This is a genomic window from Stenotrophomonas sp. SAU14A_NAIMI4_8 (assembly GCF_003086695.1).
In the GTDB taxonomy this organism is placed as follows: Bacteria; Pseudomonadota; Gammaproteobacteria; order Xanthomonadales; family Xanthomonadaceae; genus Stenotrophomonas.
In genome coordinates this window covers 1444310-1501980 of sequence record NZ_CP025999.1, presented here as the reverse complement: position 1 = coordinate 1501980, position 57671 = coordinate 1444310, and the positions used below count along the sequence as shown (strand labels likewise).

At 67.6% G+C, this 57671-nt stretch carries 48 protein-coding genes (1 of these 48 cut by a window edge); 32 read left to right on the top strand and 16 right to left on the bottom strand.

The window, feature by feature from the left end; all coding sequences use genetic code 11:
* Positions 1 to 74: 74 nt before the first annotated feature.
* Positions 75 to 563 (bottom strand): bacterioferritin, encoded by a 489-nt coding sequence (bfr, locus tag C1930_RS06915; protein ID WP_108749081.1) that lies wholly within the window; start codon positions 561 to 563, stop codon positions 75 to 77.
* Positions 564 to 711: 148 nt separating this feature from the next.
* On the opposite strand from bfr, the gene C1930_RS06910 reads away from it, so the two are divergent.
* Positions 712 to 3042 (top strand): penicillin acylase family protein, encoded by a 2331-nt coding sequence (locus C1930_RS06910; protein WP_108771381.1) that lies wholly within the window; start codon positions 712 to 714, stop codon positions 3040 to 3042.
* A gap of 115 nt (positions 3043 to 3157) precedes the next feature.
* Here C1930_RS06910 and C1930_RS06905 read toward each other — a convergent pair whose 3' ends face one another.
* The gene (locus C1930_RS06905; protein WP_108771380.1) at positions 3158 to 4552 is read right to left on the bottom strand and encodes a cation:proton antiporter; all 1395 of its coding nucleotides are present in this window, start codon (positions 4550 to 4552) and stop codon (positions 3158 to 3160) included.
* A gap of 105 nt (positions 4553 to 4657) precedes the next feature.
* Positions 4658 to 6349, bottom strand: coding sequence for an asparagine synthase B (gene asnB / locus C1930_RS06900; protein ID WP_108755782.1), 1692 nt, complete (start codon positions 6347 to 6349; stop codon positions 4658 to 4660).
* Between the two features lie 353 nt (positions 6350 to 6702).
* Between asnB and C1930_RS06895 the strand changes: the two genes are divergently transcribed.
* Together C1930_RS06895 and C1930_RS06890 are read left to right on the top strand one after the other, a co-directional pair.
* Complete coding sequence (locus C1930_RS06895) at positions 6703 to 7581, top strand: tetratricopeptide repeat protein (protein ID WP_108755781.1); 879 nt, start codon at positions 6703 to 6705, stop codon at positions 7579 to 7581.
* Between the two features lie 97 nt (positions 7582 to 7678).
* Positions 7679 to 8362 carry a pentapeptide repeat-containing protein gene (locus C1930_RS06890; protein ID WP_108755780.1) on the top strand — a complete coding sequence of 228 codons (684 nt, stop codon included), beginning with the start codon at positions 7679 to 7681 and terminating at the stop codon, positions 8360 to 8362.
* A gap of 64 nt (positions 8363 to 8426) precedes the next feature.
* Here the strand turns inward: C1930_RS06890 and dapE are convergent, their stop codons facing one another.
* Genes dapE through map form a run of 5 tightly spaced genes read right to left on the bottom strand, consistent with a single transcriptional unit; the run spans position 8427 to position 14409 of the window.
* The gene (gene dapE, locus C1930_RS06885; protein ID WP_108755779.1) at positions 8427 to 9554 is read right to left on the bottom strand and encodes a succinyl-diaminopimelate desuccinylase; all 1128 of its coding nucleotides are present in this window, start codon (positions 9552 to 9554) and stop codon (positions 8427 to 8429) included.
* Positions 9551 to 9916, bottom strand: a complete 366-nt coding sequence (locus tag C1930_RS06880; protein ID WP_108752600.1) for an arsenate reductase — start codon at positions 9914 to 9916, stop codon at positions 9551 to 9553. Before C1930_RS06880 ends, dapE begins: the two co-directional genes overlap by 4 nt.
* A gap of 13 nt (positions 9917 to 9929) precedes the next feature.
* The gene (gene dapD, locus C1930_RS06875) at positions 9930 to 10994 is read right to left on the bottom strand and encodes a 2,3,4,5-tetrahydropyridine-2,6-dicarboxylate N-succinyltransferase (protein ID WP_108771379.1); all 1065 of its coding nucleotides are present in this window, start codon (positions 10992 to 10994) and stop codon (positions 9930 to 9932) included.
* Positions 10994 to 13621: a [protein-PII] uridylyltransferase gene (locus C1930_RS06870; protein WP_108755777.1), complete on the bottom strand. Its 2628-nt coding sequence runs from the start codon at positions 13619 to 13621 to the stop codon at positions 10994 to 10996. Before C1930_RS06870 ends, dapD begins: the two co-directional genes overlap by 1 nt.
* A gap of 2 nt (positions 13622 to 13623) precedes the next feature.
* A complete protein-coding gene (gene map, locus C1930_RS06865; RefSeq protein ID WP_199912412.1) occupies positions 13624 to 14409 on the bottom strand; it encodes a type I methionyl aminopeptidase in 786 nt (261 codons plus the stop codon).
* Positions 14410 to 14638: 229 nt separating this feature from the next.
* Here map and C1930_RS06860 point away from each other — a divergent pair, with 229 nt between their 5' ends.
* From C1930_RS06860 to C1930_RS06755, 22 genes are all read left to right on the top strand, one after another.
* Positions 14639 to 15166 carry a spore coat U domain-containing protein gene (locus tag C1930_RS06860; RefSeq protein ID WP_108752597.1) on the top strand — a complete coding sequence of 176 codons (528 nt, stop codon included), beginning with the start codon at positions 14639 to 14641 and terminating at the stop codon, positions 15164 to 15166.
* A gap of 13 nt (positions 15167 to 15179) precedes the next feature.
* Positions 15180 to 15917: a molecular chaperone gene (locus C1930_RS06855; protein WP_108772552.1), complete on the top strand. Its 738-nt coding sequence runs from the start codon at positions 15180 to 15182 to the stop codon at positions 15915 to 15917.
* Positions 15918 to 15942: 25 nt separating this feature from the next.
* A complete protein-coding gene (locus tag C1930_RS06850) occupies positions 15943 to 18273 on the top strand; it encodes a fimbria/pilus outer membrane usher protein (protein ID WP_108772551.1) in 2331 nt (776 codons plus the stop codon).
* Positions 18270 to 19307: a spore coat U domain-containing protein gene (locus tag C1930_RS06845; RefSeq protein ID WP_108772550.1), complete on the top strand. Its 1038-nt coding sequence runs from the start codon at positions 18270 to 18272 to the stop codon at positions 19305 to 19307. The genes C1930_RS06850 and C1930_RS06845 overlap by 4 nt, the downstream gene beginning before the upstream one ends.
* A 280-nt stretch (positions 19308 to 19587) precedes the next feature.
* Positions 19588 to 20397: a 30S ribosomal protein S2 gene (rpsB, locus tag C1930_RS06840; RefSeq protein ID WP_108749069.1), complete on the top strand. Its 810-nt coding sequence runs from the start codon at positions 19588 to 19590 to the stop codon at positions 20395 to 20397.
* Positions 20398 to 20523: 126 nt separating this feature from the next.
* On the top strand, positions 20524 to 21399 hold the full coding sequence (gene tsf / locus C1930_RS06835; protein WP_108752595.1) for a translation elongation factor Ts: 876 nt from the start codon (positions 20524 to 20526) through the stop codon (positions 21397 to 21399).
* A gap of 292 nt (positions 21400 to 21691) precedes the next feature.
* Positions 21692 to 23230: a GGDEF domain-containing protein gene (locus C1930_RS06830; RefSeq protein ID WP_108752594.1), complete on the top strand. Its 1539-nt coding sequence runs from the start codon at positions 21692 to 21694 to the stop codon at positions 23228 to 23230.
* Positions 23231 to 23350: 120 nt separating this feature from the next.
* Complete coding sequence (gene pyrH / locus C1930_RS06825) at positions 23351 to 24079, top strand: UMP kinase (protein ID WP_108749066.1); 729 nt, start codon at positions 23351 to 23353, stop codon at positions 24077 to 24079.
* Between the two features lie 97 nt (positions 24080 to 24176).
* Positions 24177 to 24731 (top strand): ribosome recycling factor, encoded by a 555-nt coding sequence (frr, locus tag C1930_RS06820; protein WP_108749065.1) that lies wholly within the window; start codon positions 24177 to 24179, stop codon positions 24729 to 24731.
* 5 nt (positions 24732 to 24736) lie between these two features.
* Complete coding sequence (uppS, locus tag C1930_RS06815; RefSeq protein WP_108771378.1) at positions 24737 to 25504, top strand: polyprenyl diphosphate synthase; 768 nt, start codon at positions 24737 to 24739, stop codon at positions 25502 to 25504.
* A complete protein-coding gene (locus tag C1930_RS06810; protein WP_108771377.1) occupies positions 25501 to 26346 on the top strand; it encodes a phosphatidate cytidylyltransferase in 846 nt (281 codons plus the stop codon). The genes uppS and C1930_RS06810 overlap by 4 nt, the downstream gene beginning before the upstream one ends.
* Before the next feature lie 2 nt (positions 26347 to 26348).
* Complete coding sequence (gene dxr, locus C1930_RS06805; protein WP_108752591.1) at positions 26349 to 27539, top strand: 1-deoxy-D-xylulose-5-phosphate reductoisomerase; 1191 nt, start codon at positions 26349 to 26351, stop codon at positions 27537 to 27539.
* Positions 27540 to 27593: 54 nt separating this feature from the next.
* Complete coding sequence (rseP, locus tag C1930_RS06800; RefSeq protein WP_108771376.1) at positions 27594 to 28952, top strand: RIP metalloprotease RseP; 1359 nt, start codon at positions 27594 to 27596, stop codon at positions 28950 to 28952.
* Positions 28953 to 29026: 74 nt separating this feature from the next.
* A complete protein-coding gene (bamA, locus tag C1930_RS06795; protein ID WP_108771375.1) occupies positions 29027 to 31390 on the top strand; it encodes an outer membrane protein assembly factor BamA in 2364 nt (787 codons plus the stop codon).
* Positions 31391 to 31814: 424 nt separating this feature from the next.
* Entirely contained in the window at positions 31815 to 32837 is a 1023-nt protein-coding gene (gene lpxD / locus C1930_RS06790) for a UDP-3-O-(3-hydroxymyristoyl)glucosamine N-acyltransferase (protein WP_108755773.1), read from the top strand.
* Positions 32834 to 33289, top strand: coding sequence for a 3-hydroxyacyl-ACP dehydratase FabZ (gene fabZ, locus C1930_RS06785; protein WP_108749058.1), 456 nt, complete (start codon positions 32834 to 32836; stop codon positions 33287 to 33289). The genes lpxD and fabZ overlap by 4 nt, the downstream gene beginning before the upstream one ends.
* Before the next feature lie 19 nt (positions 33290 to 33308).
* Positions 33309 to 34100, top strand: coding sequence for an acyl-ACP--UDP-N-acetylglucosamine O-acyltransferase (gene lpxA / locus C1930_RS06780; protein WP_108749057.1), 792 nt, complete (start codon positions 33309 to 33311; stop codon positions 34098 to 34100).
* Positions 34097 to 35356 carry a lipid-A-disaccharide synthase gene (gene lpxB / locus C1930_RS06775; RefSeq protein ID WP_108755772.1) on the top strand — a complete coding sequence of 420 codons (1260 nt, stop codon included), beginning with the start codon at positions 34097 to 34099 and terminating at the stop codon, positions 35354 to 35356. Before lpxA ends, lpxB begins: the two co-directional genes overlap by 4 nt.
* Positions 35353 to 36018 (top strand): ribonuclease HII, encoded by a 666-nt coding sequence (locus C1930_RS06770; RefSeq protein WP_108755771.1) that lies wholly within the window; start codon positions 35353 to 35355, stop codon positions 36016 to 36018. Before lpxB ends, C1930_RS06770 begins: the two co-directional genes overlap by 4 nt.
* Positions 36019 to 36285: 267 nt before the next feature.
* Positions 36286 to 39879 carry a DNA polymerase III subunit alpha gene (gene dnaE / locus C1930_RS06765; RefSeq protein ID WP_108755770.1) on the top strand — a complete coding sequence of 1198 codons (3594 nt, stop codon included), beginning with the start codon at positions 36286 to 36288 and terminating at the stop codon, positions 39877 to 39879.
* Positions 39880 to 39931: 52 nt separating this feature from the next.
* Entirely contained in the window at positions 39932 to 40798 is an 867-nt protein-coding gene (locus tag C1930_RS06760; RefSeq protein WP_108771374.1) for an ABC transporter substrate-binding protein, read from the top strand.
* 134 nt (positions 40799 to 40932) lie between these two features.
* Positions 40933 to 41892 (top strand): acetyl-CoA carboxylase carboxyltransferase subunit alpha, encoded by a 960-nt coding sequence (locus C1930_RS06755; RefSeq protein WP_108752582.1) that lies wholly within the window; start codon positions 40933 to 40935, stop codon positions 41890 to 41892.
* A 195-nt stretch (positions 41893 to 42087) separates the two neighbouring features.
* On the opposite strand, the gene C1930_RS06750 is transcribed toward C1930_RS06755, so the two are convergent.
* Positions 42088 to 42543, bottom strand: a complete 456-nt coding sequence (locus C1930_RS06750; protein ID WP_108771373.1) for a CopD family protein — start codon at positions 42541 to 42543, stop codon at positions 42088 to 42090.
* A 138-nt stretch (positions 42544 to 42681) separates the two neighbouring features.
* On the opposite strand from C1930_RS06750, the gene C1930_RS06745 reads away from it, so the two are divergent.
* Positions 42682 to 43272 (top strand): class I SAM-dependent methyltransferase, encoded by a 591-nt coding sequence (locus tag C1930_RS06745; protein WP_108749050.1) that lies wholly within the window; start codon positions 42682 to 42684, stop codon positions 43270 to 43272.
* Between the two features lie 93 nt (positions 43273 to 43365).
* A complete protein-coding gene (phaZ, locus tag C1930_RS06740) occupies positions 43366 to 44673 on the top strand; it encodes a polyhydroxyalkanoate depolymerase (RefSeq protein ID WP_108771372.1) in 1308 nt (435 codons plus the stop codon).
* Between the two features lie 554 nt (positions 44674 to 45227).
* Here the strand turns inward: phaZ and C1930_RS06735 are convergent.
* Positions 45228 to 46205, bottom strand: coding sequence for a sensor domain-containing protein (locus C1930_RS06735; RefSeq protein WP_108771371.1), 978 nt, complete (start codon positions 46203 to 46205; stop codon positions 45228 to 45230).
* On the bottom strand, positions 46202 to 46567 hold the full coding sequence (locus C1930_RS06730; protein WP_108749047.1) for a PadR family transcriptional regulator: 366 nt from the start codon (positions 46565 to 46567) through the stop codon (positions 46202 to 46204). The genes C1930_RS06735 and C1930_RS06730 overlap by 4 nt, the downstream gene beginning before the upstream one ends.
* Positions 46568 to 46705: 138 nt before the next feature.
* On the opposite strand from C1930_RS06730, the gene C1930_RS06725 reads away from it, so the two are divergent.
* Positions 46706 to 47608, top strand: a complete 903-nt coding sequence (locus C1930_RS06725; protein WP_108771370.1) for a peptidylprolyl isomerase — start codon at positions 46706 to 46708, stop codon at positions 47606 to 47608.
* A 209-nt stretch (positions 47609 to 47817) separates the two neighbouring features.
* Here C1930_RS06725 and C1930_RS06720 read toward each other — a convergent pair whose 3' ends face one another.
* A complete protein-coding gene (locus C1930_RS06720) occupies positions 47818 to 48690 on the bottom strand; it encodes a DMT family transporter (RefSeq protein WP_108771369.1) in 873 nt (290 codons plus the stop codon).
* A 115-nt stretch (positions 48691 to 48805) separates the two neighbouring features.
* Here C1930_RS06720 and C1930_RS06715 point away from each other — a divergent pair, with 115 nt between their 5' ends.
* Positions 48806 to 49750, top strand: coding sequence for a LysR substrate-binding domain-containing protein (locus C1930_RS06715; RefSeq protein ID WP_108771368.1), 945 nt, complete (start codon positions 48806 to 48808; stop codon positions 49748 to 49750).
* A 69-nt stretch (positions 49751 to 49819) separates the two neighbouring features.
* On the top strand, positions 49820 to 50113 hold the full coding sequence (locus tag C1930_RS06710; protein ID WP_108749042.1) for a hypothetical protein: 294 nt from the start codon (positions 49820 to 49822) through the stop codon (positions 50111 to 50113).
* Between the two features lie 45 nt (positions 50114 to 50158).
* Here the strand turns inward: C1930_RS06710 and C1930_RS06705 are convergent, their stop codons facing one another.
* Positions 50159 to 50932 (bottom strand): DUF4349 domain-containing protein, encoded by a 774-nt coding sequence (locus tag C1930_RS06705; RefSeq protein WP_108772549.1) that lies wholly within the window; start codon positions 50930 to 50932, stop codon positions 50159 to 50161.
* A gap of 154 nt (positions 50933 to 51086) precedes the next feature.
* Here C1930_RS06705 and C1930_RS06700 point away from each other — a divergent pair, with 154 nt between their 5' ends.
* Positions 51087 to 52895, top strand: a complete 1809-nt coding sequence (locus C1930_RS06700; protein WP_108755762.1) for a DUF885 domain-containing protein — start codon at positions 51087 to 51089, stop codon at positions 52893 to 52895.
* A gap of 73 nt (positions 52896 to 52968) precedes the next feature.
* On the opposite strand, the gene C1930_RS06695 is transcribed toward C1930_RS06700, so the two are convergent.
* From C1930_RS06695 to C1930_RS06685, 3 genes are all read right to left on the bottom strand, one after another.
* On the bottom strand, positions 52969 to 53598 hold the full coding sequence (locus C1930_RS06695; RefSeq protein ID WP_159093565.1) for a hypothetical protein: 630 nt from the start codon (positions 53596 to 53598) through the stop codon (positions 52969 to 52971).
* A gap of 124 nt (positions 53599 to 53722) precedes the next feature.
* Positions 53723 to 55555 carry a multidrug efflux ABC transporter SmrA gene (smrA, locus tag C1930_RS06690; RefSeq protein ID WP_108757677.1) on the bottom strand — a complete coding sequence of 611 codons (1833 nt, stop codon included), beginning with the start codon at positions 55553 to 55555 and terminating at the stop codon, positions 53723 to 53725.
* 88 nt (positions 55556 to 55643) lie between these two features.
* Positions 55644 to 57206 carry a serine hydrolase gene (locus C1930_RS06685; RefSeq protein ID WP_108755760.1) on the bottom strand — a complete coding sequence of 521 codons (1563 nt, stop codon included), beginning with the start codon at positions 57204 to 57206 and terminating at the stop codon, positions 55644 to 55646.
* A gap of 110 nt (positions 57207 to 57316) precedes the next feature.
* Between C1930_RS06685 and C1930_RS06680 the strand changes: the two genes are divergently transcribed.
* Positions 57317 to 57671, top strand: the 5' portion of a protein-coding gene (locus C1930_RS06680; RefSeq protein ID WP_108755759.1) for a VOC family protein. The gene runs 89 nt beyond the window's last position; 355 of the gene's 444 nt are visible here — the first part of the coding sequence; its start codon is at positions 57317 to 57319; the stop codon falls past the right edge of the window.

Here is a 57671-nt window from a genome sequence, read left to right as displayed (position 1 = left end):
GCGCGATGCTCCAGTGCTGGCGGGCGACGTTGCGTGGTCGGCGGTGCCGGGCATGGCCCGGCGCCACCTGCGGATCAATGCGCCGGGGCGCCGCCGCTTTCGATCTTGCTCAGCTGGTACAGCTCCAGGCCGATGCGCTTGATCAGGCCCAGCTGCTGTTCCAGCCACCAGGCGTGGTCTTCTTCGGTGTCCTTCAGCTGTGCCAGCAGGATGTCGCGGCTGACGTAATCGCCGTTCTCCTCGCACAGCTTCATGCCGGCCGCCAGGTTGTTGCGCACGGCGTACTCGGTGTCCAGATCCTTCTGCAGCATCTCTTCCACGGTCTTGCCCGGCTCGCTGGCGTGCGGGCGCATGTCCGGGTCGCCGCCCAGGAACAGGATGCGGCGCAGCAGGGCATCGGCGTGCTGGGTTTCCTCTTCCATCTCGTGGTTCAGGCGTTCGTACAGCGCGAACAGGCCCTGGTCCTCGTAGCGGCGGGAATGGATGAAGTACTGGTCGCGGGCAGCAAGTTCGCCGCGCAGCAGTTCCTTCAGGCAGGCGATGACGTCCGGATTGCCTTTCATGGGGGGAGCTCCTGTGAATCGATGGCGCCCATGGTGCCCCATCTGAAATCACGGTGATCTAATCAGAATCAGTCGCAGTTGCGCTCGCGATGCGGCCGGTCATCGGCTGTGGCTAGAATCGGGGTTCACCTGCTCACGGGCCCTGTCCATGCGTCGTTGGCTGCTGCGGTTGTTGTGGTGTGTGCTGGCCTTGGTGGTACTGGCCAGCCTGGCGATCTGGCTGCTGCTGCGCGGCAGCCTGGCCGAGCTGGACGGCGAACGCGCCCTGCCCGGCCTGTCTGCGGCCGTCACTGTGGAGCGTGACGCGCTGGGCGTGGTCACCATCACCGCGGCCAACCAGGCCGACGCCATGCGCGCTCTGGGCCGCGTGCACGCGCAGGAGCGTTACTTCGAAATGGACCTGATGCGGCGCAGTGCCGCCGGCGAGCTGTCTGCCCTGTTCGGGCCGGCGGCCATCGAGGCCGACAAGCGCATGCGCGTGCATCGCCTGCGCGCGCGCACCGACGCCCATCTTGCGCAGGCGCTGGGCAGCCAGCCGGCCGTGGTGCAGGCCTACGTGGCCGGCGTGAACGAAGGGCTGGCCGCGCTGCCGGTGCGGCCGTGGGCCTACCTGCTGCTGCGCCAGGCGCCACAGCCCTGGCAGGCCAGCGACAGCGTGCTGGCTGGGCTGGCCATGTATGCGGACCTGCAGGACCCGGCCAACCAGAACGAACTGGCGCTGGCGCGCATCCGCGCGGTGGTGCCGCCGGCGCTGTACGCGCTGCTGGCCCACGATGGCAGCCAGTGGGACGCCCCGCTGCTGGGCGAACCGCGCGGCAACGCGACACTGCCTGACGCCACCCAGCTGGACCTGCGCGCCCTGGCCGCCGTGCCCGCCAGCGGTGCGGCGGACGCCGATGCGGTAGGCAGCAACAACTTCGCCGTGGACGGCACACTGACCCGCGACGGCCGTGCCATCGTGGCCGACGACATGCACCTGGGCCTGCGCGCGCCGGCGCTCTGGTTCCGCGTGCGGCTGCGCTATCCCGATCCCGATGCACCGGGCGGCCGGGTCGACATCAGCGGCTTCTCGCTGCCGGGCGTGCCGGCGGTGATCGTGGGCAGCAACGGCCACGTGGCCTGGGGCTTCACCAACAGCTACATCGACACGGCCGACTTCCGCCGCGAACCGGCCGATGCGGCCGTGACCGTGCACGAAGAACGCATCGACGTGGCTGGGCAGGCGCCGGTCCGCTTCCCGGTGCGCGAAAGCGCCTGGGGGCCGATCGTGCACACCCATGCAGACGGTAGCGGCGACGCGCTGCGCTGGGTCGCCCAGCTGCCGGGTGCGGTGCGCATGGATTTCGCCGACATGGCCCGCGCCGGCACGCTGCAGCAGGCGCTGCAGGTGGCCGACCATGCAGGCATTCCGGCGCAGAACCTGGTCATTGCCGATCGCAGCGGGCGTATCGCCTGGCGCTTGGTGGGCGCGCGGCCCGACCGCGGCCTGGGCTGCCTGCCACAGGGATTCAACGACAACCTGGACACGCCCGACTGCGCGCCCTGGGGCATCCGCAGCGATGCCGCTCCGGCGCTGATCGACCCGCCTGCGCATCGGCTGTGGACCGCCAACAGCCGGGTAGTGGATGAGCAGCGACTGGCCACCGTCGGCAATGGCGGCTACGACCTGGGCGCACGGGGCCAGCAGATCCGCGACCTGCTGGTCGCGCGCGATCGCTTCGACGAACACGCGCTGCTGGCCATCCAGCTGGATGATCGCGCGGTGTTCCTGCAGCGCTGGTGGGCGCTGCTGCAGGAGGTGACCGCCGCCAGCAACGATCCTGCGCTGCAGCGGCTGCATGCGGCCAACGCGCACTGGGACGGCCGCGCATCGGTGGATTCGGTCAGCTACCGCATCACCCGCAGCTTCCGCGGCAAGGTGCTCGATGCCGTGGAAGGCGCCCTGCTGGCACCGGCCAAGGCGCCGCTGGGCGATGACTTCCTGCCGCCACGGCTGGCGCAGCTGGAAGGCGTGGTCTGGCCGATGCTGGAACAGCGCCCGGCGAATCTGCTGCCGCCGGGCGTGGCCAGCTGGGATGACCTGCTGGCCACGGCCGCACGCGAACTGGAGGCTGACCTGTCGCAGCAAGGGCCGCTGCAGCAGCGCACCTGGGGCGAACGCAACACCGCTGCGATCTGCCAGCCGGTGGCGCGTGCCCTGCCCGCCTTCGCCCAGCGCTGGCTGTGCATGCCCGCCGATCCGCTGCCCGGCGACCGTGACATGCCGCGTGTGCAGGGGCCGAGCTTCGGCGCATCGCAGCGCATGGTGGTGTCGCCCGGCCACGAAGCCGACGGCATCGTGCACATGCCCGGCGGGCAGAGCGGACACCCGCTGTCACCGTACTGGGGCGCCGGCCACGAAGACTGGGTACACGGCCGCCCGACCCCGTTCCTGCCCGGCCCGGCGCAGCGCACCATGACCCTGGTGCCGGCCAGATAACCGTAGAGTCGAGCTTGCTCGACTGCATTGCTGTAGAGCCGAGCCATGCTCGGCTGGTTCTGGTTCAGTCGAGCAAGCTCGACTCTACAAAAGCGGAAATCGAGCAAGCTCGACGCTACCGCGCGGTGCGGCGGCGCTCGATCAGGTTCAGCAGCGGCCCGGTCATCGCGGTGGTCACCAGCGCCATGATCACCAGCACCGCGAACAAGCGATCGCCCAGCAGGCCCAGTTCGTAGCCCAGGTTCAGCACGATCAGCTCCATCAAGCCGCGGGTGTTCATCAGCGCGCCCAGGCGCCAGGCCTCGCGGCTGGGCATGCCGGTGCTGCGCGCGGCACTGAAAGTGCCCAGCAGCTTGCCCGCCGTGGCCACCGCAATCACCACCAGGCACAGCAGGATGTCCTGGGTCTGCAGCGCATCGGCACGCATGCGCAGGCCGGTCATGGCGAAGAACAGCGGCAGCAGCAGGGTCACCGCAAACGGTTCCACCCGCGCCATCAGCAGGTGCCGCAGCTGCTCGTTGGACGACACCGCCACGCCGGCGGCGAACGCACCGAACAAAGCATGGATACCCAGCACTTCGGTCACCAGCGCGCTGGCCAGGGCCAGCAGCAGGATGCCCAGCAACCAGCGCCCCTCGCGCCCGGCAACAATCTGCTGGCGCGCGAACCAGGGCTTCACCACGCCCAGCATGATCGCCACGAACAGCACCACGCAGACCAGGTTCAGGCTGGCCGTCAGCCAGCCGGTGGCCTGCGCGGCGGCCACGATCAATGCCAGCAGGCACCACGCCGTGGCATCGCCCAGTGCAGCGCAGGCAATGGCGGTCTGCCCCAGCGGGCTGTGGGTGATGCCGCGGTCGGCCAGGATGCGCAGCAGCACCGGAAAGGCGGTGATGCTCATCGACACGCCCACGAACAGCGCGAACGCGGTGAAGCCCACGCCCTGCGGCCCATGCTGCGGGTACAGCCACACCGCCAGCAGCACGCCCAGCACGAACGGCACGGCAATGCCGGCGTGGCTGACGGTGAACGCAAAACGGCGGCGCCCGCGCAGTGCGCCCAGGTCCAGTTTGGCACCGGCCACCAGCAGGAACATCAACACGCCCAACTGGCTGAGCATGCCCAGCGGCCCCAGCGACGCGGCCGGGAACAGCAGGCCATGGACCTGCGGCAGCAGACTGCCCAGCAGCAGCGGCCCCATCATCAGGCCGGCCGCCATTTCACCGATCACCGCCGGTTGCCCCAGGCGCTTGAGCAGCGCGCCGGCGCCCTTGGCCACCAGCAGCAGCACCAGCAGCTGCAGCAGGAACAGCCCCAGCGGCGAGGTCAGGTGATGGGCCCAGTCGGCACCGACCACGGCTTCGGCCTTGGCCGCCGCCACAGGCACGCCCGGGCCGGCATAGCGGGCCAGCAACAGGCCGGCCAGCAGCGGAAGACCGGCCCAGGCCAGGTAGCGCCACCCCCATTTCATCGGCGGCGCGTGGCCTCCGTTCTGTACGTCCATGAACATTCCCCAATGCGCAGGGGGCCGATGATACTTGCTTGCGCCGGGCATGGCCCGGCGTTACCCATCCGCTGCGCTCGCCGGGCATGGCCCGGCGCTACCGGTCATCGCTCAGGCCAGGGCCTGTTCGTGCACGCCGGCGATGGCGCGGCCGGACGGATCGGCGGCCGCGGCGAAGCTGGCATCCCAGGCGATGGCCGCCGGCGACGAACAGGCAATGGACTTGCCGCCCGGCACGGTTTCCGCGGCCGCGTGGCTGGGGAAGAACTGCTCGAACAGGTGGCGGTAGTAGTACGCCTCCTTGGTCTGCGGCGGGTTGTGCGGGAAGCGCTTGTCGGCAGCCGCCAGCACGCGGTCGCTCACCTGCGCTTCGGCATGCGCCTTCAGCCCGTCGATCCAGCCGTAACCCACGCCATCGCTGAACTGCTCCTTCTGCCGCCACAGGATGCTGTCGGGCAGGTAGCCATCGAAGGCCTCGCGCAGTACCGCCTTCTCGATGCGGCGGCCACCGAAACCGGCGCCGACCATCTTGTGGGCGGCATCGAAGCGCATCGCCACGTCCAGGAACTGGCGGTCCAGGAATGGCACGCGCGGCTCCACGCCCCAGGCCATCATCGACTTGTTGGCACGCAGGCAGTCGTAGTTGTGCAGGGCATCGAGCTTGCGCACCAGTTCCTGGTGGAATTCGCGCGCATCGGGTGCCTTGTGGAAGTACAGGTAGCCGCCGAAGATCTCGTCGCTGCCTTCGCCGGACAGCACCATCTTCACCCCCATCGCCTTGATCCTCCGTGCCAGCAGGAACATCGGGGTGGACGCGCGGATGGTGGTCACATCGTAGGTTTCGATGTGGCGGATCACTTCCGGCAGTACGTCCAGGCCTTCTTCGAAGGTGTATTCGAAACCGTGGTGCACGGTGCCCAGCGCTTCGGCGGCCACCGCAGCGGCGGCCAGGTCCGGCGATCCCTGCAGGCCGATGGCGAAGGAGTGCAGGCGCGGCCACCAGGCTTCGCTCTGGCCGCCATCTTCGATACGGCGGCGGGCAAAGCGTGCGGCCACCGCCGCCACCAGCGACGAATCCAGGCCACCGGACAACAGCACGCCGTAGGGCACATCGCTCATCAGCTGGCGTTCCACCGCCTGTTCGAAGGCCTGGCGCAGCTCGGCCAGGTCGGCCTGGCGCCCTTCCACATCGGCGTAGTCGCGCCACGGCTGCTGGTAATAGCGGACCAGTTCGCCGCTGGCGCTGTCGTAGTAATGGCCCGGCGGGAACTGCGCCACGTCGGCGCAGGTATCCACCAGCGCCTTCATTTCCGAGGCCACGCGCAAGCGGCCCTGGGCATCGTGGCCCCAGTACAGCGGCACCACGCCGATCGGATCGCGGGCGACCAGCACGCGACCCGCATCGCGGTCCCACAGGGCAAAGGCGAAGATGCCGTTGATCTGTTCCAGCCACTGCGCCGGCGCACCGCCCTGGCGATACAGGGCGTTGATCACCTCGCAGTCCGAACCGGTCTGGAAGTCGTAGGGCTGGGTCAGGCCCGCCTTCAGCGCCTGGTGGTTGTAGATTTCGCCGTTCACTGCCAGCGCCAGCTGGCCGTCCGCCGACAGCAGCGGCTGCGAACCGCCGGCCGGATCGACGATGGCCAGGCGCTCGTGCACCAGCAGTGCGCCTTCGTCCAGGTACACCCCGCTCCAGTCCGGGCCGCGGTGGCGCTGCCGCTGCGACAGTTCCAGCGCGTGGCGGCGCAGGGCGGGAAGATCGTCACCGGCCTGCAGGCCGAAGATGCCGAAGATCGAACACATGGGAGGGCTCCTGTTGTGGGGTTTACACGGGGGGAAGGTGTTCGACCGGCCAACCAGGCCCGGGCAGGCTGCGCCCGGGCACAAAAAAACCCGCATCGACCGATGCGGGTTTTCTGGTGTCCGGGCGTATGAAGCTGTCTATCTACCCAGGGCGCAGTCCCGCATCGGCCGCGCACGATTATTCGTGCGCAGATTATTGCGGTTGGTATTGACGGCGGTGGCCAGGCGGATCGACATGGAATTGAAGCTACCCCGCTTTTCCGACGGGTGCAACAGTTGCGTCGGCAACCAGTGCAGGCCGCAGACAGCGCCGCAACGGCATACTGCGGCCCCGCCATTGATCGACCACTGGAATGCCACACCGCATTGGACGCCCCCTGCCCCACCTGTTCGCCCTGGCCTGCGCACTGGCCCTGGGCGCCTGCAGCAGCCCAGCGCCGCGCACGCCGCCCGCACTGGCCGCGACCTGGGAACGCGGGGCCGCCGATGGCCGCTTCGAGAGCGCTTTCAGCGCCGCCGAGTACTTCGAGGTGCGCAATGATCCACGTGCGCTGGACCTGTATGCCCGGGCGGCCGCCGCGCAGCCGTGGACGTTCAACAACACCCGGGCCGAAGCAGCGCTGGGGCGGATCTGGAGCGAGGGCACGCTGCGCCACGGCACGGCGCCCGACGTGGTCACCGCGCCGCCCATCCGCGCGTCGTGGCGACGTGGCGAGCGCTGGTATCTGGCCGCCGCCCAGCATGGCAATCCCTATGCATTCGCCGACCTGGCCCAGGCTTACCGGCAGCATGGCGACGCCGCGCAGGCACTGCGCTGGGACCTGCGCCAGATGGTCTACAAGCGCCTGCCGTCCCGCGCGTCCGGACTTCCGGCCGCACTGGCAACGCAGGACGGCACGCCGCACCCGCAGGTCGTGAAGCTGCAGCGGCGCGCCGCCCGTGGCGATGCCGACGCCCAGGTGGACCTGGGTGCGGTGCTGGAACGCGGCGTGGGACTGCCGCGTGATCCCGCACGCGCGCTGCAGCTGTACCAGCAGGCCGGCGGGCACGGCCATGTCTTTGGCCAGTACTTCGCCGGGCTGCTGCTGGGCCGCGGCGCACCGGGCGTGCCGCGCGACCGCGATGCCGCCGCAGCCTGGTTCGCGCGTGCCGAAGCACAGCGCTTCTACATGGCCGCACCGTCGTACTGGCAGCGCGCGGTAGAGCCGCCGATGTTCAACTTTTCGGAATAACGACGGCGCTGTACACAGCCACGCCGGCATCACAAGACTGCCCCTGCGCCGCAGAGTTGGCGAGAATGGACTTTGGCTTGAAACAACGGCAGTACACATGGCCCAGGCTCGTTTCCATGGCGAAACCATCGACCGCGCGCGCATGCAGGCGATTGTCGCCGCCCATCCGCGCGCGGCACGCTTCGAGGAATGTTCGTTCGAGCACGGCGATTTTTCCCGCTTGGACATGGACGGGTTCCAGTTCGACCAGTGTGCAGTGGCCGGTTCGCAGTGGCTGGCGGCATCGCTGGAGGAAACGCAGTGGAGCCGCTGCCGTGGCGCAGGTGCGGATTTCACCTCGGCCCAGCTGAGCGATTCGCGCTTTGAGCACTGCGATCTGAACAACAGTCACTGGCGGCGCTCGACGCTGTCGTCGGTGCAGTTCCTGGGCTGCAAGCTGACCGGCGCGCAGCTGCAGGAAGCCGGTGGCTGGCTGCTGTCGTTCCGCGATTGCCTGCTGGTCAGCGCCGATCTGCGCGGGCTGTCATTCCGCAAGTCGACGTTGTGTGGCAATGATTTTTCCGAAGCCGATGTCTCCGGCTGCGACTTCCGCGATGCAGTGTTCGAGGGCGGCAGCCTGCGCAACGTGCAGGCGCGCTTGGCGCGCTTCGATGGCGCCGACCTGCGCGATACCGATATCAGCGGCCTGAACGTGATGGACGCCAAGCACTTCCGCAAGGCGCGCATCTCGCATGCGCAGGCGGCTGCAGCGATGGCCGCGTTCGGCTTGATCGTGGGGTGACTTGACCCGGGTGTGACATCGGGCCGGCGCCCGCCAACGGGCACCGGCCAGTGCAGGCGCTGGATCAGGCCAGCAATCGTTCCAGCAGGCGCTGGTACAGCCCGGGCAACGCGTCCAGCTCGTCCACGCGCACGTTCTCGTCCACCTGGTGGATGCTGGCATTCACCGGCCCCACTTCGATGCACTGCGCGCCCAGCGGTGCGATGAAACGTGCATCCGACGTACCGCCGCCGGTGCTTTCTTCCGGCGACCGGCCGATGTGCTCGGCCAGCACCGCGCGCGCGGTGGCGCGCAGGGTACCTTCGGGGGTGTAGAACGGCTCGCCGCTGCGGTGCCACTTCAGGCTGTACTGCAGGCCGTGGCGGTCCAGCAGCGCGCTGATCTCCGCTTCCAGCTTCGGTGCGTCCCAGTGCGGGTTGTAGCGGATGTTGAAATCCACCTCCAGCACGCCGGGAATCACGTTGTTGGCACCGGTACCGGCGTGGATGTTGGAGATCTGCAGGCTGGTTGGCGGGAAGCTCTCATAGCCCTCGTCCCAGCGCCGCGCACTCAGTTCGGCCAGCGCCGGTGCGGCCTGGTGGATCGGGTTGCGCGCCTTGTCCGGGTAGGCCACGTGCCCTTGCACGCCCTGCACCTGCAGCTTCGCCGACAGACTGCCGCGTCGGCCGACACGCAGCAGGTCGCCCAGGGTGGCAGTGGACGACGGCTCGCCGGTGATGCACCAGTCGATGCGCTGCCCGCGTTCGGCGAACAGACGCGCAACGTGGCGCACGCCATCGATGGCGTCGCCTTCCTCATCGCTGGTCAGCAGCACGGCCAGCGTGCCGGGATGATCCGGGTGGGCGGCAACGAACTGCTCGGCGGCCACCACGAACGCGGCCACGCTGCCCTTCATGTCGGCCGCGCCGCGACCGTACAGCACACCGTCGCGGATCTGCGGCACGAACGGATCGCTCTGCCAGGCCTCGCGCGGGCCCGACGGCACCACGTCGGTGTGGCCCAGCAGCACCAGCACTGGCGCGCCGCTGCCGTGGGTGGCCCACAGGTTGTCGACCTCGCCCAGCCGCAGGTGCTCGCAGTGGAAGCCGGCGGCGGCCAGGCGATCGCCCAGCAGCGCCTGGCAACCGGCATCGTCGGGGGTGACCGACGGCCGCGCGATCAGCTCGCAGGCCAGGTCCAGGACGGCGCTCACGCGCCGCCCACGCCGAAGCGCGCCTTGAAGCCGTTGTCACTGAAGCCCTGGCTGACCGTGCCGTCGGCGGTGACCACCAGCGGACGTTTGATCAGCTGCGGGTACTCGCGCAGCAGCAGCTTCCACTCGGCGTCGGATTCGGCGGCCTTGCGGTTGTCCGGCAACTGCCGCCAAGTGGTGGACGACTTGTTGACCATCGCGGCCAGGCCGCCCAGCTGCGCGGCCCATTCCAGCAGCGTTTCCGGGCTGGGCTTGTTGTCGCGGTAGTCAACGAAGGTGTACGCCACGCCGAAGCGGTCCAGCCACTTGGTGGCCTTCTTGCAGGTGTCGCAGTTCTTCAGGCCGTAGACGGTGGTGGTCATGCAGGCGCCCCGCTCAGTCGGCCAGGCCGCGCAGCAGATCGTTCACGCTGGTCTTGCTGCGGGTCTTGGCATCGACCTGCTTGACGATCACCGCGCAGTACAGCGAGTGGGTGCCGTCCTTGCTGGGCAGCGAACCGGACACCACCACGCTGTACGGCGGAATGTAGCCGTAGGTGATTTCGCCGGTGGCGCGGTTGTAGATGCGGGTGCTCTGGCTGAGGAACACGCCCATGCCGATCACGCTGTGGTGGCCGACCACCACGCCTTCCACCACTTCCGAACGCGCACCGATGAAGCAGTGGTCTTCGATGATGGTCGGGCTGGCCTGCAGCGGCTCCAGCACGCCGCCGATGCCGGCGCCGCCGGACAGGTGGCAGTGCTGGCCGATCTGCGCGCAGGAGCCTACGGTGGCCCAGGTATCAACCATGGTGCCTTCGCCCACGTAGGCGCCGATGTTGGTGAAGCTCGGCATCAGCACCACGTCCTTGCCGAAGTAGGTGCCGCGGCGGGCAATCGCACCGGGCACCACGCGCACGCCGGCGCGGCGGAACTTCGCTTCGTCATAGCCGGCAAAGCGCGATTCCACCTTGTCCCAGAACGGCGCCGGGCGCGCATCGACCACGGCCATGTCGTTCACGCGGAAGTACAGCAGCACGGCCTTCTTCAGCCATTCGTTGACCTTCCAGCCGCCCTGCCCGTCGGGCTCGGCCACGCGGAATTCGCCCGTTTCCAGGCCATCGATCACCCGGTTCACCAGCGGCCGGGTCGAGCCTTCCAGCTCGTGCAGGGTCAGCGTGGCGCGGCGCTCGAAGGCGCTCTCGATGCCGAACTTCAGTTCTTCCACGCCCGGCACCTGCGGCTTGCGCAGCGACTTGCGGGCGATGGTTTCGGCGCGTGCAACTTCGGCGCTCTTGGCCGGGGCCTTCTTCACCGCCGGCTTCTTTGCCGCCGGCGTTTTCACCGCCGCCTTCTTCGCCGGTGCAGCAGTTTTCCTGGCGGCCGTCGCGGCGGCAGCGGTTTTCTTCGGCGCTGCGGCCTTGGTGGTGGCGGCGGTCTTCTTGGCGGGCTTGGTGGCCATCAGGCGGTGTCTCCGGCGTTTCGATCAGGGTCCAGGCAGGCCAGCATCGCGTCATGCAGCTGCTGCCGGGCAGGTTCAGTCAGGGGGAGGTCGTGTTCGTCACTGATCACGAAGGTGTCTTCGGCGCGTTCGCCGAACGTGGCAATGCGTGCGTCATGCACACGCAGACCCTGGTTGCGCAGCACGAACGCCACGTCGGCCAGCAGGCCGGGGCGGTCGGGGGCAACCAGGGCGAAACGGGTGGCACCGGGTTCGTCGCGGAACTCGATGCGCGGGGCGAAACGGAAGTGGCGCAGCTGCCGCGGCACGGCCCGGCGCGAGGGGCGCAGGCGCGTCAGATCGCCGCCCAGCGCCTCGCGCAGTGCCACTTCCAGATTGGCGCTGCTGCCATCGGCAAAGCTGTCGGCCGGGCTGACTTCGAAGGTATCGAAGATGGTGTCGGACGGGCCGTCCAGCACGCGCGCGCGGTGGATGCCGTAGCCCTTGCGGTCCAGGGTCATCACGATGGCGGCGAACAGACCGTCGCGGTCGGGCGAGTGCACGAACACTTCCAGCGCGGGGTCATCGACGCTGATCCGGCGCACCTTCACCAGGGTGTGGCCCTGCTTGATCGGCACCAGCGCCGCCGCCTGCCAGGCCAGCTGTTCCGGACGCAGGCGCATGAAGCCTTCATCGGGCATCACCGCGAACTGGCGGTCGATGGTGGCATCGTCGTAGCCGCGCTCGCGCACCAGCGCGCGCACGCTGTCGCGCGCTTCGGCCACGCGCTCGGCGGCCGGCATCGGGTGTTCCAGGCCATCACGCAGCGCGCGCCGGGTGGCGAAGTAAAGATCGGCCAGCAGCCGGTCCTTCCACGCATTCCACAGCTTGGGACTGGTGCCGGCGATGTCGGCGCAGGTCAGCAGGTACAGGTAATCCAGACGGTCGCGGCTGCCCACCAGAGTGGCGAAGCGATGGATCACCACCGGATCGGCGATGTCCTGCTTCTGCGCGGTCACCGACATGCGCAGGTGCTGTTCCACCAGCCAGGCCACCAGTTCGGTATCGCTGCCGCTCAGCGCATGGGCATGGCAGAACGCGCGCGCATCGACCGCACCCAGTTCGGAATGGTCGCCGCCGCGGCCCTTGGCAATGTCGTGGAACAGGCCCGCCAGCAGCAGCAGTTCCGGCTTGCGCAGGCGCGGCCAGACTTCGTGGGCGATGGAAAAACGCTCGTCGGCGCGGCTGCTGGCAAACAGGCCGATGTTGCGCAGGACCATCAGCGTGTGCTGGTCGACGGTGTAGACATGGAACAGGTCGAACTGCATGCGCCCGCTGACCTGGGCGAAGGCCGGAATCCACTGCCCCAGCACGCCCAGCCGGGCCATGCGCGAAAGGGTTTCGACCGGCCGCTGGCCGCGCAGCAGGGCCATGAACTGTTCGCGTGCGTCGGCATCGGCCTGGTCGTAGGCCGGCAGCTGCGGCAGTGATTCGGCCAGCGCACGCGCGGTCAGCGAATGCAGGCCACGCACCTGCGGGTTGTTGGCCCACCCGGCAAACAGGGCGAACACCTGGCCGACATCGCCGCACGGCCAGTCGGCGTCGTTGGCGGCCAGATAGCCGCGGCGCAGGGAAAAACCAACGGTCAGCGGTTCCGGCTGCGCTTCGCCATCGAACTGTTCCTCGAAGCGCTGCAGCAGGCGGTCGCTGATACGCCGCACCACCGATGCGGCGCGGTAGAAGCCCTGCATCATCTTCTCGACGCCCAGGTTCTCGGCGTCGTCTTCGAAGCCCAGGCGCGCGGCGAGGGTCTTCTGGTAATCGAAGCGCAGGCGCTCTTCGGGGCGCCGCGCCACCAGGTGCAGGCCGAAGCGCAGGCGCGCCAGCACCGCGCGTTCGCGCTTCAGCGCAGCGGCTTCGTCGGCGCCCAGGTGGCCCAGGCCCACCAGCGCTTCCAGATCGCGCACGCCGAACGCGCGCAGCGCCATCCAACCCAGCGTGTTCAGATCGCGCAGGCCGCCGGGGCCGTCTTTCAGGTCCGGCTCCAGGTTGTCGGCGGTATCGCCGAAGCGCTCGTGGCGGCCGCGCAGTTCGTCCAGCTTGGCCAGGAAGAAGGCCCGCGCCGGCCACAGCTCGCGATCGTCAACGGCTGCACGCAGCGCGCGGCGCGCACCGTCGTCGGCCAGAATCGGGCGGGCCTCGATCAAGGCGGTCAGCACGGTCTGATCGGCGGCCGCTTCGCGGCACTGGGCGGCCGAACGCACGGCGTGGCTGACCGCCAGGCCGCAATCCCACAACAGGGCGAACAGCCGCGACAGCGCCGCTTCGTGCGCCATCTGCGCCGACGATTCACCGAACACCAGCAGATCGATATCCGAGCGCGGGAACAGTTCGCCGCGCCCGTAGCCGCCCACTGCAAAGAGGGACAGGCCGCTGTCGGCCGGCAGGCAGCGCTGCCAGGCCAGGCGGATCAGGTGATCGGCCGCGCGCGCGCGCAGCGCGATCAGGCGCTCGATGTTGTCGCCCTGGTCGAAGCGCCGGTACAGCCGCGCATCGGCCTGCTGCAGCGCCTGCCGTGCGGCAGACGCCCATTCGGGATCGTCAAGCGAATCGGCCGGCGCGTCCAGCAGTGAACCCGCCGGCAGCATGGTCAGGAGACCTGCGATTCGCCGGGCGACAGGGTCAGCACGTCCACGCCGGTCTCGGTGACCGCGATCATGTGCTCCCATTGCGCCGACAACTTGCGGTCCTTGGTCACCACGGTCCAGCCATCGGGCAGCACCTTGTTGTAGCGGGTGCCCTCGTTGATCATCGGCTCGATGGTGAAGGTCATGCCCGGCTGCAGCACCAGGCCCTGGCCCGGGCGGCCGTAATGCACCACCTGCGGTTCATCGTGGTAGACCTTGCCGATGCCATGGCCGCAGTACTCGCGCACCACGCTGAAACGCTCGCCTTCGGCATAGCTCTGGATGGCATGGCCAACATCGCCCAGGGTGGCCCCCGGACGCACGGCGCGGATGCCGCGCCACATGGCTTCGTAGGTGGCTTCCACCAGGCGGCGGGCCATCACCGACGGCGTACCGACGAAATACATGCGGCTGGTATCGCCGTGCCAGCCATCCTTGATGACGGTCACGTCGATGTTGATGATGTCGCCGTCCTTCAGCACCTTCCCTTCGCTGGGAATGCCGTGGCAGATGACATTGTTGACCGAGGTGCACACGGTCTTGGGGAAGCCGCGGTAGCCGACGTTGGCCGGAGTGGCGCCCTGCACGTTCACGATGTGGTCGTGGCAGATGCGGTCCAGTTCCTCGGTGGTGACACCGGGCTTGACGTGGGGGGTGACGATGTCGAGCACTTCGCTGGCCAGGCGGCCGGCGATGCGCATCATCTCGATTTCCTGCGGGGTTTTCAGATTCACGCTCATGGCACCCATTATCGCCGATCCAGCCGCAATCTGAACGAACGCCACCCAACTGAGGGTCTGGCCAATGCACGGTTCCGGCAAGGAATGTGAAAGCGTGATGCGCTTGGCCTTTTGCCACGCATTTTTCTCACGAAATACAGACACTTAGTGTTTTAACTCTGGGGACACTGACGTCAGCGCGGTGCCCCCGCACCGCCCTCGCCCTGTTCAACAGACCTTCGGGTCAGGGAGGTTGTCCATGCGATCCGCAGCCCGTTCCACCCTGCCATGGGCCTTGGCCCTGCTGCTGGCCGGCCCCGCCGCCGCCGCCGATACCACCACTTTCAACGTGACCCTCATCGTCACCAAGGCCTGCACCATCACCGCCGCCGCCGCCACCAACGTGGATTTCGGCACCGCCGCCTCCACCACGGCCACGCCGACCAACGGCCAGGGCACGGTCACCGCCCAGTGCTCGGCCCTGACCCCGTACACCATCTCGCTCAATGCCGGTGCCAACGCGGGCACCGCCAACGACGTCACCACCCGGCGGATGAAGAACACCGACGCCACGGTGACGGCCAACAACTACGTGGGCTACCAGCTCTACCGCGATGCGGCGCACACCCTGGTCTGGGGTGCCACGTCGGGCACCAATACCCAGGCCGGCATCGGCACCGGCCTGGCCCAGCCGTATACGGTCTATGGCCAGATCGGCAACCTGAGCACCAACAACGCCTCCGCCGGTAACTACCTGGATACCGTCACCGCCACGATCACCTACTGACGGGGTGGTGCCGATGAACCCGATCCGCCCGTGGTACGCCACCGGCGCGGCGCTGCTGCTCGCCCTTGCGCTGCTGGCGCCGGCCCGCGCCGCCACCAGCCTGCAGGTCGCTCCGACCACCCTGCAGCTGGATGCACGCCAGCGCGCCGGCGAACTGTGGCTGACCAACAGTGGCACCGCGCCGGTGAAACTGCAGGTGCGTGTGTTCCGCTGGGTGCAGCAGGACGGCCAGGAGCAGCTGCTGCCCACAGAGGACCTGCTGGCCACCCCGCCCATGCAGGAACTGGCCGCCGGCCAACAGCAGCTGGTGCGGGTGATGCGCCCGGACAACCTGCCGCCGGACGCGCCGCAGTACTTCCGCCTGATCGTGGACGAAGTGCCGGACCTGGCCCGTCGCGCCAGCGGCATGCAGTTCGTCCTGCGCTATTCCATTCCGGTGTTCATCCAGCCGCCTTCGCCTGGCCGCCTGAAGCCGCAGCTGCAGGCAAGGCTGGTACGCCTGGACGACGGCCGCGACGGGGTGGAAGTGCGCAACAGCGGCACGGCCCATGCGCAGATCGCCGATCTTGCACTGGGCAGCGCCGACCGCCCGCGCATCGTCCACCCGGGCCTGCTGGGCTATGTGCTGCCCGGCCAGGTGATGCGCTGGCCGCTGGAACGCACGGCGATCGACCGCGACAACGACCAGATTTCGGCCAAGCTCAATGGCGCGCCCAAGCAGACGCCCCTGCCCGCCACACCGGCTCGCTGAGGCGCTGGTGAGCGCACTGCTGGGCATGGCACTGGTTCCCACGGCCGCCTCGGCGGCCGACGTCTCCGGTGTTGCCGCCGATGCCCTGCTGCCGCCGCCCACGCCGCTTACCGCGCAGCAGACCCTGTACCTGGCGGTGGTGCTGAACAGCACGCCGCGCGGCCTGCTGCCCTTCACCGAAACCGGCGGGCGCCTGCAGGCCAGCCCCGAGGTGCTGCGCCAGCTCGGCTTCAGTGCGCCCGGGCAGGCACCGGTCTTCCTGGATCAGATCAGCGGCGTGGTGGTGCGCTATGACGCCCAGCAGCAGACCCTGGCCCTGGACGTGCCGCTGGAACAGCTGACCCTGCCCACCACCGTGCTCAGCCGCCCGCAGGCGCGCCCGGAAGTGAGCGCGGCCGCGCCGGGCGTGCTGCTGAATTACGACCTGTATGGCAGCCACGTGGATGGGCGCGGCAACCTGACCTTGACCTCGGAAACCCGGGTCTTCGGCATCGGCCGCGGCACGTTCGAGAACACCGCGGTGACCCGCCGCTACCAGCGCAGCGAAGACCGCCGCTGGCACAGTGAAAGCGTGCGCCTGGACACCCGCTGGACCCTGGATTTCCCCGACCAGGCGTTGAGCCTGGAGATAGGCGACTTCTACAGCGGCTTCGTCGACTGGTCCCGCCAGGTCCGCCTGGGCGGCCTGCAGATCGGCCGCAACTACGGCCTGCAGCCCTACCGCGTGCTCACCCCCACGCCATCGTTCCTGGGCCAGGCCGTGGTGCCGTCGAGCGTTGAGCTGTACGTGGATGGCCTGCGCCAGTACAGCGGGCAGGTGCCGGTGGGGCCGTTCCAGCTGGCGGCACAGCCGGGCATCAGCGGCAACGGCAGCGCCCAGGTGGTGCTGACCGATGCCTTCGGCCGCATGCAGACCCTGGATTTCAGCTTCTATGGCACCCAGCAGCTGCTGGCCAAGGGGCTGTCGGACTGGTCGCTGGGCGTGGGCCGGCTGCGCGAGAGCTTCGGCGAGGAATCCTTCGCCTATGACGACCGCACCGTGGCCAGTGCCAGCTGGCGCGGCGGCCTGAGCGACCGTTTCACCGGCGAGGCGCATGCCGAGGGCGGCGGCGGCCTGGCCCAGGCCGGCCTGGGCGGCTGGTGGCAGATCGGCCGCCTGGGCGTGGTCAACACCGCCTATGCGCGCAGCCGCTACCAGGGCCTGCGCGGTGGCCAATGGGCGGTGGGCTACAGCTGGAACAACCGGCGCTTCAACCTGAACCTGCGCAGCGTGCGCAGCCACGGCGACTACCGCGACCTGGGCGCGCTGCAGGGCAGCCTGCCGCCCAGCATCAGCGAACAGGCCACCGCCGGCATCGACCTGGTCCGGCTGGGCACCCTGAGCGCCAGCTACCTGCGGCTGCGCTACCCCGACGGCGACGACAACCGCTACGCCAGCCTGTTCTGGTCGCGCAGCTGGAGCCCGCGCTGGTCGGCCTACCTGTCGCTGAACCAGAACCTGGACCGCAGCAACGACCGCAGCGTGTATCTGTCCCTGACCGCCACCCTGGGCAACAACCGCCAGGCCAGCCTGTCCACCCAGCGCAACGGCGGCGCACAGGCCTGGGTGGCCGACATCACCCAACCGGTGCCGGGCGACGGCAGCGCTGGCGGCATGGGCTGGCGCGCACAGCTGCGGCAGGGCGATGACGGCCTGGGCGGCCTGGCCGAAGTGGGCGTGCTCAACAACGTCGGCCGCTACGCGCTGGGCGCCTCGCGCCAGAGCGGGCTGAATTTCGCCTACGGCAGCGCCAGCGGCAGCGTGGTCTGGATGGATGGCCACAGCTTCGCCACCCGCGAGGTGGCCGACGCGTTTGCGGTGGTCAGCACCAATGGCGTGGGCGGGGTGCCGGTGCGGCTGGAAAACCGCCTGATCGGGGTGACCGACGACCGTGGCCTGCTGCTGGTCAGCCCGCTGCTGTCGTGGCAGCGCAACCGGGTGTCGATCGATACGCTGGATCTGCCGCAGGACATGCGCGCCGACCGCATTGAAGACTGGGTGACGCCGCCACAGGGTGCCGGCACCGGGGTCACCTTCAACCTGCGCGCGCGCCCCTCCCTGCGGCTGACCCTGCAGGATGCGGCCGGGCAGCCGCTGGACGTGGGCAGCGAAGTGCAGTTGCCGGAAGGGCGCCAGGCCACGGTGGGCTACGACGGCCTGCTGTACCTGGAAGACGTGGCCGCCGGCAGCGTGCTGCAGGTCATTACCAACGAGGGCGCGTGCAGCGTGCGGATACCCGATGCGCCCAACGTGCAGGCCGCCGGCGCCACGCCGCGCCCCACGCCGTTGCGCTGCCTGCCGGGCGCGGCGCCATGAAGGGGCTGCTGGCGCTGCTGCTGATGGCCGCCAGCCTGTGCCTGGCCGCGCCGGCCCGGGCCACCGCCACCTGTACCGCCACGGCCAACCCCACCCTGCCCTTCAACAACGTCAACAGCGGCGCCGCCGCGCCCAGCACCGGCACGCTCAACATCACCGTGAACTGCACCACCGCCGCGCTGAGCCTGCTGGCCACCACCGGGGTGCGGGTCTGCGTGGGCATCGGCGCCGGCAGTGGCGGCGGCACCCCGGCCAGCGGGCGCACCATGACCACCAGCAGCGGCGACAGCCTGAACTTCCAGATCTACAACAACGCCAGCTACAGCCAGGCCACCGGCCTGCTGCCCCGTGGCACGCCGCCGGCGCAGGAACTGACCATGACCTACAACGTGCCGCTGCTGACCGGCGGCAGCGGCGCGCAGACCACCCAGCTGTTCGCGCAGATTCCGGCCAACCAGACCCTGGCATCGGGGAACTACAGCAGCAGCTTCAGTGGCGCCAACGTGGTGCTGACCTGGGCCTGGAACGAAGTGCTGCTGGGCACCGCCACCGTGCCGGCCACCTGCAACGGCGGCGCCACCGGCACCAACAGTGCCAGCGCTGCGTTCAGCTTCACTGCTACCGCCACGGTGCTGCCGCAGTGCGGCAGCTATGTCACCACGGCCATGAATTTCGGCAACGTCACCGGCAGCATCGCCGCCAATATCGACCAGACCGCCCGGCTGACCCTGACCTGCCTGAAGAACACCGCCTACCAGGTCAGCCTGGACAACGGCCAGAACAACCCCACCGGTACCAGTACCCGGCGCATGCGCACCACCGTGGCCGGCAGCAACTACTATCTGGGCTACGAGCTGTACCGCGATGCCGGCCGCAGCCAGCGCTGGGGCAACACCCTCACCGTGGATACCGTGGGCGGGGTCGGCACCGGCGCGGCCCAGCAGCTGACCATCTACGGGCGGGTGCCACCGGTGGCGGGCCAGCCGCCGGCCGGTACCTACAGCGATGTGATCAACGTGACCATCACCTACTGATCCCCGCCCGATCCCCGCCCGGCCGGGGCCATTTGCCCCGCGCCCCTGGATCTGGCTATAATCCTCCGGATGCCCTGCCGCCCCGTGCGCGGGACACCGTCCACACCGGACGTCACCGGTGAATCCACACCTGCTGCCCCCATCCGTGCCGGGGTGCTCCGCAAGGAGTTCGGCCACGGAGGCAACAGGGAAGCCCAACCCCGGAACCGATCGCGTTTCCACGCGTCCCGCACACTATTACCGCGGGCGGAAATGCAGGTTCCCCATCAGGAGTATTGCAATGCCCCAGGTCACCATGCGTCAGATGCTGGAAGCCGGCGTCCACTTCGGCCACCAGACCCGCTACTGGAACCCCAAGATGGCTCCGTACATCTTCGGCGCCCGCGGCAAGATCCACATCATCAACCTGGAAAAGACCGTCCCGCTGTTCAACGACGCGATGAACTTCATCTCGTCGGTGGCCCAGAAGCGCGGCACCGTCCTGTTCCTGGGCACCAAGCGCAGCGCCCGCGAAACCATCCGTGAAGAAGCCGAGCGTTGCGGCATGCCGTTCATGAACCAGCGTTGGCTGGGCGGCACCCTGACCAACTTCCGTACCGTCAAGCAGTCGGTTGCCCGCCTGAAGGAACTGGAAGCCGGTGAAACCGACGGCACCTTCGAGAAGCTGGTCAAGCACGAAGTGCTGGGCCTGCGTCGCGAGCGCGACAAGCTGGAAGCCTCGCTGGGCGGCATCAAGGACATGAACCGTCTGCCGGACGCCATCTTCGTGATCGACATCGGCCACGAAGACATCGCGATCAAGGAAGCCAAGAAGCTGGGCATTCCGGTCATCGCCGTGGTCGACACCAACTACAACCCGGAACTGGTGGACTACGCCATCCCGGGCAACGACGACGCCATCCGCGCTGTGCAGCTGTACGCCCGCGCCGCTGCCGACGCCGTGCTGGAAGGCAAGGCTGCTGCTCCGCACGCTGCTTCGGTGCGTGAAGAAGAGTTCGCCGACGCCGCTGCTGCTGAAGGCGAAGACAAGGCCGCCCGCCGCGCTCCGGCGAAGAAGGCTGCCAAGAAGGGCGACGACGCCCAGGCCTGATCCAGGCCCCGGGGTGGACGCCCGGCGTCCACCCTCCCTGCGCGCAGCCCTTGGCGCGTGACAGGACCGTGTCACACGGGCCGGCCACCATGCCGGCCCAACCCCTTTCTTTCGTGAGGAAATCCCGTGGAAATCACTGCTTCCCTGGTCAAGGAACTGCGCGAGCGCACCGGCGCCGGCATGATGGAATGCAAGAAGGCGCTGACCGAAGCCGGCGGCGACATCGACGCCGCTGCTGAAGCCCTGCGCAAGTCCGGCGCTGCCAAGGCCGACAAGAAGGCTGACCGCGTGGCTGCCGAAGGTCGTCTGGGCCTGGCCCAGGACGGCGGCAAGGCCGTGCTGGTCGAAGTCAACTCGGAAACCGACTTCGTCGCCAACGACATCAACTTCAAGAACTTCGTCGACGCCGTCGCTGCTGCCGCCCTGGCCGCTGGCGCCACCGACGTCGAAGCCGTGAAGGCTGCCAAGCTGGCCGACGGCCGCACCGTGGAAGAAGCCCGCGCCACCGCCGTGCAGACCCTGGGTGAAAACATCCAGATCCGCCGCCTGGTGAAGGTCGACACCACCGGCAACATCGGTGCCTACGTGCACACCAACGGCAAGGTCGGCGTGCTGGTCGACCTGATCGGCGGCGACGTCGAGCTGGCCCGTGGCCTGGCCATGCACGTGGCTGCGCTGAAGCCGCCGCACAACAAGGCTGCCGATGTTCCGGCCGACTTCGTTGAGAAGGAAAAGGAAATCGAACTGGCGAAGATGTCCGAAAAGGACAAGTCCAAGCCGGCCGACATCCTGGAAAAGATCATCAGCGGCAAGATCAACAAGATCGTCAGCGAAGTGACCCTGTACGGCCAGACCTACGTGCTGGGCGAAACCACCGTCGAGCAGGTGGTCAAGGCCGCCGGCGCCGACGTGGCGGGCTTCCAGCTGCTGATCGTGGGCGAAGGCATCGAGAAGGTGGTGGAAGACTACGCCGCCGAAGTTGCCAAGGCCATGCAGGTCTGATTCCAGCCCACCGGCTGTAGGCTGACCAGAAGGAGCCGCGGGAAACCGCGGCTCTTTTTTTGTGCCTGCGGCAGCTATGGCACGGTGGGTGCGCACCGTTGGTGCGCACTTCAATCAGCCCCCTCCCGGTGGGTGCGCACCGTTGGTGCGCACATCAGCCAGACTTTGCGTTATCACGCATTCAAGCCGATACTCGGCACAGGGGAATTCGCAGTCACATAGCAGGAACGAAAAACGCAAACTGTGATGCATTCCTAAGTATTCTTGTCCTAATGGAATTTGACGATCCGACATGCCTCCTGAGCTGACTGCTGCCCTGGCGCTGTGCCGCAACCTGCCTTCGCCCCCCGGTATTGCCCTGCGCATCATCGAACTGGCGCAGGACCCGGAAGCGGACATCGCCACCGCCGCCGACATCATCGCCATCGACATGGCGCTGAGTGCTCGCATGCTGCGCATTGCCAACTCGCCCCTGTACGCCAGCCGCCGCCGCATCGAGAACCTCGGCCAGGCGCTGACCATGCTGGGGTTGAACGCCACCATCAGCCTGGCGCTGGGCTTCACCGTCACCCAGGGCCTGACCGCTGGCGGCGGCGCCGACCACGACCTGCGCCAGCGCGCCTGGAAGCGCAGCATCCTCAGCGCCCTGGCCGCCAGCCAGCTGGGCCAGGCCCGCGGCCTGCGCCGGCTGGAAGAGCTGATGCTGGCCGGCCTGCTGCAGGACATGGGCGTGCTGTGCCTGGCCCAGGCCGAATCCGAACGCTACCTGCCCCTGCTGCGCGAAGCGCAGGACAACCCCGACCTGGTCGCACGCGAGCGCCAGGCACTGGGCTGCAGCCACGCCGACGTGGGCGCGTGGGTGGCCGAGGAATGGGGTCTGCCGCGCTACCTGGTGGACAGCATCCGCCACAGTGAAGATGCCGAAGCGGCGAGCACCCCGTTCCAGGCCTGCGTGCAGCTGTCCGGCGCGGTGGCCGATATCTGGCTGGACAGCGATGCCGACGCCGCGCGCGAACGCGCCCTGCACCAGGTGCACGACCAGCTGCAGCTGGACAGCGCACGCTTCGACCAGGTGCTGGCGCGCATGAGCGACGCCCTGCCCGACATCGCCAGCCTGTTTGAAACCGGCCTGAGCTCGCCGCAGCGCGTGCGCGAACTGATCGACCACGCACAGGAACTGACCACCCTGCGCAACCTGCGCGAGATGCAGGATGCCGAGCAGGCACGCCGCCGCGCCGACGAATTCGAGGCCCGGGCCAAGCGCCTGGCCGACCAGGCCCACCGCGACGCGCTGACCGGCGTGCTCAACCGCCGCCAGCTGGAAGCCGTGCTCGAGCAGGAATTCCTGCGCGCCGGCCGCCACGGCTGGCCACTGTCGGTGGCCTTCATCGACCTGGACGACTTCAAGAAGATCAACGACGCCCACGGCCACCTGACCGGCGACGAAGTGCTGCGTGCCTTCGCCGCCAAGCTGCAGGGCCAGCTGCGCAACAGCGACACGGTCGCCCGCTTCGGCGGCGAGGAGTTCGTGGCCCTGCTGCCCAACACCAGCGAAGCGATGGCCCTGGACGTGATCCGCCGGGTGCTGGCGAACATCGTGGCCACCCCGATGACCGAAGCCGAGAGCGGGCCCCTGTTCGTGACCTTCTCCGCCGGCGTGGCCACCCAGGGCGGCTACGAGCGCTTTGCCACCGTGCAGGACCTGCTGCGCGCGGCCGATGACGTGCTGTACCGCTCCAAGAACCTGGGCCGCAACCGGGTCATCGCCCGCTCGCCTGGCGAACTGGGGCATGATGAGCTGTCGGCGACTGCAGGCCTCGAGCTTGGCTGAATGGATCCCCTGGCCCGGGCCGGGGGATCACGCCAAATCGCGCCGCAGCGCACAAAACGCTTTGGCCGCGCGCTGCATGCGCGTAGAATCGCCCGCGATTTCCACGCACCCGAGGTCCTCATGTCCAAGCTCGCCTATCGCCGCATCCTTCTGAAACTGTCCGGGGAGGCGCTGATGGGAGATGAGGACTACGGCATCGACCCGAAGATCATCAACCGCCTGGCCCGTGAAGTCATCGAGGCCCAGCAGGCCGGTGCCGAAGTGGCCCTGGTGATCGGCGGCGGCAACATCTTCCGTGGCGCCGGCCTGGCCGCAGGCGGCATGGACCGCGTCACCGGTGACCAGATGGGCATGCTGGCCACGGTCATCAACGCCCTGGCCATGCAGGACGCGCTGGAAAAGCTGGGCGCCAAGGCCCGCGTGATGAGCGCCATCAAGATCAACGACGTGTGCGAGGACTACATCCGTCGCCGCGCCATCCGCCACCTGGAAAAGGGCCGTCTGGTGATCTTCGCCGCCGGCGTCGGCAGCCCGTTCTTCACCACCGATTCGGGTGCTGCCCTGCGCGCCATCGAGATCGGCGCCGACCTGCTGCTGAAGGCAACCAAGGTGGATGGCGTGTACGACAAGGACCCGAACAAGTACAGCGACGCGGTGCGCTTTGACAGCCTGAGCTACGACGAAGTGATCCGTCGCGGCCTGGAAGTGATGGATACCGCCGCCTTCGCCCTGGCCCGCGACAGCGACCTGCCGATGCGCGTGTTCGACATGGGCCAGCCGGGCGAACTGCTGAAGATCCTCAACGGCGCCAACATCGGCACCCTGGTGCAGGGCCGCGACCCGGCCTGAGCCTGAGCGGCAACCGGGCCCCGGGCCGATCCAGGCCCGGCAGCGTCCCGTATTCGCCTATAATCGCCCGATTCCAGTTACATCCAGGACCCGGGCGATGCTCAACGACATCAAGAACAACGCGCAGACGCGCATGGCCAAGAGCATCGACGCTCTGAAGCACACCCTCACCTCCATCCGCACCGGCCGCGCCACGCCGGCGCTGCTGGACCGCGTGACGGTCAATGCCTACGGCAATGCCAGCACCCCGCTGAACCAGGTCGCGTCCATTTCCAATGCCGACGCCCACTCCCTGCTGGTCACGCCCTTCGACAAGAGCATGATCAAGGAGATCGAGAAGGGCCTGTACAACGCCGAGTTCACCCCGAACACCCTGGGCACCGCGATCCGCATCAACATGCCGCCGCCGACCGAAGAGCGTCGCAAGGAACTGGCCAAGCAGGTGCAGAAGGAAGGCGAAGGCGCCAAGATCGCCATCCGCAATATCCGCCAGGATGCGAACAAGGAAATCGCCAAGCTGGTCAAGGACAAGGCGATCAGCGAAGACGAAAAGAAGCGCGGCGAAGACGACATCCAGAAGCTGACCGACAGCAACATCAAGGATGTCGACAAAGTCGTGGCCGACAAGGAAAAGGAACTGCTGTCGGTCTGAAGTCGATGCCTTCAGTCCCGCCACATCTGCCGGCCGCCCTGCCCCGCCACGTTGCCATCATCATGGATGGCAACGGGCGCTGGGCACAGCAGCGCCGTCGTCCGCGCGTCATCGGCCACCGCGCCGGCGCCCGCGCGGTCAACCGCACCATCGAGCGCTGCCTTGAACTGGGCATTCCGGCGCTGACCCTGTTCGCGTTTTCCAGCGAGAACTGGGGCCGGCCGCAGGACGAAGTCGATGCCCTGATGAAGCTCTTCCTCGGCGCGCTCGATCGCGAAGTGGACGAGCTGCATCGGCGCGGCGTGCGCGTGCGCTTCATCGGCGAACGCGAGCGCTTCGGCGCCGGGCTGGTCAGCCGCATGCAGCTGGCCGAACAGCGCACCGCCGACAACACCACCCTGACCCTGTCCATCGCCGCCAGCTACGGCGGGCGCCAGGACATCGCCCGTGCCGCCCGCGCGCTGGCGGTGGAAGTGGCCGCCGGCCGCCTGTTGCCCGAGCAGATAGACGAAGCGCTGCTGGGCCGCCAGGTCGCCCTGGCCGACCTGCCGCCGCCGGATCTGTTCATCCGTACCGGTGGCGATACCCGGATCAGCAATTTCCTGCTGTGGCAGCTGGCGTATACCGAGCTGTGGTTCACCGAAGCGCTGTGGCCGGATTTCGACGCCGCCCTGCTGCAACAGGCGCTGGACGCCTATGCCAGCCGTGAGCGCCGCTTCGGCCTGACCAGCGCCCAGATCGCCGCCATGGCCACCGAGACGTCCAACCCATGACCAAGACCCGAGTCCTCGCCGCGCTGATCATGGCGCCGGTCGCCATCGCCGCGATCCTGCTGCTGCCCACGCAGTGGCTGGCCGCCGCCGCGGCCGCCGTGTTCCTTGTCGGCCTGTGGGAATGGCTGAAGCTGGCCGACGTGGAAGACACCCTGGCCCGTACCGTGCTGCTGGTGCTGAACCTGCTGCTGATGGTGCTGCTGGTCTGGGCCGATGCCGGCAGCCTGGTGCTGTACCAGATCGCCACTCTGGTGGGCGTAGGCTGGTGGCTGTGCGCCCTGCTGTGGCTGCGCTTCTACCAGTTCGGCGCGCAGCCGGGCAGCCCGGCGCGCATCCTGAAGCTGCTGGCCGGCACTCTGGCCATCGTGCCGTCGTGGGCGGCGCTGGTGCTCATCCACGCCGGTGGCGATGTCGATACCACCCGCAGCGGCAACGGTCACCTGTGGCTGTTCGCCGCGCTGGCCCTGGTCTGGGCCGCCGATTCCGGCGCGTACTTCGCCGGCCGCCGCTTCGGCAAGCACAAGCTGGCCCCGCGCATCAGCCCCAACAAGACCTGGGAAGGCCTGCTGGGCGGGCTGGTGGCCGGCGTGGCCGTGGCCGTCGGCCTGGGCCTGCTGGCCGGGGTCGACACCGCGCACCTGCCGGGCCTGCTGGTCACCGCCGTGGTGGCCGTGTTCGCCTCGGTGCTGGGTGATCTGTACGAAAGCCTGATCAAGCGCCACGCCGGTGCCAAGGATTCGGGCCACCTCATCCCGGGCCACGGCGGCGTGCTGGACCGCATCGACGGCGTGCTGGCTGCCCTGCCGGTGTTCGCGCTGGGCAAGGAAATCTTCGGGTTCTGACCATGGACGTTGCTGCACACCCCCGCCGGGTCGCCGTGTTCGGCGCCACCGGTTCCATCGGCGCCTCCACGCTGGACGTGATCGCCCGCCATCCGCAGCAGTACCAGGCCACCGTGCTGGCCGCCGGCCGCCAGGTAGAGGCGCTGCTGGCGCTGTGCCGGGTGCATCGCCCGGCGCACGCGGTCATTGCCGATGAGACCCTGTTCGCGCCGCTGCGCGACGGCCTGCGCGAGGCCGGCCTGGCCACCGAAGCGCACGCCGGTGCGGCTGCTCTGGACCAGCTGGCCGCCAGCGACGCCTGCGACACCGTGGTGGCCGCCATCGTCGGCGCCGCCGGGCTGTCCTCGACCCTGGCCGCTGCCGCCGCGGGCAAGCGCATCCTGCTGGCCAACAAGGAATCGCTGGTGCTGGCCGGCGAACTGTTGACCCGCACCGCCGACCAGGCCGGCGCCGAAATCATCCCCATCGACAGCGAACACAGCGCCATCTTCCAGTGCCTGCGCTCGCGCGATGCCAGCCTGGATGGCGCCGGTGTGCGCCGCATCCTGCTGACCGCCTCGGGCGGCCCGTTCCGTGGCCGCAGCCGCGCCGAGCTGGCCCAGGTCACCCCGGCCCAGGCCGTGGCGCACCCGAAGTGGTCGATGGGCCCGAAGATCTCGGTCGATTCGGCCACCCTGATGAACAAGGGCCTGGAAGTGATCGAGGCCCACCACCTGTTCGCCGTACCGGGCGAGCGCATCGAGGTGCTGGTGCACCCGCAGAGCCTGGTGCATTCGCTGGTCGAGTTCGTCGACGGCTCCACCCTGGCCCAGCTGGGCCTGCCGGACATGCGCACCACCCTGGCGGTGGGCCTGGGCTGGCCGCAGCGCATCGAATCGGGCGTGGGCGGGCTGGATCTGCTGGCCCAGGGCCGGCTGGATTTCGAGGCCCCCGATACCGAGGCCTTCCCCTGCCTGGCCCTGGCCTGGCAGGCCATGCAGGCCGGCGGTACCGCCCCGGCAGTGCTGAACGCCGCCAACGAGGAGGCGGTTTCAGCGTTTCTTCAGGGCCGGATCGGTTTCCTGACCATTCCGGCGCTGGTTGCTAACGCTCTTTCAACACTGCCCAGCGAGCCAGCCGATACACTGGAGGGCCTGTTGTCCGCCGACCAGCGGGCACGCCACCTGACCCTGAACGCCATCGCCGCCGCCTGAACGCCTCGACGAACCGAATGACGCTTCCGAACCTGTCCGCCACTGTGAGCCTGCATGACTGACTTCATCGGATCGGTCTGGTGGATGATTGTCAGCCTCGGGCTGCTGGTCACCTTCCACGAGTTCGGCCACTACTGGGTGGGCCGGATGTGCGGGGTGAAGGTGCTGCGCTTCTCGGTCGGCTTCGGGCGGCCGCTGTGGTCGCGCCGCGACAAACACGGCACCGAATTCGCCATCGCCGCCCTGCCGCTGGGCGGCTATGTGAAGTTCCTGGACGAGCGCGAGGTGGAAGTACACCCGCACGAGCGCGGCCAGGCCTTCAACCACAAGACCGTGTGGCAGCGCATCGCCATCGTCGCCGCCGGCCCCGCCGCCAACCTGCTGCTGTGCATCCTGCTGCTGTGGGCGATGTTCGTGATCGGCAAGCAGGACTATTCGGCCACCCTGGGCCGCGCCACCGGCATGGCCGCCACCGCCGGGCTGGTCAGCGGCGATCGCCTGCTGCGCGTGGATGACCGCAGCGTGGTCACCCTGGGCGAGGCCAGCATGGCGCTGACTGCCGCCGCGATGGACCGCCGCGACGTGAAGTTGGAGGTGGTCGACCTGGCCGACCAGGTGCAGACCCGCACCCTGCCGCTGTCGCAGCTGCCGGCCGGCTTCGACGAACGCCGCGTGCCGCTGCTGGCCGGCCTGCACTGGCAGGCGTGGATGCAGCCGGCGCTGGTGGACAGCCTGACCGCCGATTCGGCCGTGGCCGGGCAGCTGCAGGCCGGCGACCTGATCGTGGCCATCGACGGCCAGCGCATCGACAGCGCCGAACAGGTCAGCCCCGAAATCCAGGCACTGGGCCGCCATGGCGGCCCGGGCATGATCGAAGTCCTGCGCGGCGGCGAGCGCCTGGCGCTGGAAGTCACCCCGCGCCAGGGCAAGGACGGCAAGGGCCAGCCGCAGTGGCAGATCGGCGTGGGATTCGCCAGCACCTACAGCCCGCCCTACGACACCCTGATGCGCTACGGCCCGCTGGATGCGGTGACCGCCGCGGTGCGCGAGACCGGCCGCCTGGGCGCCGATTCGCTGGCCATGATGGCCCGCATCGTCACCGGCAAGGCCTCGCTGCAGAACGTTTCCGGGCCGGTCACCATCGCCCGCGTGGCCAACATCTCGGCCAAGCGTGGCTTCGACTGGTTCCTGCAGTTCCTGGCGCTGCTGTCGCTCAGCCTGTGCATCATCAACCTGCTGCCCATTCCCATCTTGGACGGCGGGCACCTGCTGTATTACCTTATTGAGTTGGTCAAGGGCAGCCCGCTGAGCGAGCGTGCCATCGCCGCCGGACAGTACATCGGTCTGGCGCTGCTGGCCGGGCTGATGGGACTGGCGTTCTACAACGACATCCTCGGCCTGGTCCCGCGATGAACTTTTCCACGTTGTTGCCGTCTACAGCGTCGGCATCCCGCACCAATGAAATCGACCTTCCTACCGGACGTGACATGACGCGACTCCCCAATCGCCGCCTGCTGGCCCTCGCCCTCGCCGCCGTCACCGGCGCCCCCGTGCTGGCCCAGGCTGCCGAGCCCTTCACTGTCAGCGACATCCGCGTCGACGGCCTGCAGCGCATCAGCTCGGGCACGGTGTTCACCTACCTGCCGGTGGAACGCGGCGAGACGGTGACCGACAGCAAGATCGGCGACACCATCCGCGCCCTGTACAAGACCGGCTTCTTCGAAGACGTGCAGCTGGACCGCCAGGGCAGCATCCTGGTGGTGACCGTGAAGGAACGCCCGGCGATCAACAAGCTGACCGTCACCGGCAACAAGGACATCAAGAGCGACCAGCTGTTGAAGGGCCTGTCCGACATCGGCCTGACCGAAGGCGGCACCTTCGACCGCCTGAGCCTGGACCGCGTGACCCAGGAACTTCGTCGCCAGTACAACGACCGCGGCAAGTACAACGTGGAAATCACCCCGACGGTGAGCCCGCTGGACCGCAACCGCGTGGACATCGCCATCGCCATCAAGGAAGGCAAGGCGGCCAAGATCCGCCACGTCAACCTGGTCGGTACCGAAAAGTACGATGCCCGCGACATCCTGGAAATCTGGGAGTCGAAGGAGCACAACTGGGCTTCGTGGTACCGCCGCGATGACCAGTACTCCAAGGAAAAGCTGTCCGGCGACCTGGAAAAGCTCAATTCCTGGTACCTGGACCGTGGCTACGTCGATTTCAGCATCGACTCCACCCAGGTCTCGATCAGCCCGGACAAGCGCGACATGTTCGTGACGGCCGGCGTGACCGAGGGCAACCAGTACAAGATCTCCGACATCAAGGTCAGCGGCGACACCATCCTGCCGCAGGAAGATGTCGAGCGCATGGTCGTGCAGAAGGCCGGCGATACGTTCTCGCGCGCCCTGCTGGAGTTCAGCTCCGACTCGATCACCAACTCGCTGTCCAACATCGGCTACGCGTTCGCCAAGGTGAACCCGATCCCGACCACCAACCGCGCCGAGCAGACCGTGGCGGTGAACATGCAGGTCGTGCCGGGCCCGCGCGTGTCGGTGCGCCGCATCATCTTCAAGGGCAACACGCGCACCTCCGACGAAGTGATGCGTCGCGAAATGCGCCAGTTCGAGAACACCTGGTATTCGCAGGCGGCCATCGACCGTTCCAAGATCCGCCTGCAGCGCCTGGGCTACTTTGAATCGGTGGACGTGGAAACCCCGGCGGTCAGCGGCAGCAACGACCAGGTGGACGTGGTCTACAACGTGAAGGAAACCACGTCGGGCAGCTTCGTGTTCGGCCTGGGCTATTCGCAGTCCTACGGCATGACCACCTCGGTGCAGCTGTCGCAGAACAACTTCCTGGGCGGCGGCAACCGCGTGTCGGTGGAAGCCTCGCGCAGCAGCTACCTGCAGCGTTACGGCTTCAGCTACACCAACCCGTACTTCACCGATGACGGCGTGTCGCTGGGCTACAACCTGTCCTGGCGCGAACTGGACTACTCCGACTTCAACACCGCGCAGTACAACAGCACCAACGGTGCCGCGCAGGTGGTGTTCGGCGTGCCGCTCACCGAGACCGACACCGTCTCGCTGATGTTCGGCATCGACAGCAACCAGATCACCACCTACACCGGCACCACCCCGCAGTCGATCGTTGACTACATCAACGTGATGGGCAGCAAGACCTTCCATGCCTGGCGCACGGAACTGGGCTGGGCCCGCGATTCGCGCAACGACTACTTCATGCCCACCCGCGGTACCTACCAGCGCGTGGGCCTGGAAACCACCCTGCCCGGCTCGACCGTCGAGTACTTCAAGCTGAACTACCAGATCAGCAAGTACTGGCCGATCATCCCGTCGCTGGTCATCAACACCCGCGCCGAAATCGGTTATGGCGACAGCTATGGCAAGGACAAGACCGCCATCGTGCCGGATGAGAACGGCAACCTGCGCGAGGTGACCGCCTCGGGCCTGCCGTTCTACGAGAACTTCTATGCCGGCGGCACCAACTCGGTGCGCGGCTTCGAAGACAACACCTTGGGCCCGCGCGAAGTGACCCGTAGCTACCCCAACGGCCAGCCGCTGGGTGGTTCGCTGAAGACCGTCGGTTCGGTAGAAGCCTACTTCCCGCGCCTGTTCGACAGCCCGTCGGCCCGCGTGTCGGCCTTCGTCGACTTCGGCAACGTCTACAACGGCGTGGACAACTTCAAGGCCAACGAGCTGCGCGTGTCCACCGGCGTGGCACTGCTGTGGCGCGCCCCGGTCGGCCCGATCTCGATCAGCTACGCGTTCCCGCTGAAGAAGGAAGACGGCGACGAGATCGAGCGTCTGCAGTTCACCTTCGGCGGGCAGTTCTGACGAACCGGTGGGCGGTTCGCCAGAACTGCCCCCGCATTCCACCTATCCCCCGCGCCGTGGGCGCGCCGCCCTTAACAAAGGGGGGGCTCTCCACCAGACGGGTTACGAAGCGCCGGGCTCTGCCCGGCGTTTTCGCTTGTGGAGACAGCGCGCACGCGGCGGGCGAGCTGCTTTTGATTTTTTCTGTCTTTCCGTGGCTGGCACTCGCACCAGACTGTCGGGGGTCGGACGGGTGGGGCCGGCGGGGGTGTGAGCCGCATGGATGCGGCGACCAAGGCTACATGGACGTACTTGCGCCGTCCCCCGCTGGCCCACCCGTCCGACCCTGCCACGGAGCCTTGTGCGACAGCCCACGAGGGGCCCTGCCGTTGGCCGCAGAACCGCCCCGCATGACCGGATTGGCGTCACACGGTAAACTCCCGCCGTGAATACTCCTACCTACACCGCCCAGCAACTCGCCGATCAGTTCGGCCTGCAGGTCCATGGCGACCCCGCCACCGCCATCCATGGCGTGGCCACCCTCGCCCATGCCGGTGCCGGCCAGCTGACCTTCCTTGCCAACCCGCGCTACCGCGCCCAGCTGGCCGACAGCCAGGCCTCGCTGGTCGTGCTGCGTGCCGACGATGCCGAGGCCGCCCCCGGCGCGGCACTGATCGCCAAGGATCCCTACACCACCTTCGCCAAGATCGCCGCGCTGTTCGACAGCGCGCCGCTGCGCGAGCCCGGCATCCACCCCAGCGCGGTCATCGACCCGCAGGCGCAGGTGGCCGCCAGCGCCCACATCGGCCCGTTCGTCACCATCGGCGCGCGCAGCGTGGTGGGCGAGAACTGCATCGTCGGCGCCGGCAGCATCATCGGCGAAGACTGCAGCCTGGACAGCGGCTGTGAACTGATCGCCCGGGTCACCCTGGTCACCCGGGTGAAGCTGGGCAAGCGCGTGCGCATCCACCCCGGCGCCGTGCTGGGCGCCGATGGCTTCGGCCTGGCCATGGATGCCGGCAAGTGGATCAAGGTGCCGCAGCTGGGCGGCGTGCGTATCGGCGATGACTGCGAGATCGGCGCCAATACCTGCGTCGACCGTGGCGCGCTGGAAGACACCGTGCTGGCCGAAGACGTGCGCCTGGACAACCTGGTGCAGATCGCCCACAACGTGCAGATCGGCGCGCACTCGGCCATCGCCGGCTGCACCGGCATTGCCGGCAGCGCCAAGATCGGCCGCTACTGCCTGCTCGGCGGCGCCGTCGGCGTGGTCGGCCACCTGGAAATCTGCGACAAGGTCGTGATCACCGGCAAATCGGTGGTCCGCAATTCCATTACCGAACCGGGCGAGTACTCGTCCGGCACCCCCCTCACCGACAACCGCACGTGGCGCAAGAACGCCGCGCGCTTCAAGCAGCTTGATGCACTGGCCCGCCGCATCCTGTCTGTAAGCAAGGAGAAAGAATGAGCCAGACCCAGACCCTGCCGGACATGACGCAGATCCAGGCCCTGCTGCCGCACCGCTACCCGTTCCTGCTGGTGGACAAGGTGCTGTCGATCGACTACGAAAAGCGCACCATCGTGGCGACCAAGAACGTCAGCATCAACGAGCCGTTCTTCCAGGGCCACTTCCCCAACCAGCCGATCATGCCGGGCGTGCTGATCATCGAAGCCATGGCCCAGGCCGGCGGCGTGCTGACCCAGCTCACCCTGGGCCGCGATTCGCAGTCCAAGCTGTTCTACATGGTGAAGGTGGACAAGGCCCGCTTCACCAAGCAGGTGGTGCCGGGCGACGTGCTGGAAATGCACGTGGAGATCAAGCGCGTGATCCGCAACATGGCCGTGTACGACTGCGTGGCCAAGGTCGATGGCGAAGTGGTCGCCTGCGCCGAGGTGCTGTGCGCCGGCACCCGCGAATAACCCTGGCCGGAGGAGCTAGATGAGCGACAACGCCCCCCTGATCCATCCCACCGCCGTGATCGATCCCTCGGCGCGCCTGGCCGACGATGTGCGCGTGGGTGCGTTCACCCTCATCGGCGCCGATGTCGAAATCGGCGCCGGCACCGAGATCGGTCCGCACTGCAGCGTGCATGGCCCGACCCGGATCGGCCGCGACAACCGTTTCATCGGCCACGTGGCCGTGGGCGGCGAACCGCAGGACAAGAAGTTCAGCGGCGAACGCACCGAACTGGTGATCGGCGACCGCAACGTGTTCCGCGAGTTCGTGACCCTGAACCGCGGCACCGGCGGCGGCGGTGGCATCACCACCATCGGCAACGACAACTGGATGCTGGCCTACACGCACGTGGCGCATGACTGCCACGTCGGCAATTTCTGCGTGTTCTCCAACAACACCACCCTGGCCGGCCACGTGACCGTGGGCGACTACGTGATCATCAGCGGCTTCGCCGGTGCGCACCAGTTCTGCCGTATCGGCGCGCATGCCTTCCTGGGCATGGGTGCGCTGACCAATGGCGATGTGCCGCCGTTCACCATGGTCGGCACCGATTCGCTGGGCCGCCCGCGTGGCATCAACAGCGAAGGCCTGAAGCGCCGCGGCTTCGATGCCGGCCGCATCACCGCCATCAAGCGTGCCTACCGTACGTTGTACGTGGCAGGCCTGCCGCTGGCCGAAGCCAAGCAGCAGCTGGCCGAACAGGCACAGGGCAGCGACGACGTGAAGGCCATGCTGGACTTCATCGAGCATGCCGAGAGGCCCCTGCTGCGATGAGCAGCACGACCGGCCAGGCGCCGGCCGGCGCCGACGTGATCCCGCTGGCCTCGATGGCCGGCAGCGTGCCTGCACAGCGGGTGCTCAGCGAGCGCCCGTTGCGCATCGCGCTGGTGGCCGGTGAGGCCTCCGGCGACCTGCTCGGTGCCGGTCTGGTACGCGAGCTGAAGGCACGCTTCCCGCATGCCGAATTCGCCGGCATCGGCGGCGATGCCATGCGCAACGCCGGCTGCCAGACCTGGCACGACGCCAGCGAACTGGCGGTGATGGGCCTGACCGAAGTGCTGCGCCACCTGCCGCGCCTGCTGAAGCTGCGTTCGGCCTTCCGCCAGCGTGCGCTGGAATGGCAGCCGGACGTGTTCATCGGCATCGACGCGCCCGACTTCAACCTGGGCATCGAGCGCTGGCTGAAGCAGCGCGGCGTGCCGACCGTGCATTACGTCAGCCCCTCGGTCTGGGCCTGGCGCGAGAAGCGTGCCGAGAAGATCGGCAGCAGCGCCGACCTGGTGCTGTGCCTGTTCCCGATGGAACCGCCCATCTATGCGCGGCATGGCATCGACGCGCGCTTCGTCGGCCACCCGATGGCCGACGATATTCCGCTGCACGGTGATCGCGATGCGGCACGTGCAGAGCTGGGCCTGCCGGCCTCGGCCAAAGTGCTGGCGGTATTGCCGGGCAGCCGTCTGGGCGAGATCTCGCGCCTGGGCGAACCGTTCTTCGAGGCCGCCTGGCAGGTGTCCGAACGCATTCCGGGCCTGCACGTGGTGGTACCCGCCGCCAATGCCGCCTGCCGCCGCCTGATCGAAGAGCAGTTGTCCCGCTCGGCGCTGCCGGTGGCCTATTCGCATGTGCTGGATGGCCAGGCGCGTGCGGCGATGATCGCCGCCGACGTGGTGGTGCTGGCCTCGGGCACGGCCACCCTGGAAGCGATGCTGGTGAAGCGGCCGATGGTGGTCGGTTACCGGGTGAACGAACTGACCTATCGCCTGGTGAAGGCGCTGGGCCTGATCAAGGTGGATCGTTTCGCCCTGCCCAACATCCTGGCCGGGCAGGACCTGGCACCGGAGCTGATGCAGCACGATTGCACGCCCGACGCGCTGGCGGCGGCCGTGCAGCAGTGGTTCGACCACCCGCAGCGGGTAGCCGATCTGCAGGGCACCTATGCGCGCCTGCATGAACGCCTGCGCCGCAATGCCTCGGCCCGTGCGGCCGACGCGGTGGGCGAACTGCTGCTGCGCAAGCTGGAAACCGCATGAGCCGCCGTGCGGCCGCTGCGGCCAGCCTGGCGCTGTTCGACGGCGCGGCGGTGGTCGAGCCCGAACGCCTGATCGCCGGCGTGGACGAGGCCGGCCGCGGCCCCCTGGCCGGCCCGGTGGCGGTGGCGGCGGTGGTGTTCGATCCGTCGCGCCCGCGCATCAACGGCCTGGACGATTCCAAGCAGTTGACCGCCGCCCGCCGCGACCAGCTGTACGACCGCATCATGGAACGGGCACTGGCCTGGCACGTAGTGCTGGTGGATGTGCAGGCCATCGACCGGCTGAACATCTACCAGGCCACCCTGCAGGGCATGCGCGACGTGGTGGCCGCGGTGGCCCACGTGGCCGGCTTCGCCCGCATCGATGGCAACGTGGTGCCCAAGGGCCTGGTGCTGCCGGCGCAGGCGCTGGTCGGCGGTGATGGCATCGACCGCGCCATCATGGCCGCTTCGATCCTGGCCAAGGTCTCGCGCGACCGCTACATGCAGGATCTGCATGCGCGCCATCCTGAATATGGCTTCGACCAGCACAAGGGCTACGGCACCCCGGCGCACCTGGCCGCGCTGCGTGCGCACGGCCCCTGCGCCGAGCACCGGCGCAGCTTCGCCCCGGTGCGTGACTGCCTGCAATCCGCATCGCCGGCCAGCGCCGCGATTGCCTGAACATCGCACGCAACCCGTCTGGAGCAGAGTCCCCCTGAGTCAGGGGGACGCGCCAACGGCGCGGGGGTCTGGGAGCGTGGTAAGACGGGGCCCGCGGTTCGCTTGCGAACCGTGGGGGGCGATAGCGCGAATGCGATATCGCCCACCGTCAAGTCCTTGTCGCCACCCCCTGCCCTCGGTACCCTGACCGGGCATTCCAGCGCTTTCCGACCCCGGCGACGATTCCCCGTCAGCTCCCGGGGCCCGCGCGCTCCAACCTGGTCCGGCATGTCCAACTCTCGCTTCGTACATCTCCACGTCCACACCGAGTTCTCGCTGGCGGACTCGACCATCCGCGTGCCGGCCAAGCCCGACCAGGCGGACCCGAAGAAAGCCAAGCAGGCCAACCTGCTGTCGCGCTCGGTGGAACTCGGCCTGCCCGCCCTGGCGGTCACCGACCTGAACAACCTGTTCGCCCTGGTGAAGTTCTACAAGGCCGCCGAAGGCGTGGGCATCAAGCCCATCGCCGGCGCCGACGTGATGATTGCCGAGGAAGGCCAGGACCCGTGGCGGATGACCCTGCTGTGCCGCGACCGCGAGGGCTACCTGAGCCTGTCGCGATTGCTGACCCGCGCCTGGATGGAAGGCCACCGCGCCGAAGGTGGCGTGGCCGTGCACCCGGACTGGCTGAAGGCCGGCAACGCCAGCCTGTTCGCCCTGGCCGGGCGCGAGAGCCTGGCCGGACGCCTGGCGCTGGACGGCAAGCACGACCTGGCCGAGCAGCAGCTGGCCGACTGGCAGCGCGTGTTCGGCGATGGCCTGCACCTGGAACTGACCCGCACCGGCCGCGAAGGCGAGGAAACCTTCAACCGCTTCGCGCTGATGGCCGCCGGCCAGCGCGGCCTGCCGGTGATCGCCAGCAATGACGTGCGCTTCCTGGCGCCGACCGATTTCAGCGCGCACGAAGCGCGCGTGTGCATTTCCACCGGCCGCGTGCTGGACGACCCCAAGCGCCCGCGCGAGTACAGCGACCAGCAGTACCTGAAGTCGGCCGAGGAAATGTGCGCGCTGTTCGCCGACATCCCCGATGCGATCGACAACACGCTGGCGCTGGCCGAGCGCTGCAACATCGAAATGCGCCTGGGCACCTACTTCCTGCCCAACTACCCGGTGCCCGACGACGAAACGCTGGACACCTGGATCCAGAAGATGTCGCGCGACGGCCTGACCGAGCGCCTGGAAAAGAATCCGCTGGCGCCGGGCAAGACCCGCGAGGACTACTTCGAACGCCTGGAGTTCGAGCTCAACACCATCATCAAGATGGGCTTCCCCGGCTACTTCCTGATCGTGGCCGACTTCATCCAGTGGGGCAAGAACCAGGGCATCCCGATCGGCCCGGGCCGTGGTTCCGGTGCCGGTTCGCTGGTGGCGTGGGCGCTGAAGATCACCGATCTGGACCCGCTGCCGTACAACCTGCTGTTCGAGCGCTTCCTGAACCCCGAACGCGTGTCGATGCCCGACTTCGACATCGACTTCTGCATGGACCGCCGCGACGAGGTGATCGACTACGTGGCGCGCAAGTACGGGCGCGAACGTGTCAGCCAGATCATCACCTACGGCACCATGGCGGCCAAGGCGGTGGTGCGCGACTCCGGTCGCGTGCTGGGCTTCCCGTATGGCCTGGTCGACGGCGTTTCCAAGCTGATTCCGAACATCCTGGGCATCCATCTGAAGGATGCGCTGGGCAAGGGCAAGGAAGGCCCCAGCTCGGAAATGGCCTCGCCCGAACTGATCCAGCGCTACGACACCGAGGACGATGTCCGCGACCTGATCGACTTGGCGCTGCAGCTGGAAGACCTGACCCGCAACGCCGGCAAGCACGCCGGTGGCGTGGTGATCGGGCCCGAGCCGCTGAGCGAGTTCTGCCCGCTGTACGCCGAACACGACGAGAACGGCCTGGGCAAGAACCCGGTCACCCAGTTCGACAAGAACGACGTGGAAGAAGTGGGCCTGGTGAAGTTCGACTTCCTGGGCCTGCGCACGCTGACCATCATCGACTGGGCAGTGAAGGCGATCAACAAGCGCCACGAGCGCGCCGGCATTCCGCCGGTGGATATCGCCGCGATCCCGCTGGACGATGCGCCCACCTACAAGGACATCTTCGCCAACGGCAACACCGGCGCGGTGTTCCAGTTCGAATCCTCGGGCATGCGTCGCCTGCTGAAGGACGCGCGCCCCGACCGTTTCGAAGACCTGATCGCCCTGGTGTCGCTGTACCGCCCGGGCCCGATGGACCTGATTCCATCGTTCAACGCACGTAAGCACGGCCAGGAAGAAATCATCTATCCCGATCCGCGCACCGAAGCGATCCTGAAGGACACCTACGGCATCATGGTGTACCAGGAGCAGGTGATGCAGATGGCGCAGATCGTCGGCGGCTACTCGCTGGGCGGCGCCGACCTGCTGCGCCGCGCGATGGGCAAGAAGGTGCCGGCGGAAATGGCCAAGCACCGCGAGATCTTCCGCGAGGGTGCGGCCAAGGATGGCGTGGACGAAGCCAAGGCCGATGCGATCTTCGACCTGATGGAAAAGTTCGCCGGCTACGGTTTCAACAAATCGCACGCCGCCGCGTACGCGCTGGTCAGCTACCAGACCGCGTGGCTGAAGCGCCACTACCCGGCCGAGTTCATGGCCGCCACGCTGTCCTCGGATCTGGACAACACCGAGAAGGTGGTCGGCTTCCTGGACGAGGTGCGCAACCTGGGCCTGACCGTGCTGCCGCCGAAGGTGAACCACTCGGCCTTCATGTTCGAAGCAGTCACCCCGGACACCATCCAGTACGGCCTGGGCGCGATCAAGGGCGTGGGCCAGGGTGCCTGCGAAGCAGTGGTGGACGAACGCCTGAAGGGCGGCGACTACAAGGACCTGCTGGACTTCTGCACGCGCGTGGGTTCGGCCAAGCTCAACCGGCGCACGCTGGAAGCGATGATCAACTGCGGCGCGCTGGACGAACTGGGCCACAACCGCGCCTCGCTGATGCTGCAGCTGCCGGAAGTGATCAAGGCCACCGACCAGATGGCGCGCGAGCGCGCCTCGGGCCAGAACTCGCTGTTCGGCGGCCCCGACCCGAGCACGGTCAGCATCCAGCTGGACCTGCCCGAGGCCGAGGAATGGCCGCTGCTGCAGCGCCTGAACGGCGAGCGCGACACCCTGGGCTTCTACCTGAGCGGGCACCCGTTCGACCCGTGGCGCGACGACGTGCGCGACCTGGTCGGCAACGATCTTGGCGCGGTGGAAAAGATCTGGAGCGCCAACAGCGGTGGCGGCGGTGGTGGCGGCGAAAAGCGCTGGCGCCCGGAAGTGCAGACCGTGCTGGCCGGCCAGGTGGTGGGCGTGCGCCGCAAGGGCGAAAGCCAGATCTTCATCCAGCTGGAAGACGGCCGCGGCCGGGTCGAATGCAGCGCGTTTTCCGATGCGATGGCCGAGTTCGGGCATCTGATGACCAAGGACCGCATCCTGGTGGTCAAGGGCGGCCTGCGCGAAGACGAATTCAACGGCGGTTTCGCCTTGCGCATCCGCCAGTGCTGGGACTTCGATGAAGTCTGCGCCAACTACGCCACGCGCCTGTCGCTGCGCCTGGACCTGCGCCAGCAGCGCCCGGTCTGGGAACGTGTGAATGCCGTACTGGACCGCCATCGCCCGGGGCGCACACCGCTGCGCCTGGACCTGCTGCTGAAGAGCCCGCAGGGCGGCGTGGCCGGCATGCTCGACGTGTCCGGGCAGAGCGCGGTGCGCATCGATTCCAAGCTGATGGAGGCGCTGCGCGCCGACCCGGCGGTGCGCACGCTGAAGGTGCGCTACAGCCCGCCATGGGCCAACTGAGCGCACGCCTGATTTTCTTTTCCGTTGTCTGTATCAAGGACGATCTTCCGTCATGAAAACGCTGTTGTTCCCCCTCGTCGCTGCGCTGGCGCTGTCCGCATGCTCGTCCAAGGTCGATTTCGAGATCGACAACCCCACTGCCACGCCGCTGGCCATCAGCATCGACGGCAAGGACCTGCCGGTGGCCGCCAACGCATCGCGTGCGATCAGCCTGGCCCCGGGTGAGCACCACCTGCACACCGAACGCCTGGGCGATGTGCGGTTCATCGTGTATGCCGACGGCCGTGGCGGCCTGATCAACCCGACCCTGAGCGAGTACGTGACCGCGCGCGAGATCTACGTAACCGGCGAGGACAAGCTGAAGAACTTCGGCAGCAGCGGCCTGGGCATGGAACTGGGCGGGGTGCAGTTCAAGGGCCCTTACGAGAAGCACCACGGCCTGTTCATCGACAAGAACTGGAACTTCGGCGTGCGCCAGCCGTTCCCGGAAGAACAGATCGTGGCCCACGTGGATGCCAGCGGCGGCAAGATCAGCACCAAGGTGTTCACCGCCCCGGACTTCATCGACTACGTGGAACAGAGCATGGGCGAACCGGGTGCCTTCAAGCGTGAGCAGCCGGCCGGCTACGTGGCCCCGGTCTACACGCTGGAACCGGCCCCGGCCGCCCTGCCCGCGCTGGACCCCGCCTTCGAGGCGCACGCCGGCCCAATGCGCGATCTGTATGCGCGCTGGCTGAAGGCCAGCACCGCCTCGGAGCAGAAGGCCCTGCGCAAGGAAGACTTCAAGGTCAGCATGGCCTTCACCCAGGCCACCATGACCCTGGGCTCGACCCTGCCGGTGGCCGCCAACGAGGCCTACAACGACTTCGTGACGATCCGCAGCACCGAGATGGCGCGCAGCGCGCTGGTCGTGCCCTGACGCCCCCTGATTGCCTGCCGCGCTGACTGGCGCGCCCTGCCCGGCTGGGTTACCGTCGCCTTCCAGACGAAGGCGTACGGGGCGTTCCGGCGCATTCGGCTAGAATTCCCCTCTTCTTTACACGACGGCTTCCGATGAATCCGAACTACCTCGACTTCGAGCAACCCATCGCCGACCTGGAAGCCAAGATCCAGGAACTGCGCAACGCCAGTGCCGGTCCGGCGGTCAATGTCGAGGCCGAAGTGCACGCGCTGCAGGACAAGCTGCGCATGCGCACCGCGCAGATCTTCCGCAACCTGACCTCGTGGCAGGTGCTGCAGCTGGCCCGCCACCCGTCGCGCCCGTACACCGCCGACTACATCCGCATCATCTGCGATGAGTTCCAGGAACTGGCCGGCGACCGCGCGTTTGCCGACGACAAGGCCATCATGGGCGGCCTGGCCCGCATCAATGGCCGTTCGGTGATGGTGATCGGCCACCAGAAGGGCCGCGACACCAAGGAAAAGATCAAGCGCAACTTCGGCATGCCCAAGCCGGAGGGCTACCGCAAGGCCCTGCGCCTGATGAAGATGGCCGAGCGCTTCGGCCTGCCGGTGCTGACCCTGATCGACACCGCCGGCGCCTGGCCGGGCATCGATGCCGAATCGCGCGGCCAGTCCGAAGCCATTGCCCGCAACCTGATGGAGATGGCCGAGCTGAAGGTGCCGGTGATCTGCACGGTGATCGGCGAAGGCGGTTCCGGCGGCGCGCTGGCGCTGGGCGTGGGCGACCGCACCGTCATGCTGGAATACGCGGTGTATTCGACCATCACCCCGGAAGGCTGCGCCTCGATCCTGTGGAAGGACGCCGGCAAGGCCAAGGATGCCGCTGAACAGCTGGGCCTGACCGCGCCGCGCCTGAAGAGCCTGGGCCTGGTGGACAAGGTGGTGCGCGAGCCGACCGGCGGCGCCCACCGCAACCCGACCCAGATGGCCAAGCGCCTGAAGGCCGTGCTGCTGAACGAGCTGGACGCGCTGGACAAGCTGTCCACCGAACAGCTGATCGAGCAGCGCTACACGCGCCTGCGCAGCTACGGCACGTACGAAGCGGCCTGATCGGCCCGGTGCGACGCGGCCTGATCGGCCGCGTTGTCTTTTGTAGAGTCGAGCTTGCTCGACTGCTTTTGATCCAGGCAGTCGAGCAAGCTCGACTCTACAAGGGCCCATCCACGCATGGCGTGGATCTACCGGGAATGTCCGCGCAGGGCGCGGATAGACCAGACCCATCCACGCATGGCGTGGATCTACCGGTCAGAATGGCTTGGCCAGCACCAGCCAGACGATCGGGATGAACGCCAGCAGCGGGATCTCGTTGATCCAGCGCAGCGCGCGCGAGGACGGCAGTGAGCGGCCCTTGGCCACGCCCTTCAGCAGGCGGCCGGTCCAGATGAAGTACGCGAGCAGCAGCACCACCAGGCCCAGCTTGGCGTGCAGCCAGCCGGCACCGCCCGGCGCGACCATGGTCGGGAAGTCCGGAATGACCTTGTAGCCCAGCCACAGCACCAGGCCCAGCACGAAGGCCAGGCCGAACATGGAATGGCCGAAGCGGTACAGGCGCATGCCCATCAGCTGCAGGCGCGCCACCACCGCCGGTTGCCCGGCCGTCTCTGCCAGGTTCACCAGGATGCGCGGCAGGTAGAAAACCGTGGCCATCCAGGCCACCACGAACACGATGTGGAAGGTCTTGACCCAGTAGTAGCTCTGCATGCGCTCGCTCCGGCGGCTGGCGGGAAGGGACCATTGTCGCAGTAGAGCCACCCCATGGGTGGCTGCCGCGGCCAATTGCCGCAGCGGTGCCCGCAACGCCGTACGATAGGCGCCGCTTTCATCACCGTGCCCTGCCCCATGGACAAGACCTACGACGCCGCCTACTTCCAACGCTGGTACCGCCGCGCCGATATCGGCGGCAGTGCCCGCCTGGCCCGCAAGGTGGCCCTGGCCGTGGCCAGCGCCGAGTACTACCTGGAACGGCCGATCCGCAGCGTGCTGGATATCGGCTGCGGCGAAGGCGCCTGGCGCGCACCGCTGCTGAAACTGCGTCCGAAGGTCCAATACCTTGGCTTCGACAGCAGCGAGTACGCTGTGCGCCGTTACGGTCGTACCCGCAACCTGCACCTGGCCGCATTCGGCGATTTCGCCTGGCTGCGGCCGTGCGCTCCGGTCGACCTGCTGGTGTGCTCGGACGTGATGCATTACGTGCCCGACCGCGAGCTGCGCGCCGGCCTGGCTGGCCTGGCCGAGCTGACCGCTGGCGTGGCCTTCCTGGAAACCTTCGCCGCCGAGGATGAATTCGACGGCGACCACGAGGGCTTCCAGGCCCGCCCGGCGCGCTGGTACCGGCGCGAGCTGGCCCGCCAGGGCCTGCAGGCCGTGGGTTCGCACCTTTGGCTGGGCCCCGGATTGGCCGGCGAGGCGGCGGCGCTGGAACGGATGTGAATCCGGATTCACTTTTTTCAGCCAACTTAACCCGCGGGACACCGGGATGGGATATGCTGCGCGGCAACATATGACCATACATATTCGGTCGGCATGCTCTATCAACTGCACGAACTGACCCGCAACCTGCTCGCCCCCTGGGTGCACCAGGCCCAGGCCAACGCCCGCTTCTTCACCAACCAGGGTCACTGGTGGTCGCAGATGCCCGGCGCTGATCGCCTGGCGGCCGTCAATGAACTGTTCCATCGCATCGGCAAGGATTACGAGAAGCCCGAATGGGGCATCAACGAAATCGAGGTCGAAGGCGAACGCGTGCCGATCGTGGTGCACGAAGAGGTCAGCAAGCCGTTCTGCAAGCTGCTGCGCTTCAAGCGCCACAGCAACGAAGCCGAGCAGCTGCACACCATGCTCAACCAGCCGTTCGTACTGGTGGTGGCGCCGCTGTCGGGGCACCACGCCACGCTGCTGCGCGACACCGTGCGCACCCTGCTGCGCGACCACCGCGTGTACGTCACCGACTGGGTGGATGCACGCATGGTGCCGGCCAGCGAAGGCGAGTTCGGGTTGGACGATTACATCGCCTACATCCAGGAATTCATCCGACACCTGGGCGTTGAACGCCTGCACGTGGTGAGCGTGTGCCAGCCGACGGTGCCGGTGCTGGCCGCGGTTTCGCTGATGGCCAGCCGTGGCGAGCCGACCCCGCGCACGCTGGTGATGATGGGCGGGCCGATCGATGCGCGCTGCAGCCCCACCGCAGTGAACAACCTGGCCACGCAGAACCCGCTGTCGTGGTTCGAGAACAACGTGATCCACACCGTGCCGGCCAGCTACCCCGGCGCCGGCCGCCGCGTGTACCCGGGCTTCCTGCAGCACGCCGGCTTCCTGTCGATGAACCCCAGCCGCCACTTCAGTTCGCACTGGGATTTCTACGCCGATCTGGTCAAGGGCGATCTGGAAGACGCCGACGCGCATCGCCGTTTCTACGACGAGTACAACGCGGTGCTGGACATGCCGGCCAAGTACTACCTGGACACCATTTCGGTGGTGTTCCAGGACTTCCTGCTGCCGCGCGGCGAATGGGTGGTGAACGGCGAGAAGGTCGACCCGTCGGCGATCCGCGATACCGCGCTGCTGAGCATCGAAGGCGAGCTGGACGATATCGCCGGCCTGGGCCAGACCGAAGCGGCGCAGGCGCTGTGCACCGGCATCGCCGCCGATCGCCGCGAGCACTTCATCGTGGAAGGTGCCGGCCATTACGGCATCTTCAGCGGCCGCCGCTGGCGTGAAGTGGTGTACCCGAAGGTGCGCGATTTCTTCGCCGCCCATGCCGAAGCCCCGTCTGCGAAGGCGACGAAGAAGAAGAGCAACGTCACCCCGCTGCGGCGCAAGGCCGGGTAAGCCTTGGCCTCGGGGTCGGATCCCTTTCCAACGGAAAGGGCTCTGACCCCTGCACCTTGCACCCTGCACATGACGGGGTCAGAGCCCTGTTCTGCGAGCAGGGATCCGACCCCTTCGCCTTGCACCTACCGTGAATACCGACGTCTGATGGTGCGTGCCAACCAAGGTTGGCACCTACCACAGCGCGGCGCGCCTGCGCTTCGCCGCCCATGCCGAAGCCCCGGTCGGGGTCGGATCCCTTTCCAACGGAAAGGGCTCTGACCCCTGCACCCTGCACGTGACGGGGTCAGAGCCCTGTTCTGCGAACAGGGATCCGACCCCTTCGTCTTGCACCTACCATGAATCCCGACGTCTGATGGTGTGTGCCAACCAAGGTTGGCACCTACCACAGCGCGGCGCGCCTGCGCTTCGCCGCCCATGCCGAAGCCCCGGTCGGGGTCGGATCCCTTTCCAACAGAAAGGGCTCTGACCCCTGCACCTTGCACCCTGCACATGACGGGGTCAGAGCCCTGTTCTGCGAACAGGGATCCGACCCCGGCGCTGGGCCTGCACGGTTACAGCCGCACCAGCAGGTGCTTGGCCAGCATGCCGTGCAGCTTGCCGATGCCGCGTGCCAGGTGCATCGTCAGCAGCAGCAGCAGCGCGCCGACCACGGCCAGCACCGGCGTTGCGGCCAGCGGCAGCACGTTGGTGCCATCGATGTAGATGCTCGGCGCGGTGGCATCGAACAGCGCCGCCACCGGCGACCAGATGAAGGCCAGCGACACCGACAGCAGGGTGACCGCGATGGTGAAGTACACGATGCCCAGCGGCAGCATCAGGAGGAAGTACAGCAGCGTCAGCCAGGTACGACCGTCGGTGAACATGTCACCAATGCGCTGCAGCCACGTGCGGCTGCGATCGGTGTACTGCGGCCGGCGCGGCATGCGCTCACCCAGCAGCGCTTCCACCAGCCGCCCTTCCAGCAGGGCCAGCCCGCGTACCGAACCGAAGAACAGCACCGTCAGCGGCACGCCGATGATCAGGATCATCAGGCCCAGCGACAGCGACAGCCCGGTCACCACCCAGGTGAAGAAGAACGTGCCGGTGGCCAGCGACAGCAGCATGTAGAACAGCGCGCCGTAGGTGTGCGGGTCCAGCACGACGCCGAAGAAGCGCGCCCACCAGGTACGCGGCTTCGCCGCTGGCAGCGCGGCCGCAGGTGCCGCCCCGCTGGCTTCGGCGGCCGCGCGCAGCACCGGCGCGGTGTCGGCGCGCGGCGTACGCAGCGCGCGGTTCACGGTCACCTCGGTTTCGCGGTAGATCTCGGCCACTTCCTGCGGCGCGCCATAGCTGCCGGCCACATCGGCAATCACCTCGGCTTCGCTGCGACCGGACTGCGCGGCCAGCTCCGAGCGCAGGTATTCCTCGGCGTCGTACAGGGCATCCTGCACCATGGCAGGGTCGGCCCCTTCCAGCGCCGCCCGCAGCTGCGCCAGATACTGGGCAATGGTGGTGGGCAGGGCCGTGCCTGCCAGGTTCAGGTCGTTCATTGCGGTACCCCCTCCAACACGGAATCGACGGAATCGCGGGTGGCCTGCCAGGCCTGGCGCCACTGCGCCAGCACCTCGTGGCCACGTTCATTGATGCGGTAGTAGCGGCGCGGTGGGCCACTGCTGGACGGCTCGACATGGCTTTCCAGCAGGCCGGCGCCTTCCAGGTTGCGCAGCACCGGGTACAGCGCGCTCTGCTTGCCACTCAGCACGCCCTCGCCCACGCGCTCCAGCTCCTTGGCGATCAGGTAGCCGTACAGCGGCTCCCCGGCCCGGGCCAGTACCGCCAGCAGGGCCAGCGACACCGTGCCGGCGCTGAGCTCCTTCTGGAACTTCTTCAGGTGGACATCGTCGTCGGACATGGCCGGCCCTCCACTATGTTGGAGTCAACAGTAGTGTGAAGTCCGGTATAGCGAATGTGTCGTTAGTCACCTTGCCGGCTGGCGCGTCCATGGTCTGCTCGCGCAGAATCAAACCCTCGTTCATGTTCCGGGGATCCCATGCCGCACCGCCTTCGCACTGCCATGACCGCCCTCGCCCTCGCCTGCCTGCTGCCCGCCCTGGCCAGCGCTGCCACGCCCTATCGCAGCCCGCAGCAGATCCTTGATGCTTCCGCGGCCAGCGATTGGCGCACCCCGGACCCGGCCAACCTGCTGTACATGGATCTGCCGGCCGGGCGGGTGATCATCGAACTGGCGCCGCAGTTTGCACCGCGCCATGTGGCCAACATCCAGACCTTCGCCCACGAGCATTTCTGGGATGGCACCAGCATCTACCGTTCGCAGGACAACTTCGTGGTGCAGTTCGGCGATGCCGACGCCGACGACGCAGCCAAGGCCAAGCCGTTCGGAAGCGCCGCGCGCAAGCTGCCGGCCGAATTCGAACGCGCCAGCACTGGCCTGAAGGTGAGCGTATTGCCCGACCGCGACGGCTGGGCCGCGCAGACCGGCTTCGTTGATGGCTTCCCGGTGGGCCAGGACCCGCAGTCCGGCAAGGCCTGGCTGGCGCATTGCTACGGCATGCTCGGCGCGGGCCGCAGCAATGAGGAAGACAGCAGCATCGGCGCCGAGCTGTACGTGGTGACCGGCCAGTCGCCGCGCCAGCTCGACCGCAACATCACCTTGGTTGGCCGCGTGCTGAAAGGCATGGAACTGCTGAGCGCGATTCCGCGCGGACCGGCGCCGATGGGCTTCTATGCAGACCCGAAGCTGCGCACGCCGATCATATCGATCCGCCGCGCCAGCGACGTGCCCGCGGCCGAGCGCACCGCGATCCAGGTGCTGCGTACCGATTCAAAGACCTTCGCCGACACGGTGGAAGCACGGCGCAACCGCGTGGATGATTTCTACAAGCGCCCGGCCGGGCATATCGACCTGTGCAACATCCCGGTGCCGGTGCGGTAGCGCCGGGCCATGCCCGGCGAGTGCCGCGACGGGTTCGGTGCGTGGCACATGCTGAAGGCACATCATTGTTCATGGGCGTCACTTTTCTTTGCCCGCGCACGCGTCGGTAGCGCCGGGCCATGCCCGGCGGGTGCGCACGAAGGTCAACATCGGCCGCTGCGCTCGCCGGGCACGGCCCGGCGCTACCGGCGGGTGCACGCCGATGAACCTCAGCTCTTCTGGCTGACCGCCACGCTGCCCAGGATCAATCCACCGGCAATCAGCATCTGCAACGTCACCGGTTCGCCCAGGAACAACCACGCGAAGGCGGCGCCGAACAGCGGAATCAGATAGGTCACCGTGGACGCGCGTGACGGGCCGATGCGGCCGATCAGGCGATAGAACATCAGGAACGCCAGGCCGGTGCAGGCCACGCCCAGCGTGATGGCGGCGCCCCAGGCCTTCAGCGGAATGGCGCCTTGCGGCCAATGCGTTACCGCCATCGGCAGCATCCACAACGAGGCACAGCCCAGGGTCGCGGCAGCGGCGGCCGCCGATGGCAGGCCGGTCATGTGCCGCTTCACCAGGTTCACCCCCAGCCCATACAGCAGCGACGCCGCGGCGCCTGCCAGCACGGCCATGCCGATGCTCAGGCCCGACACCTTGGCCGTGGCCAGCACCACCACGCCAGCAAAGCCGACCAGCAGCGCGCCGGCGCGACGCACGCCGATCTTTTCGCCGAAGAACAGGAACGCGATCAGCGCGGCGAACAACACCGTCATCGCATTGCAGATCGCACCGATCGCCGCCGGCGCTTGCTCGGCCGAATAGGCAAACAGCACGAACGGCAATGCCGAGTTGATCAGTCCGATCGGCGCCAGCCACAGCCAGCGGCGCGGCGGGAACTGCGCACGGGCGCGCCACAGGAACGGCATCAGCACCAGTGCGCCCAGCACCAGACGCACCTCCACCAGCGCGAACGGCCCGAACGAGGGCACGGCCACGCGCATGAACAGGAACGAGCAGCCCCAGATGGCGCCGAGCAGGGTCAGTTCCAGCGGCGTGCGCCAATCGCGCTCGGCCACCTGTGGTACCGCATTCATGTGCTGCCTCCGTCCATCGTCTGTCAAACCACCGGGCACACAGCATCGGCCGCAGACGCCTGCCACACAAGCGCGTAGTATCGCTGCCAGCCACAAATATGGTTTGAGGCTGGACATGCTGCTACGCCCTTCCCTGCTGCCTGCACTGGCCGTCTTCGCGGTGGCCGCACGCCACCAGAACTTCGCCCAGGCCGCGCAGGAACTGCACCTGACCGCCAGCGCGGTCAGTCACCACGTGCGCCGCCTGGAAGAGGTGCTGGAAACCCGCCTGTTCCTGCGCCATGCGCGCGGGGTGCGCCTGACCGCCGAGGGGCGCCAGCTGGCCGACGCCGCCAGCGCCGCGTTTACCGATGTGGCCGCGGTGGCCCACCATCTGCAGCCCGACGCCGACAGCGTGACCCTGCGGGTGACCACGCTGCGGTCGCTGTCGTACTGCTGGCTGCTGCCGCGCCTGCCGCGCTTCACCCAGGCCCATCCGCAGATCCGCATCGAACTGCACACCGGCAGCGGCCTGGACCGCTACGACGACAGCGGCCCGGAAGTCGGTATCCGCTACGGTCTGGGCCAATGGCCGGGACTGCACGCGCAGCACCTGATGGACGACCAGCTGTTCCCGGTGGCCTCACCGGCGCTGGCCGGGGTGGAAACGCTGGACGAGCCGGCACGCATCGCCGATCTGCCGCTGCTGAGCGATCTGTCACCACAGGGCTGGCGCGACTGGTTCCGTCACGCCGGGGTGCGCCCGCCCTCGCCGCTGCCGCCCATGCATACCTTCGCCGACAGCACCGATGCGATGCGCGCGGCGGTATATGGCATGGGCGCGGTGCTGGCACGCACCCACATCGCCCAGCCCTACCTGCAGCGCTACGAAGTGGTGCGCCTGCCGGGCCCTGCGATGAAGGCGCGCTACAGCTATTACGTGGTGCACGCCGAAGGGCAGCCTCCCGGCCCGGCGGCGCGCGTGTTCATCGACTGGCTGCTGGCGCAGGCACACGACGAGCGCACGCCCATTCCCGCACTGCCCGACAGCCTGCTGGGCCGCACACCGACCGTCGGCTGACAGCGCCCTCACCCGGTCTTTGCCTGCCGCTGGCTACGCTGCGCTGAACTCCCACCACGTGCCACTGCCATGTCCATGCTGCGACTGCGAATCACCGGAACCGAAGACGATGCCCGCGCCATCAGCGATCTGCTGCTGGGGCTGGAAGGCATCGAGCACGTTGAAGAAACCGACGACCTGATGCCGCACATGGATGACGACGATTCCAGTTCGGCCGGCCTGTCGGACGATATCGGTCCGGGCATCCATGAACTGGAAGTGGAAGTGGGCAACGAAAGCACCGCGCAGAAGGTGCGCGATGCGGTGCAGGAGCTGGCGTTGGAGCTGGATGTGTTCGTCGAATACGAGACCGACGAGGGTTGAGGCGTCGCCGGGCATGGCCCGGCGCTACCTGCACTGCGGGGCCGGTCAGGCCTTGCGACGGCGGCGGCGCCACCAGGTGCGGATGCCCCAGCCACACAGCAGCGCGATGATCGCCACCGGCAGCAACGCGGCGGCCGCGCGGATCAGGAAGGCCACGCTGGTGCTGAGGATGCTGCCCGATTCACTCAGCGCTTCACCGATCTCGCTGCGGCTGCGCTGGCCCGAGGTCGTGCCGAAGTGCACCGTCACCAGCTGCGTGTCGATGCGTCGGCGCTGCTGTGCACTGTCCTTGTTGGCCTGCTCCACGCCCGCCTCGATTTCAGACAGCCGCGCGGTGACCGCCAGCAGTTCTTCCACCTTCAGGTCCTTGCGGTCCTGGTAGCTCAGCAGGCGCGCGTGTTCCTTTTCCAGCCGCGCCTTGGTCAGCGCGGTATCGGCCACCTGCTGGGCCAGGTCTTCGGCACGGGTGTTGCGCGACTGCACGTTGCCACCTTCGCCGGCCAGCGCGATCAGCGGTTCGGTGCCCTTGGGCGCAATGCGCACGCGCACCTCGCCATCGGGGCGCTCGCCGCTGCGCTGGTTGACCTGCAGGACTGCGCAATCGCCGAACTTCGCGCTCTGGCAAGCCTGCGCGATCTGCTGGATGCGCGGCGCGATCTGCTCGGCCGGCAGCTGCACCTGCACGTCGTGCTCGTAGGCCAGGAACGCGCCTTCCGGTGAAGCGACCGCGGCAGCGGCGACACCGCCGGCATCGGCGGCCATTTCACCGTTTTTTGCACAGCCGGCCAGGGCCAGCGCCAGCAGCGCCCCCTTGGCCATCACCGCCATCGTGCCGTAGCGGCCGCGTCCCTGTTCCTGCATGTCCTGCGCTCCAATGAAGATTCCCTGTGGCGCACATGGTAATCCTATGGCAGGGGGACAAAGCAGCCCCGGCGGCCTATGCTCGGGGTTTGACCCCGTACAGGAACGCCTGATGCGCCCGCATCTTCTTGCCCTTGCTCTGGTTGCCGCCCTGGCCGGTTGCCAGCCGGCCGACGCCCCGACCAACGCCTCCACCCCGGCCGCCGGCCAGCAGGCCGCTGACCAGGCCGCCGATGCAGCCTTCGCCGATCTGTCCAAGCGCGCCCTGGATACCTGGATGCAGCTGTCGCCGGTCAGCGCCACCCAGATCGGCGACCACCGCTATGACAGCGATATCGACGACCTGAGCGCCGCCGGCCAGCAGAAGACAGTGGCCGCCTACAAGGCGCTGCTGGGCGAGCTGGACAAGATCGAAGTGGCCAAGCTGGGCCGCGAAAACCAGGTGGACGCGGCGATCCTGCGCAACCAGCTGCAGTCGGAAATCTGGAACGCCGAAGTGCTGCAGTCGGGCAAGTGGGACCCGCAGATGTACAACGGCCTGGCCGGCAGTGCGATCTACGGCCTGATGGCCCGCGAATTCGCCCCGCTGCCCGAGCGACTGAAGTCGGCCACCGCACGCATGGAAAAGCTGCCGGCGATCTTCGCCCAGGCGCGCGAGAACCTGGACCCGGCACGCGTGCCGAAGATCCACGCCGAGACGGTGGCCAAGCAGAACAAGGGCATCCTCAGCATCGTCGATACCTTCATCACCCCGCATATCGGTGAACTGCCGCAGGCCGACCAGCAGCGCCTGCAGGCGGCCATCGATGGCCTGAAGAAGGCCGTGGACGAGCAGCAGACCTGGCTGGACAAGACCCTGGTGCCCAATGCCAAGGGCGACTTCCGCATCGGTGCGGAAAAGTACGACCAGAAGCTGAAGTTCGCGCTGAATTCCTCGCTGTCGCGGCAGGAGATCGGCGAGCGCGCGCGTGCCGAACTCAAGCGCGTGCGTGAGGATATGTACGGCATCGCGCAGACCGTGCTGAAGGACAAGCCGGGCGCACCGGAGATGCCGGCCCAGCCGACCGACGAGCAGCAGCAGAAGGCGATCGAAGCGGCGCTGGAGCTGGCCTACGCCGACAAGCCGGCACGCGACAAGGTGGTGGACGATGCCAAGGCCGCGCTGGAGCAGTCCACCGCGTTCGTGCGCGAACACGATCTGATGACCCTGCCCGATGCACCGGTGGACATCATCCTGATGCCCGAATTCCAGCGCGGCGTGGCCGTGGCCTACTGCGATTCGCCGGGCCCGCTGGACAAGAACCTGAAGACCTTCTACGCGGTCTCGCCCATTCCCGACGACTGGAATGACAAGCAGGTCGATTCGTTCCTGCGCGAATACAACTCGCGCATGATCCACCTGCTGAGCATCCACGAAGGCACGCCGGGCCATTACCTGGAAGGCTGGCACTCGGCCAAGTTCCCCTCCACCCTGCGCGCCGTGCTGCGTTCGGGCCTGTTCGCCGAAGGCTGGGCGGTCTACACCGAGCGCATGATGCAGGAGCAGGGTTACCTCAACAACGACCCGCTGTTCCACCTGGTGCAGCTGAAGTTCTACCTGCGCACCATCTCCAACGCGATCCTGGACCAGGGCGTGCACGTGGACAACTGGGATCGCGAGAAGGCGATGCACCTGATGACCCACGACGCGTTCCAGCAGGAAAGCGAAGCCTCGGGCAAGTGGGTGCGCGCACAGCTGACCTCGGCGCAGCTGCCGACCTACTTTGTCGGTGCGCAGGAACACTTCGACACCCGCAAGGCGATGCAGGACAAGCTGGGCGACAAGTTCAACCTGAAGGCCTACCACGACCAGATGCTGTCCTACGGCGCACCGCCGGTGCGTTTCGCCCGCCAGCTGATGCTGGACCAGCCGATCGAGTGATCGAGCGGGTATGAGGTGAACGAAAACGGCCCGGGGAAACCCGGGCCGTTTTTCATCCACGCATGGCGTGGATCTACTCTTGCGCGTCAGTAGATCCACGCCATGCGTGGATGGCATTCCGCACGGACAGTGGCTTCACAGGCGCTGCAGCCTTCTTCAGCTCGATCGGAACAGAGAACATACGCCTGACATCAAGCCCTTCGCTTTCGTAGATACTCTCAACGTCCTTTTCAGGCAACTCGACCACGATGACGCCGCGCTCGCCGTCGACCATTATCCCCTGGTACTCCGGGAACAGCGCCTGGATCTTTCCAGATTCCACTACGTTTCGAAGCTCAGCCAGCGAATGGGCCGCACCCACCACGAAGTGGTAGGTGACCCGCCCGTATCGCGTGTCAACAATCCTGGACGGCACTGGGTCGGCTCCGGTCAGCCTGACCGTCACGACCATCGGGTTCTCGGTGAACGTCTTGCCTGCAAACCTGTCCGGCATGACCTCCATGATCTTCTGGAGTTCTTCTCCGGCCGCCATTCGAAGGCGCAGGCGCCTGTCAGCTTCGTCCGCCGTCAGCCCTTCCTTCTCTGCAAGAATCTGGACGACAGGGTCGCTGGCGGGCGTTACGTTCTGGCAGAACGCGGGAGACATTGCCGAAGCGCCAACAAACAGGACGACTACGATCATGCGTCCGGGAGTGAGTTTCATGAGACCTCTATGGTCTGGCTCAGACTGGGGTCAGAGCCCTTTCCTGCGGAAAGGGATCTGACCCCAAGGGCTGCATGGCTGGGGTCGGATCCCTCTCGCAGAGAGGGCTCCGACCCCGAAGCAGTTATTGATCGGCCGCAACAAACCCACCGGTCTGCCGCGCCCATAGCCGCGCGTACAGGCCACCGGCGGCAATCAGCTCGCCATGCGTACCGGTTTCGACGATGCGGCCCTGGTCCATCACCACCAGCCGGTCCATGCGCGCGATGGTGGATAGGCGGTGCGCGATGGCGATCACCGTCTTGCCACCCATCAGTTCGTCCAGGCTGTCCTGGATGGCCGCTTCCACTTCCGAATCCAGTGCCGAGGTGGCTTCGTCCAGCACCAGGATCGGTGCGTCCTTCAGCAGCACGCGGGCGATGGCGATGCGCTGGCGCTGGCCACCGGACAGCTTCACCCCGCGCTCGCCGACATGCGCGTCATAGCCACGGCGCCCCTGCCCGTCCACCAGCGTGTCGATGAACGCCTCGGCACGGGCCTTGGCCACGGCGGCGCGCAGCTGCTCGTCGCTGGCATCGGGACGGCCGTACAACAGGTTGTCGCGGATCGAACGGTGCAGCAGCGAGGTGTCCTGGGTAACCACACCGATCTGCTGGCGCAGGCTTTCCTGGGTAACGTGGGCGATGTCCTGCCCGTCGATCAGGATGCGGCCGCTTTCCAGGTCGTACAGGCGCAGCAGGATGTTGACCAGGGTCGACTTGCCGGCGCCGGACGGACCGACCAGGCCGATCTTCTCGCCCGGCTTCACCACCAGGTCCAGGCCGGCGATCACCCCGCCCTTCTTGCCGTAATGGAAGTGGATGTCCTGGAAATGCACGCCACCATGGGCCACCTGCAGCGGCACCGCATCGTCACGGTCCTGCACGGTCAGCGGCTGGGCGATGGTGGTGATGCCATCCTGCACGGTGCCGATGTCTTCGAAGATGCCGTTGATGGTCCACATGATCCAGCCGGACATGTTGTGGATACGGATGACCAGGCCGGTGGCCAGGGTGATCGCGCCCACGGTGATGTGCCCGCCGTTCCACAACCACAGCGCCAGGCCGCAGGTGCCGGCAATCAGGAAGCCGTTGACGATGGCGATGGTCAGGTCCATGCCGGTGGTGATGCGCGTCTGTGCGCGATGCTTCACCGCCAGTTCCTGGATCGATTCGGCCACGTAGGCCTGCTCGCGGCCGCCGTGGGCGAACAGCTTCAGGGTGGGAATATTGGTATAGCCATCGACGATGCGGCCCATCGCCTTGGAACGCGCTTCCGAGGCGATCCACGCACGCTCCTTCGCGCGTGGCACGAAGTACGCCAGGATCACCGCATAGGCCAGCAGCCACAGGATCAGCGGCACCATCAGCCGCCAGTCCGCCTGCGCGAACAGATACAGCGCGGTGCCGGTGTAGACCACGATGTACCAGAGCGAATCGACCATCTGCACCGCCGATTCGCGCAGCGACGTACCGGTCTGCATCACCCGGTTGGCCACGCTGCCGGCGAAATCGTTCTGGAAGAAACTCAGGCTCTGCCGCACCACGTAGTTGTGCATCAGCCAGCGCGAGCGGTTGCTCAGGCCGGGCACGATGGCCTGGTTGACCAGCAGGTTGTGCAGGCCCACCAGGATCGGCCGGGCGATGACCGTGATGAACAGCATCCAGCCCAGTTCATTGGCGTGGCGCTGGAAGAAGCCGGCACCGGGCTGTTCGGCGACCATGTCGACGATGCGGCCCAGGTAATCGAACATCGCCACTTCCACCAGCGCCAGCAGCAGGCCGGCGATGAGGGTGGCCAGCAGCACCGGCCACACCGGGCGCAGGTAGTGCAGGTAGAACGGCAGCACCTTCTGCGGCGGCATGCGGCCATCGACCGGCGGGAACACCGGAATCAGAGATTCAAACCAACGAAACATCACAGTCCCTCGCCATCAATCAGCGCGGGGATTATCCCATGCCGGGTGTTTATGCCGCGCGCTCGCCGGGCATGGCCCGGCGCTACCGTCACGGGCTGACCGGGGTGAACTGCAGGTCCTGGAAGTCGAAGCTGAAATCGGTCAGGTCCGAGATGGACTGCATGCGCACTTCGCGCACCTTGCCGTCCGGGTCCAGGCTGAAGTTCACGAACGCATCGGCGTTGAGCGAGCGGTCGTCCCAGCGCACGATGAAGGTGTCGTGCTGCCAGTGCTCCAGGCGGCCGGTCAGCTGCGCGGTCTTGGCAAAGCTCAGGCGCAGGCCCTTGCCCTCGGCCACGATGGCCATGTCGCCGTACCAGCGATCGCGGTACTGGCCGGCATAGCCACGCAGCGGCAGCGACGGCGTGCTGCCCTTGGCACGCTCGGCCTGGTGCTTGGCCCAGGCTTCGTCGGCCTTGTCCTGGCCCTTGGCCACGCCCTTGGCGTAGGCGTCGACCCAGTCATGCTTTTCGCCGCCCAGGTAAGCGTCGAGCACGCTCAGGGTGATCGCGTTGAAGGCCGCGCCCGATTCCTGGTTGGTCAGCACCACCACGCCCAGCTTCTGGCCCGGCACCAGGGTCAGCCGCGAAACCATGCCCGGCCAGCCGCCGGTGTGCCAGACCAGCTTCTGCCCGCGGTAGTCGCTCAGGTTCCAGCCTTCGCCATAGCCGGCGAAGTTGGCCCGTGCCGGCTCCAGTTCTGGCACGCTCGGCGTGGCGATGGCCTGCGGCGTGATCATCTGCCACATGTCTTTCTGCGTCTTGGCACTGAACAGCGGCGTGCCGTCGGCCAGCGCGCCCTCGGCCAGCTGCACCTGCATCCAGCGCGCCATGTCGTGGGCGCTGGAATAGATGCCACCGGCACCGGCGTTGTTCGACCAGGTGAGCGGCGCAACGGTGCGCAGGTCCTTGAAATCGTACTTGGCGTGGCCCACCGCCGCGTTGTCACCGGGCTGCAGGTGGTCGGCGTTGTAGCGGGTACCGGCCATGCCCACCTTGTCGAAGATGCGCGTCTGCAGGAACTGCTGGTAGCTCATGCCCGACACTTTCTCGATCACCTGCTGGGCGACCGCATAGAGGATGTTGTCGTAGGCATAGCGCTCGCGGAAACCGCCCTTCAGCGGCACCCGGCCCAGCCGCTGCACCACCTCGGCATTGCTGTAGGTAGTGGTGGGCCAGAACAGCAGGTCGCCGGCGCCCAGGCTCAGGCCGCTGCGGTGCGACAGCAGATCGCGCAGGGTCATCTGCCCGGTCACGAAGGGATCGGACATGCGGAACGATGGCAGGTGGTCGATCACCTTGTCGTCCATCTTCAGCTTGCCGTCCTCGGCCAGCAGGTTCAGCGAGGTAGCCGTGAACGCCTTGGTGTTGGAGGCGATGGCGAACAGCGTATCGGCCTGCACCGGTGCCGGCTTGCCCAGTTCGCGCACGCCCCAGCCGCGTTCCATCACGATCTGGCCATCCTTGACCACGGCCACGGCTACGCCGGGCACGTCGAACTGCGCGCGCACGCGCTCGACCGTTGCGTCCAGGTCCTGCAGTTGCGGCGGGGTGGCCGCACTCGCCATGGTGGTGCACGCCAGCAGCACGGCTCCTCCGATCCAGGTTTTCATCCAGCACCATCTCCGAACAGGGGTCGCGGCCATGTGCAGGCCGTCACCGGGGTTTCGCACGATGGTAACGGGCGGCGATCCACCCTGCCCTGTGCCATAGGAGGGGTGCCATGGTTGACGATCATGCAGTGGGCAGCGGCTCCACCATCATTCCCTGCCTGCGCTACCGCGATGCGCTGGCAGCAATCGACTGGCTGCAACGCGCCTTCGGGTTCCACGCGCAGGCGGTGTATGCCGAGGGCGAAACGGTCTTCCATGCCCAGCTGGTGTTCGGCCAGGGCATGATCATGCTGGGCTCGGCCAGCAACGGCGGCGAGTGGTCGAAACTGGCGGTGATGCCCGACGAGGTGGATGGGCGGCAGACCCAGAGCGCCTGCGTGATCGTGGCCGATGTGGATGCCCACTACGCCCGCGCCAAGGCCGCCGGTGCGCGCATCGTCATCGATATTGCCGACCAGGACTACG

Coding starts and splice junctions, on each gene's coding strand:
- bfr (WP_108749081.1), bottom strand. CDS start 563: ATGAAAGGCAATCCGGACGTCATCGCCTGCCTGAAGGAACTGCTGCGC.
- C1930_RS06910 (WP_108771381.1), top strand. CDS start 712: ATGCGTCGTTGGCTGCTGCGGTTGTTGTGGTGTGTGCTGGCCTTGGTG.
- C1930_RS06905 (WP_108771380.1), bottom strand. CDS start 4,552: ATGTTCATGGACGTACAGAACGGAGGCCACGCGCCGCCGATGAAATGG.
- asnB (WP_108755782.1), bottom strand. CDS start 6,349: ATGTGTTCGATCTTCGGCATCTTCGGCCTGCAGGCCGGTGACGATCTT.
- C1930_RS06895 (WP_108755781.1), top strand. CDS start 6,703: ATGCCACACCGCATTGGACGCCCCCTGCCCCACCTGTTCGCCCTGGCC.
- C1930_RS06890 (WP_108755780.1), top strand. CDS start 7,679: ATGGCCCAGGCTCGTTTCCATGGCGAAACCATCGACCGCGCGCGCATG.
- C1930_RS06880 (WP_108752600.1), bottom strand. CDS start 9,916: ATGACCACCACCGTCTACGGCCTGAAGAACTGCGACACCTGCAAGAAG.
- dapD (WP_108771379.1), bottom strand. CDS start 10,994: ATGGCCACCAAGCCCGCCAAGAAGACCGCCGCCACCACCAAGGCCGCA.
- C1930_RS06870 (WP_108755777.1), bottom strand. CDS start 13,621: ATGCTGCCGGCGGGTTCACTGCTGGACGCGCCGGCCGATTCGCTTGAC.
- map (WP_199912412.1), bottom strand. CDS start 14,409: ATGGGTGCCATGAGCGTGAATCTGAAAACCCCGCAGGAAATCGAGATG.
- C1930_RS06860 (WP_108752597.1), top strand. CDS start 14,639: ATGCGATCCGCAGCCCGTTCCACCCTGCCATGGGCCTTGGCCCTGCTG.
- C1930_RS06855 (WP_108772552.1), top strand. CDS start 15,180: ATGAACCCGATCCGCCCGTGGTACGCCACCGGCGCGGCGCTGCTGCTC.
- C1930_RS06850 (WP_108772551.1), top strand. CDS start 15,943: ATGGCACTGGTTCCCACGGCCGCCTCGGCGGCCGACGTCTCCGGTGTT.
- C1930_RS06845 (WP_108772550.1), top strand. CDS start 18,270: ATGAAGGGGCTGCTGGCGCTGCTGCTGATGGCCGCCAGCCTGTGCCTG.
- rpsB (WP_108749069.1), top strand. CDS start 19,588: ATGCCCCAGGTCACCATGCGTCAGATGCTGGAAGCCGGCGTCCACTTC.
- C1930_RS06830 (WP_108752594.1), top strand. CDS start 21,692: ATGCCTCCTGAGCTGACTGCTGCCCTGGCGCTGTGCCGCAACCTGCCT.
- pyrH (WP_108749066.1), top strand. CDS start 23,351: ATGTCCAAGCTCGCCTATCGCCGCATCCTTCTGAAACTGTCCGGGGAG.
- frr (WP_108749065.1), top strand. CDS start 24,177: ATGCTCAACGACATCAAGAACAACGCGCAGACGCGCATGGCCAAGAGC.
- uppS (WP_108771378.1), top strand. CDS start 24,737: ATGCCTTCAGTCCCGCCACATCTGCCGGCCGCCCTGCCCCGCCACGTT.
- C1930_RS06810 (WP_108771377.1), top strand. CDS start 25,501: ATGACCAAGACCCGAGTCCTCGCCGCGCTGATCATGGCGCCGGTCGCC.
- dxr (WP_108752591.1), top strand. CDS start 26,349: ATGGACGTTGCTGCACACCCCCGCCGGGTCGCCGTGTTCGGCGCCACC.
- rseP (WP_108771376.1), top strand. CDS start 27,594: ATGACTGACTTCATCGGATCGGTCTGGTGGATGATTGTCAGCCTCGGG.
- bamA (WP_108771375.1), top strand. CDS start 29,027: ATGACGCGACTCCCCAATCGCCGCCTGCTGGCCCTCGCCCTCGCCGCC.
- fabZ (WP_108749058.1), top strand. CDS start 32,834: ATGAGCCAGACCCAGACCCTGCCGGACATGACGCAGATCCAGGCCCTG.
- lpxA (WP_108749057.1), top strand. CDS start 33,309: ATGAGCGACAACGCCCCCCTGATCCATCCCACCGCCGTGATCGATCCC.
- lpxB (WP_108755772.1), top strand. CDS start 34,097: ATGAGCAGCACGACCGGCCAGGCGCCGGCCGGCGCCGACGTGATCCCG.
- C1930_RS06770 (WP_108755771.1), top strand. CDS start 35,353: ATGAGCCGCCGTGCGGCCGCTGCGGCCAGCCTGGCGCTGTTCGACGGC.
- dnaE (WP_108755770.1), top strand. CDS start 36,286: ATGTCCAACTCTCGCTTCGTACATCTCCACGTCCACACCGAGTTCTCG.
- C1930_RS06760 (WP_108771374.1), top strand. CDS start 39,932: ATGAAAACGCTGTTGTTCCCCCTCGTCGCTGCGCTGGCGCTGTCCGCA.
- C1930_RS06755 (WP_108752582.1), top strand. CDS start 40,933: ATGAATCCGAACTACCTCGACTTCGAGCAACCCATCGCCGACCTGGAA.
- C1930_RS06750 (WP_108771373.1), bottom strand. CDS start 42,543: ATGCAGAGCTACTACTGGGTCAAGACCTTCCACATCGTGTTCGTGGTG.
- C1930_RS06745 (WP_108749050.1), top strand. CDS start 42,682: ATGGACAAGACCTACGACGCCGCCTACTTCCAACGCTGGTACCGCCGC.
- phaZ (WP_108771372.1), top strand. CDS start 43,366: ATGCTCTATCAACTGCACGAACTGACCCGCAACCTGCTCGCCCCCTGG.
- C1930_RS06735 (WP_108771371.1), bottom strand. CDS start 46,205: ATGAACGACCTGAACCTGGCAGGCACGGCCCTGCCCACCACCATTGCC.
- C1930_RS06730 (WP_108749047.1), bottom strand. CDS start 46,567: ATGTCCGACGACGATGTCCACCTGAAGAAGTTCCAGAAGGAGCTCAGC.
- C1930_RS06725 (WP_108771370.1), top strand. CDS start 46,706: ATGCCGCACCGCCTTCGCACTGCCATGACCGCCCTCGCCCTCGCCTGC.
- C1930_RS06720 (WP_108771369.1), bottom strand. CDS start 48,690: ATGAATGCGGTACCACAGGTGGCCGAGCGCGATTGGCGCACGCCGCTG.
- C1930_RS06715 (WP_108771368.1), top strand. CDS start 48,806: ATGCTGCTACGCCCTTCCCTGCTGCCTGCACTGGCCGTCTTCGCGGTG.
- C1930_RS06710 (WP_108749042.1), top strand. CDS start 49,820: ATGTCCATGCTGCGACTGCGAATCACCGGAACCGAAGACGATGCCCGC.
- C1930_RS06705 (WP_108772549.1), bottom strand. CDS start 50,932: ATGGCCAAGGGGGCGCTGCTGGCGCTGGCCCTGGCCGGCTGTGCAAAA.
- C1930_RS06700 (WP_108755762.1), top strand. CDS start 51,087: ATGCGCCCGCATCTTCTTGCCCTTGCTCTGGTTGCCGCCCTGGCCGGT.
- C1930_RS06695 (WP_159093565.1), bottom strand. CDS start 53,598: ATGAAACTCACTCCCGGACGCATGATCGTAGTCGTCCTGTTTGTTGGC.
- smrA (WP_108757677.1), bottom strand. CDS start 55,555: ATGTTTCGTTGGTTTGAATCTCTGATTCCGGTGTTCCCGCCGGTCGAT.
- C1930_RS06685 (WP_108755760.1), bottom strand. CDS start 57,206: ATGAAAACCTGGATCGGAGGAGCCGTGCTGCTGGCGTGCACCACCATG.